The following is a 57,671-nucleotide window of genomic DNA, read 5'->3' on the forward strand; positions in this document are numbered from 1 at the left end:
TGACGACGAGGCGGCCGCTCAAGTCGAGCGAGGCCAGCCGCCCACCGTCGGGCGACAGCGCCGGGAACACCCGTCCGCCGCGGGCGAGCACGGTCTCGACGCCGGTCCGCAGGTCGTGGCGGCGGACGGCGTACAGCCCGTCGCGGTCGTCGGCGTACACCAGTGACGCGCCGTCGGGGGCCCAGGAGGGGCCGAGCAGGAACCGGGCCGGGTCGGCGCGGACGAGCCTGCGCGGCGGGCGTCCCCCGGACGTGGCGCCGACCCAGAGGGAGTTGAGGGCGGCGAAGGCGACACGGCGGCCGTCCGGCGACAGCGCGGGCAGATGGATGCCGCGCACCGGACGGGCGCGGTGCCCGCCGAGGTCGTACCGCTTGACGCGGTAGCGGGGGCGGGTGACGGGCATCGTGGCGGCGAAGGGAATCTCCCGGCCGGGCCCGGGGGCACCCGGCCGCACCAGCCGGAAGCGGCCGCCGACCGTCAGCAGCAGTTCCTCCGGCCCGGTCCAGCGCGGCGGCACCGGGGCCACATCGCCGTCGAGAGGCACCTCCGAGCCGTCCACGACCAGCGTGCAGGAGGCGCCGGGGTGCGGCGTGGTCCGCAGATACGCCAGCCGGCCCGAGGACGACACGGCCGGGGTCATCAGCTGGGCGGAGGTGATGTCGGTGTGCTCGGCGGTCACCGGGCCACGGCCGTCGGCGGGGACGGAGACGATCGTGCGGGCGTCGAGGGCGCTCCCGTCGAGGCGCGCCCGGACGAACAGGACACGGCGGCCGTCCGGCGACCAGACCGGGTCGAAGTCCTCCCAGGCCCCCTCCTGGCCGGGGCCCTCCTGCCCGTCCAGCCCGGTGAGCCGGGTCAGGCGGCCGTCGGCCACGCGGACGGTCCAGATCCGGTACGGGCTGCCGGCCACCGGATCGCCGCCGCGCTCGGAGGCGAAGGCGATCCGGGTGCCGTCCGGCGACCAGGCGGGGCCGCGGTCGTCCCACGGGCCCTCGGTGAGTTGCCGTAACCCGGAACCGTCCGGCCGCAGCAGCCACAGATGAAAGCCACCGCCCCGGTACGCGCACACGGCGAGCGACTCGCCGTCCGGCGAGAACACGGGACGGGTGGGCTCCAGGTCCGGCGGCGTGAGGGCGGTGGCGGAGCCGGCGCCGTCACCGGCAGGGCCGCGCCCGTCCCCGTCGCCGTCCCCGTCGCCGTCCTCCGCCTCCCCGCCCTTGCCGACGGGCACGGACCACAGGACGTTCTGCACCTCGGCGACCAGCCGCCCGCCGCCGGGGGAGAGAGTCGCGGTCCCGTTGGTGGCGGCGGTGAGGGACAGCAGCACACGCCGGGCGGGAGAGGACGCCGGCGGGGGTGCCGCGACGGCCGCAGCGGCGGCCGGAACGGGGGCAACCGCGGGGAGAGCCGCGCCCGCCGCGGCGGTACCGGCGGCGGCGCGGAGGAACCCCCGGCGGGAGAACGGTGAGCGCTCGTCGCCGGCCGCGGGAGGCGGACCAGCGGGAACGCCGGAGGCACCGGAAACAGCGGGCGCAGAGGCACCGGCTCCGGCGCTTCCGGCGCTTCCGGCGCTTCCGGCACCTCCGGCACCTCCGGCACCTCCGGTAGCGGTACCGCTGCCGCTGCCGGAGCCGGAGCCGGTGCGGGCGCCGGAGCCGGTGCGGGCGCCGGAGCCGGTGCGGGCGCCGGTGCTGTCGACATGGGTGGTGGATGCGGTGGTGTCCAACGGGCCTCCCGTGTAAGGGCCGGACGGGGTCCGGGCGGAGGAGCGGCGGAGCGGGGCCGGTGACGGCTGCGGCACCTCCGTACCCCGCGGATGAGGGACGAGCGCCTCACCACTCTTCCCCGGCCCGGGGAAGCCGACGCGCACCGCGCGTGCCGCAAGCCACAGCAGGACGGGCCGGCCTCCGGGCGGGACCGGGACCGCTCCGCTCCGAACGCGCACCGCCGCCCCGCAACCCACCCCGTCCCACGGCCCGGCGGCGGAGACCGGATCGCATCGCCTCCCGTCCCGAGCCGTGGTGGGAAGAACCCCGGCGACCGCCGGCCGGCGGCCTGAACGCGTGAAGCCCTCGCCGGTGCGCACGCCGAGGACCGGGCGACGACACTCCGAACCGGCCGCGCAGGCCGATGTCAGTGGCCCCGAATACGGTCGGTGACGCCCGGAGCACAGCACTACCGCCAGGCCCGAACGAACCGATGGGAGCGCCGTCATGACCACCACAGCCGAGGATGTCCGCCGTATCGCCCTCTCCCTGCCGGAGACGGAGGAGAAGCTGGCGTGGGGCATGCCCACGTTCCGGGTGCGCAGCAAGATCTTCGCGTCCCTCGCGGACGACGACGCCTCGGTGGGCGTGAAGTGCCCGGTCGAGGAGCGCGCGGAGCTCATCGCCTCGGAACCGGAGAAGTTCTTCATCCGGGAGGGGCACGATGAGCACTATGCCTGGCTGCGCGTCCGTCTCACCGCACTGGACGACGAGGAGGAACTGCGCGCGATCCTGCTGGACTCCTGGCGCCAGGCCGCCCCGCGCGCCCTCACCGAAGCCCACCCGGACCTCCGGGGCACGACCGCGGGCTGACCACCTCACCACCCCGGGCACCGACGGTACCGATGGCGCATGCCGCGACGCGTCCGCGCAGGGTCGCGGCACCACCGCCCCGGCTGGGCGGGGCCCCTCACCCGGCCCCGCGCAGCTCGACAACGAAAGGGGGAGGGGCATGCACCGGGGGCGCCGCAGACCGGACCGGACGGCCGGGGGCGCTCTGAACCACTCAGCGGGCCGCCCGGCAGCGCATCACGGAAAGTGACGACGGCCACGGCCACGGCCGATCCGATCCGATCCGATCCGATCCGATCCGGTCCGGTCCGGTCCGGTGCGGTGCGGTGCGGTGACGGAAGGTGCTCGCCCGCCGGTGCCGACCCGGCCCTCACGCCACCAGCAGAGATTCTTCACCACGAAGGGGGCTGCTCGGCGAGCAGCTTGTCCGGGTGCGTCTTGTCGACGTGGCCGGAGACGTCTGTGCTCCTGCGGGTCCCGTACACACTTGGCACGGGAGTGGGGCTGCACGTCACCACGAAGACGAGCCCGAGGGGGCGAGAAGACCCCGTTCCCGGGGCCCGAGCGGCGGTTCGGCGATGCCGAAGGGCATCGCCGCCAGCGAGAGCACGCACAAGATCACGGACGAGAGCGCGGCGGGCACGAAGAACGCCGTGGTCGTGGGCGGCTCGATGGGGGCGCTCACGCCGGCAGAGTCGCCGCTCCGCCACCCCGGCACATGAGTAGCCGTACTCATCCCCCTCTCTCCCTTTCGGGCCGTTCTCCCGGCAGCTACTCACCGCCACCGGAACGGGGTGGGCAAGCACCCCGCGGGGTGCGGTATTGTTGCTCCTGCGCGGTCGGCGAGGGGGAAACCCCAGGCCGCACGGGCATCGGGACGTGGCGCAGCTTGGTAGCGCACTTGACTGGGGGTCAAGGGGTCGCAGGTTCAAATCCTGTCGTCCCGACCAGCGTTTTCGCAGGTCGTAGGCCGTTTCCGCGGGTAGCGGGAACGGCCTTTGCCGTTCCCGGGGTGGGAGCAAGGGGGAGCCCTCTGGGAGCCCTCGCGCTCCCACCCCGCAGACGTGTCAACCACGCCCGTTTCGTCCATCACCCGATCCGGTAGACGTAGCCGTCCGTACCGCGCCACTGCACGCCACCGTCAACCCCTCACCCCCGAGGCCACCCACCCGTGCCGGACCGATCCGGCCGGCGACCGGCCAAAGAACCCCTTGTCCGTTCACCGCCCTCTTCCCGACTGGGAGCACCGGAGCCGCTCCCCATACGACAGGGATCACCGTGCTCCCCGCCGACACTCCGTCTGCGGGATCTGCGCAGGCCAGGCAGGGGCCATGGTGCCGGGCTGGCGACGACATCCCGGGTCGGGACGGCCAATGCCCCTTGGCGTTTGGCCGCAGACGGGGCACTCCCACAAGGGCCGCGCCGTACAGGGCCGTTCAGCGCTGCCAAGCTCTCACCGTTCGGCCTACCAGAGGCGGTTCGGGCGCGCAGCGCGGTGAACCGCCTGGCGCCGTGAGTCTGCGGCCGCTGATGGTGACGGTGGCATGCGGCCGTGCCCGCCTTTCCAGTACTTGAAGCGGCGCCCCTTCGTTCGACGAGCCACTGCGCCGTGAGCTGATGGCCCGGCTGAACGGCATCAAGGGCATGGATCTGGCCGAAGGCCAAACTGAGTCTGTGTTCGCCCTTCTCTCTGAAGGTCTTCTCCGGGCACGGTGAGGAGATCTACGCGCTGCTGGAGTGGTCCGCGCACACTGCTGCTCCCGCCGAGGTCTGCCGTATGGTGGACGGGGACCCGGCCTGACGTGGTCATCACGGGCGTGGGCCGTGGTCGTCAGCCCCACGCCGTCGAAGACCAGACGCTATGGATGCGGGCCGCTGATGGCAGGTGCCAGGAATGGGCTCGGCGTCCCGTGCCAGGACACACGCAGTGCCTCACGCGCCCGCGTGCAGGCCACGAACAGCACGCTCAGTTCGCTGTTCACGTCTTCCTGGTGCTGTTGGGCGTCGATGTCCACCGGAGTCACGGCGGACTTCATCGGGACCGTGCCGTCCATCACCCCGGCCACGGCGACGCAGCGGAACTCCAGCCCTTTCATCCGGTGCATGGTCCCTATCCGCACCCCCGCACCACTGCGCCCCGTCCCCAGCAAGAAAGTGGAGATGCCGGCGTGCTCCAGGGTCTGGGCGATGTCCCGTCCGAACTGGATGAACCGCACCGCGATGCCGATATGTTCCGCCTCCACGCCCGAGGCGGCCCACTTCTCCACCTGGGCCACCAGCGCCGCCATCTCCTCGGTCTTCGTGGCGTGTCCCGCGGTCTCGGGTCGTTCGCCGTGCATTGTGGAGCGATAGCCGGCCAGGGTCTCCTTCCCCTCGTCCATGTCGTCGGGCTTCTCTCCGGTCAGCAACGCGGTGGACCAGGCGAGGATCTCCTGTGTGGTGCGGTAGTTGACCCGAAGCCGAAACGAGCGTCCGACGACCTCGACGCCGAGCGAGCGAAGCGAGACCCGATTGCCATAGATGCGCTGGTGGGTGTCCCCGGCGACGAACAGGTCGTCGGCGCTGGGGCCGACGAGGGCGCGCAGGAACCGCCACTGGGCGGGGTGCAGGTCTTGCGCCTCGTCGACAACGATGTGTCGGAAGGGCCGTTCGTCGCGGCCGTCCAGGACACGTGCGGCTTCGGCGCACACCTGCAGGAAGGTCCACTGCCCGGCCTGACTCAGCTGCTCCTCGAAAGCGGTGACCGCACGCCACACCTGAAGGCGCTTCAGCGGCCCGAGCCCGCTGCCGCGGCCCGTCCGCGCCACTTTCAGGTACTCCTCGGGAGTGGCGACGGCGTGCGCGAGGATGACGTGCCGCCACTCCTGGTCGAGGAAGACGTCCGTGAAGTCGAGGTCCAACCGCCGCGCGATCCGCGCCCACCGGGCGGTGATCTCCTTCTGGTCGAAGACCAGCTTCAGCGGTGCGCCACCGCGGTCCGCCCGCACGATCTCGTTGGCCAGGGCATCGACGTTCACCACCCGGATCTTCGCGCGGACGGCGTCCTCCGTGATCAGCAGCTCCATGCAGCGCTGCAGTTCGGCGGCCAGGTCCTTGGTATAGGTCGTCAGCAGTACACAGCCGTCGGGCGCGTCGGCGGGCAGGCGCCGCGCAAGGTGGTAAGCGCGGTGCAGCGCGACGACGGTCTTGCCGGTGCCGGGCCCGCCGGTGACCCGCGCCGATCCGGCGTAGCTCTCCTGGTAGGCCACCCGGTACTGGCTCGGGTGCAGGAAGACCCGCCAGGCGTCGAAGGGGCGCTGAAGGATGTCCAGCAACTCATCGGCTCCGGAGACGAGGGCGATACGGCCCCGAGAGCGGGCCATGGCGGTGCCCAGTTCGTCGCCCTCGGAGGCGCGGGCGCTCTGCACGGCGGCGGTCCGTGCGTACGCCTGCACGAGCTCGCGGTCGATCTCCTCGGGCTTCATGCCGGTAGCGAGCCCGAGCAGCACGTCGTACTGCTGCTCGGGAAGCACCTTGTGCAGGGCCTCCAGGTGGGCCTCGTCGGGGACCAGCCGGATGATCGGCAGGATCTCCTCGTCGACGCCGAGGCTGCGCAGCACCTTGTCCGGATACTCGGAGGCGGGGAACAGACGGGACGGCTCGTCGGCGGCCAGTGCCCGCAGCCCGGCCGTGGCCCGCTCCAGGGCCACGTCGTTGCGTATCTCGATGCCCTGGGTGGCCTCGTTCACCGACGCCCGGTGCTTGGCGGCCCAGTCGTTGGCCTTGTCGTGCGGGAGCACCTTCAGCAGCAGGTAGCTGTCGCCGGACTCCGCCTTGAGGACGACGCCTCGCCAGAAGTCGGTGATCCGGATGGTCCGCAGCCGCGGATCCTTCTGATGCGTGAGCTTCTCCAGGTGCAGTCCCGCGTGCGTGGCCGCCGCGAACTTCTCGAACACCTCGAAGACACGTTTCTGGACGGGTTTCTCCAGCGCGGCGAACTCCATCAGGAAGTCCCGGTGCATGCCCAGCGTCGCCATCCGTGCCCCCTCCAGAAGACTACGATCACTTTACTGACCAGCTCCGATTCGCGAGGCCGGTCCGTACGTCCCAGGGGCAGGATGAGGTCCTGCGGCGCGGGTCAGTTGACTCGGCGGTTGCCGGGCGGAACCTCACTCCGGTGCATCCCTACGACCACGGAGCCCGGCCCCCCGGCGGACAGGCTCTCGCGTATCAGGTGGATGACGTAGTCCCAGGCGGTGCCGCGCGTGCCGATCCACCCGTCCCTGAGCAGCGTGGTGAAGGTGGTGTTGTTCAGGTACCGGGGGACCGACTCCTCGATGATGCGTGTCCCACCGGACGGCCCGTCGGCCTCGGGGCGTTGCAGCAGTTCCCAGAAGTGCTCCCGCGTCAGGTACATGCCCGGGATGAGGGCAGCGGAGTTCATCATGAAGGGAGTGGTCCGGCACAGCTTGACCATGCTGGGCGTCGGGACCAGTCGCGGGTCTCCCAGAGTGGTTGAGCCCTTCTGGCTGGCCCGGGCCCACTCCTCCTCGGCCTCGCACTCGGCGTCAACGGCTTCCATCCGCTTCAGTTCCCGCTCACCGGTGGCGTCGTGCCAGTACACCCAGCCGGGCCCGCTCTGCCGCATGCGCTTGTACTGGACCATGGCCACGCTGCGTGCGTGCTCGTTCACGTAGATCATGTCGACGCCCATGACGGTCTCGGCGTTCGTGCGGTTGGCGTTGTACACGAACAGCCGATGAGGGGACTCGGAGTTGCGGCGGTAAATCCGCCAACCGACCTGCACGGCATCCTCGCCCTCCATGCCGGGGAAGCGCATGTAGTCATGGACGATCTGCTGATCCTCGATCTGACGGAGAGCAGGCAGCCCTTCGATGAAGGGGACGGACCGGGAGCGCGGATCATCACTGCTGAGCGGTTGCTGCCATGCTTCGAGCGGATCGCGCTCCGCGCCGAACGTCTCAAGTAGGGTGCCAAACGCGTCCTTCTCCAGGCTCCGCTGCTCTCCTTCCTGACCTGTCGGAGGATTGGCCCCCAGGCTGTTCTCCAGGTCGTCCAGTGTCTCGTTCAGTTCAGGTCGCATATGCCGGACAGCGGCGAGCAGTTTGTCGCCGGCGGCAGGAGACATGCGGCCGTCGTCGCCGAGGAACCGGCGGCTGGCCCCCATGGCGTCAGCAAGGTCGACGAGCGGCAGCGGAATCTGGAGTGCGGTGAAGTCACGGGTGAGCAGGGCGCGTTCGTAGGTACCCGACCGTCTGCCCGGGAAGACGCTGCCCACTCCGATGATCCTGCGCTGGTCGTCGTGGGCGTGACGGTCGGTGAAGAACGCGAGACACCACACACGCGGCTTTCTCCAGTCCTTGTGCGGGTACGCGAAGGTGCGCTCACCGCGGGTCAGCCATGCCGGAGGTTTCTCGGGGAGCCGCTCCATCATCAGCGCGGTGCTGTGCACCAGAGCGACGGCGACCATCAGCGACCTCCAAGATCTTGTGAAACCGGAGGCTCAATTCTTGGCCAGGTTCCGGCTGTCAGGGCTCAGTGGCTGTCAATCGGTCATGTGAATGGCGATGATTCGACGGTGATGGGAGCTCATGAAGCGCCCAGCCATCGCGCGAGAACCCCCCTGCGCTGCAACTCCCTTATGTGGTCTGCCATCCGGCCCGGCATGGGGCCACCGTTCAGCAGTACACCCGCTTCGATGTTGCGCTCGGCGCCCGCCGCCGTGAGGTTGGCGCTGGTGAGGAACAGGATCCGGTCGTCCGCCACCGCCAGTTTCGCGTGCAACCGGCTGCGAGGAGTGGTGCGTTGGGCTGTCGGCCAGTGCCAGAGCCGCAGGCCTGGTATGCGGGAGAAGGCGTCAGCCGGCTCTCTTCCGGAGAGCAGTCCGCCCGCGCCTTCCAGTGTCTCCACGACGATGTCCACCGTGACCCCTCGGGCCACGGCGTTGGACAGTGCCGCGGTCAGCGGAGCGTACGAGCGGGCCGAGTAGGTCATGGCAACGAGTCGGTGCTCTGCGGCCCGGACCACCTCCGTCAGCACCTGGGCAGTGGAGCGGCCAGGTGTCCCCGGTGTGGAGGGACCGCTCCACACGGCGCGGGTCTCGGTCCCCTCGCGCTGGCGGACCCAGGCCGCCACATAGCCGCGCAGGTACGCTGCCGCCTCCGCCGAGGGCACGCTGTCCTCCGTGATCGAGACCAGCAACGACGAGACGGCCTCCAACGCGGCCGGTGTCTGGAGCCTGCCGAGGATGTATGCGGGGGAGCGGCCCTGGACCAGCAGTGTGGCCAGGGCCTTCGTCCGCGTGGGCCCGAGCGAGGCGGCGGTCGTCGCGACCGCCGCCTCGAAACGCCTGCGGCTCACCCGGTCAATCCATTCACTTGAAGTCCGGGATGAGCGCCAGCGGTTCGGTGTCGCCCGCCAGTGGGGTGATGAACCGCCGGTCCAGGAACCGGTTGCCTCGCTCGCACGTGGTCTCGGACACGAACAGGCAGGAGTGGCAGGCCGCACCGTGCAGAAAGTCCTCCGGCGCCTGAGGAAGGCGCTCGCCGCACAGCGGGTCCGAGGAGCACCGCCCCGCCTTGTGCAGCGCCATCCGCACGATCCTGGCCAGCCGGTTCTCCCCGGTGCTGGGGTCCTGGTCGGCGAGGGATACCAGCCCGCCGAGGGTGCCCTCGGAGTCCGGGACGGCCGTGTAGATGAGGATGCCGGTCCGCCGCTCCTCGGCGTCACCGCTGTAGATCCGCTCGGCCAGACTCGCCGAGTTGTAGCCGCACTCCATCGCGATGGTGCGGATGAGTAGATGGGAAAGCGTGTGCAGGGCGATGTAGCGGCTGCCCGGCCAGCCCTGCATCGGGTCGGAGTTGTCCTGGATCCGGTCCGACTTACGGTGCTCTCGGAACCGGCCGAAGGCCGCGGCGTGCGCGGCGAGGGCTGCGCTGGACGCGACCCGCTTCTCCCACTGTTCGATCAGGTGATCGTCAACCCGCAGGAACAGCCCCTCGCCGCGCACCTCGCTGGCCGGAATCCAGCCGCGTTCGCGCCGCCCGAGCTCGACACGGGTGACCAGGCCCGGGTCCTCCGGGTCGGGAGCATCGAGCCGGGTGAAGCCGATCAGGGCCCGCACCTCGCGCAGTCGCTCAACCTGCCGCACCTGGGAGAAGACAGTGGACAGCGGCCCGCTGAGCGAGGCGTCCACCAGCGCGAAGTCCTCCGTCGGGTCGGCGGTCTTGGCCGCGGACAGCACCTGCCACTCGGGGGTCAGCAGGTCCGGGGGGCCCGGCGGCTGCTCGGCCTCGCCTTCCTCGCCCGACAGGGCAGCGCGATAGGCGGACATGGCTTGCCAGACCTGCCCGGGCTCGTAGTCGCGCAAGTAGCGGTGGTGCTTCGACTTCTTGGCGAACATGGCGATCTCCGTCTCGTCCTCGAAGTCCTCCAAATCCGGCCAGCGTTCCTCAACGAGCTTGCGCAGTGTGTCGGTCCCGGTGTCGGGCAGTGCCAGCGCGCTGAGCGTCACGGGGAACCACTGGTTGGAAGCGCCCACGACCAGCAGATAGGGCTGTGCGTCGCAGTTCTCGTAGACACCGTCGAACTGGGGGTGCCGACCGCGGCAGCGGGGCAGGTTCTCCCGGCCTTTGTCGCCCATCGCGTCCCGGATGTTGCGCTTGGCCTTCTTGCACACCAGGCATTCCAGGGAGACGTTGGCCGCGAGGTTGCCGCCGTTGTCGCGCATCCGCAGCGTCGGGTACGTCGTGTCGGGGCAGACGCGGCCCTCGTGCACGAACTCCGTGTACGGGAACTCGTCGAGGTGCCCTTTGGTGCAGGCGAGCGCGAAGCGGGCGGCCACGGCGAGGGGCTTGCGGCCCTTCTTCTTCCGGTAACAGTTCTCGTGGTAGAAGCGCGCCTCGTCGGGACGGCGGGGGTTTTGGTTCTCGAACCCCCACTTGCCGGAGCCGAGGGAGGCCAGCTCGTTGCACGCTGTGCAACGCAGCCACTGCGGGAAGGGGGTCACGGGCACCCCGATTCGCGCCGCGTACCCCTTCGGGTCGGTGTCGGTGCCGGGGATCCACGGCGCGGCGCGCAGCTCACCCACCTGGTTCGGGCCGTAGCGCCGCAGCGCCCGGTTGACGGCCCTGCGGAGCCGGGGCTCCTCGATCACCGGGTCCGGTACGCCGGCGTAGCTCCAGTGGTCGATGCCCTTGACCATGACGGAGAAGTTGGGCAGGTCCACGAGGGCGCCGACGCCGCCGGTGAACATGAGGTGGCTCGGTCGTACCGCACCCACCCGCCTGAAGTATCCGCCGCCGCTCATGACCGCCGCCCCCTGGCCGTGCCGTTGCCGTTCCCGTCCGAGTCCGGCACCTCGCCGAACTCGTCGCCGCCCGCCGTATCCGCGCCGTCACCGCCATCGGCGGGCGGTCCGAACTCCCAAGCCTTTCCGGCCGGGGCCGACAGCACCGTGTCAGCGGGCAGCAGCATGTTGATCTCGTTCTCCGTCTCGCGCATCGACTGCGGGACGGTGAGCACGTCCCATCCGCTGCCGTCCGCGTTGCGCAGCAGCCCCAGCACCGTCTGCTTCTGCTTGGTCTGGCCCCGGTAGCCGAGCTTTCCCTGCTCGCCCTTCTTGGCCGACCAGGCGTCGCGCAGCGCGTCGATGCGCTCGGCGAGGTATCCGCGGGCCCGGTCCCCGTCCACCGCTTCCGCACGCGCCAGCAGCCGCCGCTCGACGTCCTGCACGCGCGGATCGTCGAGGTCCACCCCCTCGGCGTCCACGTTGTCGGAGAAGTCGTCGCAGGCCTGCCTGACGGCGGAGACGTACGTGGCGGTGGTGCCCCGGTCAAGCGCCCGCCGCGTGAACGGGGTCACCGAAAGCGCCTCGACCTGCCGGTAGAACGTCGCGTGGTAGTGCTCGAAGTCCTCGAAATGAGCGAGATCCCGAGGCCGTGCCCAGTTGTAGAGCGTGACCACGATTCCAGGCCGCTTGGCCTGTCGTCCGACGCGGGAGGACGCCTGGATGTACTCGGCGGTGTTCTTCGGCTGCCCGGTGACGACCATCAGGCCGAAGCGGGAGACATCCACGCCGACCTGGAGCATCGACGTGGCCAGTACGTAGTCGACCGGCTTGCGGTGCGGCAGGGCAGGCAGGACCCGCGGCTGGCGCGCCTTGCCAGCGTCCCGGAACTCGTCGATGATCGCCTGCTTTCGCACCGACGTGTCGTGCTCCGGGTTGAACCCGATCTCCAGCCGCTTGAGGGTGGCGCTGATGTCCGCCGACGAGATACGGGAGGTCAGTTCCTGGAGGTTGAGCATGTCGGTGTCGCGCAGCAGTCGGTTGGCGATGCCCCTGCGGCGTCCGTTGGCCCGCAGCCGGCTGGGCACGTCGTCGTCGAGGACCCGCCGCATACCGGCGAGCTCCTTGGTTGCGTTGAAGTACCCGACCACCGTCATGTACGGATCGGCGGGAGCGCCGTAGAGGTCGAACATGTGCTGCCCGGCGAGCAGCAGGATCTCCGCAACACGGATCTCGGCAGCCTTCATGCGCACCCCGTGCGCGCACACCCCGTAGTAGCGCCGCCCCGGGTTGTCGCGGCTCACAACTACCTGCTGGGAGAAGAAGGTGTCACCGACATCAACCACCTGTGGCGGGAAGATCGCCAGGTCCCGGGCGAACACCCCCAGCACCTGGGCGCGGGCGTTGCGGGTGGTGGCCGTCGATGCGACGATCTTCGGCCCGGTCTCCCGGAGTTGGCCGTGGGCGTCCTTCACTCGCCAGGTGCACAGCTGGTCCACGGCCGACTCGAACAGCCCCACCGTGGTACCCAGCGCCCCGGAGATCAGGTGCAGCTCGTCCTGGATGATGAGATCCGGCGGCCGCAGCCGTCGCGGCATCGGCCGGCTGGTCACGGCCTTGTGCTTGTCCTTGGCGTTGTGCCGGGACCCGCAGCCGGTCTCCTCGTCGAGGTCGTTGTGGCGGTAGCCGTGCCGCTCGCAGTACTCGGTCACGCGCCCGAACAGCATCCCGGCATAGCCGCGCCACGGCAGCTGGGCGAGCTTGTCCACGGTCGCGATCAGCATGCTCGGCACCAGCCGGTAGATCTCCTCGTCGACCGTAAGGATCGGCAACCCCTCACCCTGTGCCTTCATCCGCGAGAACGGGCACGGCTTCTCATCCTCCCCACGCGGGCAGTACACGATGATGCGACGCCGCACGTCGTCCGGTGACACGTCCCGCCAGGCGCGCAGCTCCTCTCCGCACCACGGGCAGGACAGCACCTGCAGGACGTTCGCATGCCGACCTGAGGCGGACTCGGTGGCCTCGGCGATCTGCTGCGTCGCGTCCCCGTACCAGTTCGGCGAGACGCCGGCACCGACCCACAGCCCGATACGGAAGGGTCGGCTGCCCCAGACCTTCTCGTCCTCCCTGCGCAGCACCTCCGTTGCGCACACGAGGGCGGAGGCCCGCTGGAACTGCTGGGCCGTCAGCAGTCGCAGGGTGTAGCGCATCAGCACGGCGACGCCGTCCCGACCCTCGCGGGCGTCCTCGCCCTCCCCGACGATTTTCTGCAGCCGCCGGATGGCGAAGGTGTAGGCCGTGAGGCCCAGGTAGGCCTCCGTCTTGCCGCCGCCGGTCGGGAAGAACAGCAGGTCGACCGTGGCGGTGCTGTCCGCCCGGCGTTCCTTGTGCGCCGGATCGGTGAGCGAGCACAGGTTGAGCAGCACGAACGCCAGCTGGAAGGGATACCAGCTCGCGGCTGCGGGGCCGCGGCCATCCACCTCGGCGTAGGCCGCCGCGTACGTAGGCGGCTTCTCGCCGCCCTCGGCCCGCAGTGCGGCCGTCGCCGTGGCGCGCCGCTGCATGGCCATCGCCCGGTTGGCGAAACGGAATGCCTGCAGTGCGTCCTTGTCGGCGTGCAGCAGGTCGATGCCGAGCGCGATCCTTGCGCACGCGTCGCGGGCCTCGTCGACCGCACGCAGCGCCGCGGTCCGCAGCTCGCCCGACAGGGACTGCGCCTTGGCGGACTGCTGTTCCAGCCACCCGTCGTATCCGTCGGCCAGTGGCTGCAGGGCCTTCAGCAGCTCGTCGCGCCGCTCCCACACGGCCAGGTCGGCGAGCTTGTCCATGCTCACTTCGAGACCGGCGAGCAGCGGCTGCTGCGCCGCACTGGGTGCGACCGTGGCCGGTACGTCCTTCACCGGCAGCCATGTCGTCTCCAGCTTGACCGCGCGGCGCCCCTTCGGCAGAACCCTCGCGTGCACGGCGACGTTCCGCCCGTGCGCATGCTTCAGCTCCTGCCGGTACAGCAGTCGCAGATGTTGCTCTTCGGGACTCTCCTGGATCCGACCGTGCTCGTCGGACAGCGGGTCATCGATCGGCAGGAAGACGCTGGACTGCCCGTCGAAGGAGGTGACCTCCAGCTTCGTCTGGAACAGCCATTGCCCGTCCCGCAGTTCACGGGACTCCTCCAGCGCGTTGATCAGCGACACGTCGACGAAGCGCAGGTTGTCCGCACCGTCAACCGTGCCGGGACGCTCCCGCACATGCACATCGAGCCGGATGCAGGGACGGTTCGGGTCGTTCTCGTCATCGCCCTCCAGGACGGTCCGGAAGGTGCCCCGGGCGTCGACGGGGACGTCCACCTCGTGGCGCACCGGCTCCCGCGACCACGTGCGCACCGTCCGGCCGTCCTCGGTCTTGCTGTCGTTCTGCCGGTACCGACCCCAGCAGGCGACGACACTGAGCATGCCCACATCGGCCGGCACCAGAAAACTCAGGCCCATCGACGACGCCCACAGCCGCCCGGCCGCCTGCGGCGTGAGCCGGTTCCCGAGCTCCGCGTCCTGCCCGTCACCCTCTCCGCTGACCTCGGTTTCCGCTTGGCCCGCGGCGACATTCACGGGCGCGTCGGTCGGCGCGGGGCGGGGCCCGAGAAGTCCGACGAGGTAGCGGTCGCGGGGCCCCGCGCTGTTCGGCGGCAGCACTTCAGTCTCGTTGTCCGCCCACGGCCCCAGCAGATCCCATGAGATCAGGTCGCCGAGCTCCTCCCGGACGTCGTACGACGACCCGGAACGGAAGGTCTGCGGGACCTCGTCGACGGGGTGGGGAACGCCGGGCTCCGGAGCAGGGGCGTTCTGTGGTGACGGCATGCGCGTTTCCCTCCCTGGGTGCTGACCGGCACCCGACGAACAACGATAGGGCGGCCCACCGACATAGTGGCGCCGCGACGAACTGCGTAGCCCAAGCGTTGCATTAGTGTACTCAGTTCACGAATTGCTTCTTCTGTCGAGCGGCGTACAGTGATACCCGTCCGGCAGCAGCTGACACATCCTCAACAAGATTGTCAGCAAACGCAGTCAGAGGGGCGGGAAGTGGACAGCGGCAGGGAATTCTCCGACGCCAGAGCCGAGTGGTGGGAGGGCATCATCCAGGAATTGGCGACCGAACTGGACTTCGCCTGCCCGGGGACGGATCGATTCCTCCCCCGGGATCTGGGAGACCTCACCCTCGTACAGGCCATGCTCATGGCCCGCACCGCACTGCGCGAACAGCGGGTGGCCGCCGCCACCGACATCGCCAACGAGCTCTACTCACTCTGGCCGGACCGGGAACCACCCCTGGAGGACTGCGCGGACCTGGTCGCCCGTCTCCTGCGCCACCTGCACGAGCACTCCCTACCGCTGCTGCGCCCCTGGCGGAGCTTCGACCTGTGGAGCGGGCTTCTCCAGCTGTACACCGCACGCCGCGCCGCCGCCGTCGGGGCGCTGCGTACGGCACGCGAACTTGACGAACGCTGGGCGCTCGACCCGAGGGCAATGAGCGACGGCTCCCTGGACAGGCCCCTCGACCCGGGAGCCCGATGGCAGTCGTTCGCCGCGTATCTGCGTGCCACCCAGCGGGACAACGTCACGGGATCCGCCCTCGGGCTGGTGGAGCGGACGCCCGTTGCTGAGCAACTGAGCAGGTCGGCCGAGTGGCTCGGGGAGTACCTCAGAGAGGCGCGGCACCTCGTCGCGCTCGGCAGCGGGAACGAGATCGCGGAGTACGTACGCCTACGAGCTGACGAGCTGAGCGCCGGCACGGGCAGCGGCCTCTGGGCGGATGTGTCGGCCGCGGCGGCAGACTACGGCAGAGTCTGTCGGCGCGTAAGCGGCGGCCTCACGACGTACGAGCAGGAGCTGTTCCAGGCGGCGCACGGTTTCCGGCAACGCGACTGGGAACTGATGTTGGAGGCCGACCTCGTGCGCGACGCGGGCGCCGGCCCCCACCCGAGGCCGCTCCTGTCTGACCCGCAGGCACCGGCACCGGGCTGGATGACGACCATGGTCGAGCTGGGTGTCAAGTCCAACTGGGGCGCGACACCGAATACCTTCACCTGGCACTCCCTGCCCGGCCACACCCCTTGGTGGTTCTGCGCCGTGCGCCCCGGACCCGAGGAACACATGGCGGCCAAGCTCGGCCACGACGGCCGGATTCAGTTCGAGGTCAGCAAGGACCGGCCGGGAGACCTGCTCATCGGCCTGCCCGACGACGAGCCCGAGAGCCTCCTCCACCACCTGCGCTTCCGGTACGACGAGGACGACCTCGACGACTTGTCCCGACTGCTGCTGCTCGCCACAACCGGATTCGCCCGTCTCGACATCCTCGCCGCACGGCAGGCGGGCGGGCTCCGGGTGCTGCGCACGATCAGGGTGGATGTACCCGGGGAGGTTCGGGACTTGTGCGGGGCGTACGCGTACGGCAGGCTGAGGACGCTGAGTGGCGAGGCCGGCGAGCCCGGGGCAGATGAGCTGACGCGGTGGAGTTCCAGGCGCGGCGGCGCAGGGCCGAAGGAAGACGGGGCCGAGAGGGGCGGCCTGGCGGTGAGCGAGGACCTGCCGCGCGAAGAGGAGTCGGCTCCCGTCTTCGACGGAGGGCTCTTCCAGCGCGACGACATGCTGTTCTGACCGCGGGGGCGTCCCTGATGGTCAGTCCCCGGACAAGGTCCGCTCTCTGGGTGTCGGACAAGAGCTGGCGTCCAGCTCGCACCAGACCGTTTTGGCAGAGGGTGGATCCGGGTCGACACCCCAGCGAGTGGCCAGGCTCTGGACGAGCAGCAGCCTGTGCCCGCCTTCGCGGCGGGTGGTGGCGGCGTTGGCGCACGGATCGGCGTCGGGCCCCACGTGCTTAGGCGGCTGCGGCAGACGTTCCCCACGCGGATCGGTCACCTCGATCCGGAGATCGGTCGGGCGCGCAGTGAGCAGTTCGTGCGGCTGGATCGGGGTGTCGTCCACGGAGAGGCGCAGTCGGAAGTCCCGGCCGGACACCTGGCCGTGCAGGATGGCGTTCGACGCCAGCTCGGCGACGAGGAGCGCGGCGGTCTCTGTGAGGTCTCCGACCAGTGCGGTCAGCCCCAGGCATCGAACTGGTTCACCGCGAGAAGACGGGCCAGCCGCGCCCTTCGCCGGGTGGAGCTGAACTGCTGGGCGAAGGTGCGGGCGGGGCTGGGGTGCGCGCGTGCGCAGGGGAGTGGCTCGAAGGGGAATTCAAACGGTAACCGTCTCGCCGCGCGTCGAGTCTGAACAGGACACCTTGGAGTACGCCCTGCCGGTGTACGATCCGGGTCCGACTTTATATGGGTGGCCCAGAGTGTGACGGGTGATTGACGTGGCGATAATGCCCGCAAGAGTTCACGCGCGAGACTCGAAAGACGCTCAAGGCATGTCGCCTGCCTTCGAGTCCAGCATCTGGGCTCACTTTCTCCTCTTCGCAGCCGAGCGAGAGTGCACGGTCGCCTGGCGCCTCACCGGGGCCGCCATAGCGTACGTAGACGTGCAACACGTCCACGGTCCACTCGCTCCGGAGAGCCGCCCTTGGGTATTGAACCAGGCAGTCAGGTCCCTCTTGATGAAGAGATGGTCGGCGCTATCGGCGCCGTTTGCGACACGATGACACGCGGTGGTCGTCCCCGGCCGATCAGGGAAGTGCGCGAAGTGGCAGACCTTGGTCTCGTGCCGCTCGGTCACCAGCTTCTTCGCCATAACTGCCGAGTGGTGTGCCGCACCAGAACCGCTTGCCCTGGAAGTGCGGCGGAACTGGCCAAGGTTGTAAAGGCTCTTCGGGGATGATGACTGCCTGGTCGGATGTCTTGGTGCTGGTTACGGTGGTTTGGAGGAGCCGGATGTCGAAGAATCACATGAGCGCGCTCCACTGGGCGGGAGTGAAGGGGCTCGGGCGTTGCGAATGAGGAAAGGGAGGGCCGCCGCCAGTGCTGCTCTGGGGGTTTGGCGGGGCCCGCGTGCGTTCAAATTAGAAGAGGGCATTTTGGGGCGGGAAGAGCCCGTCCTCCCTGAAGCCCTGTTCTGGGTCACCTTCCTTGGTGCCGGGATTCTCCCCCCGTTGAGCCCTCTTGGTCGAGCCTTTCGTCCGCTTTCCCTTGTGTAGCCCAGCAGCGATCTCGGCGGCATATCGCTCGTGGTTCAACTCGCGGAGGCGGTCGATGATCTCGGTGCGAACTACGGGACCGATGGTATAACGAATTCCCTGATCGGTATTGTGGAACCCGTGGTCTAGCGCGCCTGGGGCTGCTAGGAGGTCGTCCCAACCGTAGGCTTGCGTGGCGGCCTTGTCGATAGCGCGGTGGATGGCCCGAAGTTCGATGATGTCGTCATCGTGGCACTCGGAGTTGTGAATGAGGTTGTAGGTATCAGTAAGACCAATATGTCGACTCGACATAACGTTGTGGCGGGCCCTATCCAACTGAATTCCGAGATCGTGTAGATCGCTCGTTAGGTCAGGTCGCACTAGAGTCTCAAATACATCAGTCGGTGTGTAGTTGGTGCGTGTCTCGAGCGTTGAAGAGTACGTAATTGCCCACCAGTAATGATGGCCGCTGCTCAATAGTGCCAGCAGTCCGTATTCCTGAGAGGCGAAAATTGCCAATCGGTGGGAAAAGACCTGTCCTGTGGGTACCATCATGGGCATTACGACCTTGCTGACAAGCGTGATCGCAATGACTCTTTCGAGAGGTTCGATAGCTGCTTCAAGTCCGGAGCGGTAGTCGGCATACCGCCACCATCGACGTGCGTGGGCAGAACGATTCCGCTGCTCTCTTTCTGGCTTTACGTGGCGCTCCAGAATTTTCAGGCAGTCCTCATATGCCTGACACTCTTCAAGCGGCCAGTCGCGGAAATTGATGATCCATCGACTGGCCTCTGTGGTTGGATTTTGGTTAAGGTCTTGTCCTACAAGGTAGGGCTCCAATACTTTGGCGTTTCGTTTGTCCTTCCTTATCAAGGATGCCGCCTCTTCGATTGTCAGCAAGAAGCCCATGCCGTTTACGTGGTGTCCGATGAAGGCCAGTTTGCGATTCTCGACGAGTGGCATCACTGAAGGGTCAACCCGTGACGTAACTGTCAGGGAGGATGTGATGCCCAAGACGAGCTCGTCGTCGAGTTGGCGAGGAGTTTTTACTGCTTCGCCTGAGAGCCAAACAGCGCAGTATTCAAGTGATGCGCTCTTGGATGGCCAGGGCTTGCTTCGCGTGGCTCGGTAAATTTCTCTGGATGCTCCGGCTACCTGGTCTAGGGAAACTGCTCGAGTGTCTCCCTGGGCAAGGCTATTGGTTGCGACTAGCCCTAGGGTTCCTGCGGCCTTTGTGACTTGATGGCATCGCATGAAGAAAAACGCGATCAAGTCTGTATTGGTCTTGCTGATTCCGTTGGATACGTGTGCAACTAGGGTCTTGCGAAAAGAGGAGCCGAGGGAAGGGGAGATCTTGGGTCCGCCCAAGAAAGGTGGATTCCCAATCACCGCATCAAACCCACCCCCTTCAAACACCTCCGGAAAAACCAACGGCCAGTGCACCGGCTCCCGTTCGAACCCCCCCTCCGGCAGATTGGTAGCCAGCCACTCCCCCGCCAGCGCCCGAGCCTCCTCCGTAGCTCCCTCAAGCCCCTTGGCCACGGCGAACCCCATGCCCGCCGCGGCCATCGGAGCCTCGGACCTCTTCAGAGACCACCCATGCCGGGCCATCTCCTTCTTCAGCGACTCCCGTGCCGGCAGCGGACCGCTCCCGTACGAGGCCAGAGCAGCCCCTGCCGTCAGGTCGGCGAGCAGGCTGACCCGGGCCGCCCGCTCCTGGACGTCCGCGAGTATGGCCCGCTTCTCCGCGATGTCCTTCAGCGTCTCGCCCGGCATGTCACCGATCTGCTTGCGGTCCTCGGCGAGTTCGTGGACCAGCTCCCGTACACCCGCCGTGAAGTCGATGACGCCCCGCTTGTGCCGCTCGCGGCCCCGTCGTGCGTCGAGGTCCATGACCTCCAGTTGCTCCACAGACGTGATGCCCAGCAGAGAGTCCCCCGCCACCAACCGGTCGTCCAGGAAGGTGAACGGCCGCTCCGGGTCCATGGAGATCAGCCACAGCGACAGCTTGGCCATCTCCACCGCCATGGGGTTAATGTCCACCCCGTAGAGGCAGTGTTCGATGATCAGGCGCCGGGCGCGGATCATCACCGGGTCGCTCTCCGCGTCCGCCGCCGTGACCGCGCCCGCCTGGTCGCGGTGGCTGCCGCGGAACGCCAAGGCCTCCTCGTCCTCCTCCTCGACCCAGGCGTCGACGAGCCGGTCCGCGAGGTAGCGGCAGGCGGCGACCAGGAAGGCGGCTGAACCCATCGCGATGTCAGCGACCTTGAGCTTCAGGATCTCGTCCGGCTTGATGAGCTTCCACTGCTTGTCGTCCGCCGTCTGGAGCGGGCCCGGCCGGTAGACCAGCGGTTCCAGTGCTCCCTCGGCGACCTGCTGGGCCAGGGCGCGCGGTGTGTAGTGGGTGCCGGTGTTCTTGCGGAGGCGGGACTCCGTGACGTACAGGCCGTCCTCCGGGATCACCACCGGCAGGCTACGCAGATCGTCGCGGAGCAGCCCGTGGAAGGGGAGGATGCGCTCGGCCAGTTCGCGGTCGTTCTCGGTGACCGCGAGAAGGCGGTGAAGGGCCTTGCCCCGCGCCTGCTCGTCGCCGTGGGCGAGCAGCTTCTCCATCTTCGACGCCGTGGCCGGCGGCTTGGGGTCCTTGAAGCGCTCGTACAGCTTCTTCGCGAAGCCCGGCAGGTTCGGCTTCTGGCCGGGGACAGCGCGTGCGCCCACGCCGAACGGGGCGGCCAGCTCCTCCAGTTCGGTCAGGCTCACCTCGTGTTTCAGGCCGGGCTTGCCGACGAGCCCGAGCACGGTGTCCTGAGCGCGCTTGCCGTCGTACGAGAGCAGGCCCTCGTACACGTAGCCGATCTGCTCCACGTCCAGGGCGCGGAAGGTCAGCCGGCGCCGCTCCTTGTTGACGACGACGAATTGCACCGAGTCGAGGACGTGCAGGACGGTGCGGTCGTCGATCGGGAGGAGGGAGGTGTGGCCGTCGGCAGCTCGCGTGGCGTCGCCGTCCGTGCCGTCCGCGCCCTCCGGGACGGCCTCCAGCCAGGGGAAGGGCTTCGGGTCGAAGATGGAGCCGTCGTACGCGGGCAGCGTGAGCAGCGGGTGGTCCACTCCGCCATGCACGGCGTGGAAGAGAGCGATCAGTCGGTGCCAGGCGGCCGTCGTGTGCTCCAGGGAGTCCTCGCCGTCCGCGCGGCGGCGCTTGTCCAGCGTCTCGTAGAGCCGCCCGGCCGAGTACGCCTCCGCGTACAGCTCGTTGTCCGCGGGCAGCAGGCCGCGTTCCTCGGCGAAGAGTAGGAAGACGACGCGCATCATGACCGCGACGGCGCCACGGTAGACCTCGCTCGCAGGCACGCCCGACAGGCCCTTGCCGCCGCGCTTGACCATCCGGGCCTCGGCACGGCCGATGGAGTCCACCAGGAGTTCGACCGCCTGGCGGACCTGGATGCCGAGGGCCTCGGTGACGTCTTCCTGGCCTTCCAGGCTCTCGCGGAGCAGCGCCGGGAGAAGCTCGTCCTCCGGCCGTCCGAAGAAACGGCCGCGCCGAAGGAGGGAGACCCAGGCGCGGACCGCCACTAGGTCGGCCCGTTCGTTCCAGGCGATTGTGTCGAAGGTAGCGCTCGTTGTGACTCCGCCGGGCGGTGCCCAGACCAGGGACCACCAGCGGCCGTCGGTGACCAGACCCAGCTCGATGCCGTGGTGGCGCAGGACGTGGGCGAGCCGATCAACTCCGCTCGCCGACCAGGAGTCGCCCCTGATACGGCGGGTCGGTGCGGTGTCGGGTGGCAGGACCAGGCCGAGGATCGGTACCTGCTTGGCGGCGGTAGCGGTGTCCGGTTCGGCGGCGGGGTCGGTGCCGGGGTGGATGAGGGCGAAGTCGGGACGGATGGTGGTGTCGGCCCCGGGCGGGCTGACGGCGAACCGGTCCAGCAGCGCGTCGTCCTCGGCCAGGCTCTCACCGCTATCGCCGAACTGCCCGGCGCCCTCCCGTAGATGCAGGGCGTCGTCCCACTCCAGCAGGGTGCGCAGCAAGAAGTTGATCCACTCGAGGCGGCCGGCGCCCTTGCGGTCGTCCTGCCAGATGCCGTGGTGGAGGCGAATGTCGGCGCGGCGCTCGCTGGGGACGCCCTCCAACTGCTGCCAGGTGCGCAGCAGGACCGGCAGTGTGAGGAACGGGCCGGACACCTCGACGAGGTTCAGCCAGTCCAGGTGCTGCTGCTTGCCGTCGGACGCCTTCGCGGCACGGATCGCGGCGGCGGAGGGGCGGCGGCCTCCAGAGCGGGGCGCGGGGCTCATCAGTAGGCCTCCTTGGCGGGGATGACGAAGACGATGGCGACCGGGAAGAGGTGGTCCTGCGGGTCACGGTAGCGGGCGGCGATCGCGGCGAGTTCGCGTCGGCGCTCGTCCTCAAGGCCGTCGAGCCGGGCCCTCCAGCGCTTGCGGTCCTCGGTGAGCTGGCGGCGCTCGTCGGGGTCCTTCAGTTCCTCCAGGCCGAAGAGCGTGTCCATCCCGCCAGCAGGGGAGGCCGCTGTGCCGGAGGAGGTCTCGCCGAGCCGGGCGCGCAGGGTGCGCTGGAGGCGGTCGAGGGTGCCGTTGATGCGCTGTTCCTCGTCGGCCTGGCGCTCGGCCAGCCGATCCATCAGGGACGCCTTGCGCTCCTTGCCGCGCGCCTCGACGGACTGGGTGAGGCCCTCGTACGTCTTCGGCCAGCTCTGCTGCAGCCGGTGGAGCAGACGTTCCTTGGCAGGGCGGCCCTCGGTGAGCGCGCGGTCCAAGATCGAGGCGACCGCCTCCACACCGCGCAGCCGCCGCTGCCAGCCGTTGTCGCCCAGCCAGCCGCCCGCGTGCAGGATCTCCTCGTGGAGGCGCTGCCCGTCCGTGCCGACCAGCACGAACCGGGCAAACGCGCCGACGAAAGTGGTCTCCAGGGCGGGGTCGTCGCTGACGACGGCCGTGATCCGGCGCAGGTCGACGTTGTTTGCGTTCCACACGGCCGCGCGCAGCAGCCGCGTCGACATGGCAACCAGCGGATGGTTCAGATGGGCCAGCACAATGTCGGGACGCCCTGAGGCCGCCGTCGCGTCGAATGTCACCGGGCGCAGGACGTCGGGGCGGAGCTTGTCGGGCAGGCCGCGGGTGGCGCGCTCCCAGGAGCCGGTCAGCGGCGGCACGGTGAACAGTCCCTGCCGGAAGTCGTCCTCGGACGGCGCGTTCTCGTCGAGGCACGGTACGAGCGGCTGCTGCCGCGCCAGGTTCAGCGCCGTGTTCACGACGCGGGCGACCCGATCGGGGGTGATGCCGAGTTCTTCGGTGGTCTGCTTCAGCTGGGCGCTGAGCCGCCGCACCTGCTCGGTGACGTTCTGCTCGGCGTTCACCTTGCCGCCGGTGGGACGGCCCTTGATCTTCCTGGCGCGGGCGTTCTCGATGTCGAAGTCGCTGAGCTGCCCCGTCATCCGGAGCTGAACCTTCTCGGCGAGCACGGCGTTGACCTCGCCGAGGTCCTCCTCCATCCGCGCGACCTTTTTCGCGATACGGGCGAGGAACTCCAAGTCGGCCTCGTACACATCGGTCCTGGCCTTGTCCCAGGCGGCACCCACGAAGTGCATGATCTGCGGGTTGTGACGCTGGCCGTAGCGGTCGATACGGCCGATGCGCTGTTCCAGCTTGTTGGGGTTGAACGGGATATCGTAGTTGATCAGGTGCCGGCAGTGGTCCTGGAGGTCGATGCCCTCACTGGCGGCGTCAGTGGCGAGGAGGATGCGGACCTTGCCCTCGGGGGTGTGGGGCGGTTCCTGGAAGGCGAGCCGGATCTGCTCGCGCTCGTCGGCGTTCTTCCCGCCGTGGAGGGTGAGGACGCGACCCTCCTGGGCGAGCCCCTCCTGCTGGAGCAGGTTCAGCAGCCAGTCCTGGGTGTCGCGGTACTCGGTGAAGACGACGACCCGCTCGTTCCCCCACGTCCCGCCGGTGAGGCAGATGACCCTGAGGGTCTTGATGAGCTCCTTGGCCTTGACATCCGGGGACGCCTGGTGGGCCTGGCCCCAGTGGGCCATCCGCTCCAGCAGCTCGGCCTCTTCCTCGGACGTTCCCGGGGTGACGGTGGCGGCGCGAGTGATCGCGTCGTGCTCGGCCTCGGAGAGTTCCTCGTCGTCGAGGTCGGCGGCGTAGTCCTCGTACTGGGTGATCCACAGTGGAGTTTCCACCGGGGCCTGAACGTCCTTGTTCCTGCCGGACTTCGCCTTGGCGCGCACCGATTCGAGGTGGACGTTGACCGTGTGCGCGAAGGCGGCGGGGGAGGAGAACAGCCGTTTCTTCAGCAGCAGGGTGACCAGGTCGACGGCTTTCCGGCCGCCGCGCCGGTCGGGAGCGACGCGCTTCGTGCGCAGTTCGGCATAGCGGGTGAGGAGGGCGTGGATCTCGCGTTCGGTGTCCGGGTACTCGACGGGCAGCGCCTTGGACTCACGGGGGTGGAAGCGCGGGCTGCCGTCCTCGTTGGTCACGGTGCTCTTCAGACGTCGTACGACGGTGTCGTCGAGGGCGGCCTTGTCCGGCTCGACGCTGCGGAAGAAGCGCTGGTTGTCGATGAGCTCCAGCAGCGCCGTGTAGGAGTCCTGGTAACCGTTGTGCGGGGTGGCGGAGAGGAAGAGCCGATGCTCGAAGTGAGGGGCGAGGCGCCTGATCAGCTTGGTCTGCTGGGAGTCGACAGCGTAGATCTGCTTGGGCGCGCTGGGGGCGACGTGGTGCGCCTCGTCCAGGATCAGCAGGTCGAAGGTACGGCGTCCGGGGCGGCCCGGCAGCTCCGTGGACCCGCCGGGCGGCAGAACCTCGTCGATGAGCCTCTGCGCCTTGGGCGTACGCAGCCAGGGAAGGCTCACGATGGTCATCGGGAACACCCGGAACGGGTTGGCGGCGCTGCTGTGCGTGCGGCGCAGCTCGGCGCAGCAGGCCGAGTCGACCACGGTGAAGTCGAGGCCGAACTTGTCCGCCATCTCGTCGCGCCACTTGAGGGTGAGTCCCGCCGGGCAGACGACCATGATGCGGTGGGCCCGGCCGCGCAGCCGCAGCTCCTCGGCGACCAGTCCGGCCTCGACGGTCTTGCCGAGGCCGACGTCGTCGGCGAGCAGCAGGTTGACGCGGGGGGCTCCGACGGCGCGTGCGACCGGCTCCAGCTGGTACGGCTCGATGGCCACCCCGGAGCGGAAGGGTGCCTGGAGCGTCTTGACGTCGGCGGAGGCGACGGCGGACCAGCGGACTGCGTCGAGGAAGGCCGCGAGCTGCTCCGGAGGGTCGAACGCCCCCGCGGAGGCGTCGGGAAGGGAGCCGGCGGGCAGCACGCGACGTCCCGGCTCAACCTCCCATATGACGGACAGGGTGTCGCCGTAGCGGCCTTCGGCGACGGACTGCAGGTGCACCACCGTGACATCGCCCGTCGGGGCGGCTTCGACGCCGGACACCACCCAGTTCTGGCCACGCACTTGGACGAGAGCGTTCTCCTTGGGCGGCGCGACGATTGTGGAGGCTTCGGAAGTACGGGTGGTACCGGGCATGCGGACATCCTCCACTATCGGCGAGACGCGGTGCCTACCGGAGCTCTCATACTAGCGAGCGATTCGTTCGTTGGCTTAGTTCACGCAGATGCTTTTCGGCTGCGATGGACCTCGGCCGGGCTTACTGCGGGAGATGGAGAGTGCGGGTCAGTCTGCCCAACCGGCCGACCAGGCGCTCCACCTCGGCATGCGCGGGATGGTCCGCAGGCAGCGCGGTCCGCTGATCGTCGGCGAGTGAGCGCAGGGCCTCCAGGGCTTTGCCGGCCGAGCCCGAGCCCGCGAGGAGCGTGGCGATCTCCCGACGGGTCTCCAATACCTCCGGATGCAGTGGGGAAAGCACCTCCTTCTGGAGATCGAGCGCCTGACGAAGCTCCCGGAGAGCGGCGGAGTTGTGTCCGAGACGGCCGAGGCAGCGGGCGGCCATCACCCGGCACGCCGCGAGGTCGGCGTCCGGCGCGGAACGGGCCGACGCGAGGGTCTCCGTGAGCTCCAGACAACCGTCGCGCACCGCTTGCAGCTCCTGAGCCTCGAACTGCAACCGCAGGATGGCCAGCCTGCGGGAGACGACCTCCGGATGGGATAAGCCGAAGCGAGGCAGCGCCGCGTCGAGATCCTTGCCCAGCAGCTCCAGGGCCTGGGACAGCCGCCCCTCGGCTGCAAGGCGTTGCGCGCGCTCGCGCAGGTCCTCCGGGTCCGAGGGCACGGGTGACCCGGCTCCCGAGGGGGTCCGTGGCTGCGGCGTCCGGGCGGGAGGCTGTGCGGCGAGGGGCGGGGCCGGGGCGTGCTCCTCGTCCGGAGGAGGGTGACCCGGAAGGTCGGAGTCGCCACGCGGCGGGCGTGCGGTGGGCGTGCCGGGCCCGGGAGCATCTGCGCGGGCAGCCTTCGGCACCGCCTGTTCTGCCCAGGGCGCGAGGACCTCCCGGACTTCGCCCGCGTCCGCGGGGCGATTTTCGGGACTCTTCGCAAGCAGGCGGGAGATCAGCTCGCACAGTTCCGCCGGTGCGTCGTCGCGCAGCCGGTCCAGCGGGACCGGGGCATCGGCGATGTGCTGGACCACCAGGGCCAGCGGCTCGTCGGCGGTGAACGGCGGTCGGCCGCCCAGGATCTCGTAAAGCACGCAGCCCAGCGCGTACAGATCACTGAGGGGGGTCGCCGCCTGCCCCTTGCCCTGCTCGGGCGAGATGAAGCCCGGAGTCCCGGCCACCATGCCGGCGCCCGTCAACCGTGGCCCGTCCGGCGGCTGCAGCGCGGTGGCGATACCGAAGTCGAGGACGCGTACCGTGCCGTCCGCCGTGAGCATGACGTTCCGGGGCGTCAGATCCCGGTGGACGAAACCGCGTCCATGGGCCTGTACCAGTACGGAGCACACCTGGGCGCCCACCGCAGCAGCCCACTCGACGGGGAAGGGCCCGCGCTGGGCCACCAGCCGGTCCAGCGTGTGCCCGTACACGCGCTGCATCACCAGATAGAGCCGACTTGCCCGATGGGTGCCCGCATCATGGATGACCGGTACGTAGGGATGCTCCAATTTGGCCATCAGCCGGGCTTCCCGGGTGAAGCGGATGACGGCGGGGTCCTGCGGATCGAGATGACGCGGGATCCCGGAGACAGTCGTCTGCGGAGTCAGCAGCTTCACCGCCACGGACCGGTCCAGCCGCTGATCGTACGCCGCCCACACTTCGCCCATGCCGCCTCTGCCGAGCAGCTCCGCCAGCTCGTAGCGGCCGTCGATCAGCTCGCCTGTCGACATGTGCTGGTCTCTCATCGCCTCTCCCGCACTCCGTCGTCGACCCGGGTTGCCAGCCGTCGCGGAGAGGACGGGAACCGGAACGGCCGCGTGACGTCCATACCCTCCTCCACAACCGAATCCGACGATGCGTCAGATGCGGACGAAGGGGCATGGCGGGCCAGGAGGGAGTACACCGAGGCGTCGGCGGGCCGCTCGTCGAGATGCTTCGCAAGGAGCCGGACGACCAGATCTTCGAGCTCTGGTGGGATATCGGGGTGGAGTGACGTGAAGGTAGGGGGCGCACTGTTGCAGTGCGCCAGCACGAGGAACGCTGGCGTCGGGGCGGTGAACGGAAGCTTCTCGCTCAGCATGAAGTGCAGTACGCAGCCCGGTGAGTAGAGATCGGCCCGGTGGCCGACGTGGGAATAGGGGCCGCCTTGCTTGGCGCCCTGTAGTCCGGTGCGCCGATGTCCTCTCGCGGCGGGCAACTGTGTGGGCGGAGCGCCGGGCGCGGCCACCAAGCCGAAGTCGGTGATCTTCAAGATGCCGTCGGGTGCAACCATGATGTTCTGCGGCTTGAGATCCCCGCTTACGAGACCTGTCGCGTGCATGGCGGACAGTCCGGCGGTGATCTGCGCGCCCGCAGCGGCGGTCGCCGTCACACTGAGCGGAACATGCTCCGCCACAGTCGCCATGCCCGGCGCGAGTTGCATGACGAGATACTGCATTGCCTTCCACTCACCGGCGTCGTGCACGGTCGCTACCTGGGGATGGTAGACCCGGGCGGGAGCGGCGGCCTCACGCCGGAAGCGCTGGATGACGCGCTGCCGTTCGTCGTCGGCGCCGAGGATCTCCGTGCGTATGAACTTGAGGGCGACCTGCCGTTTCAGGCGCAGGTCGGTGCTGTCCCAGCCTTCGCCCATCGCTCCGTGGCCGATCGGAGTGCACAACTCGTAGCGATCGGCGATGCGCTCTCCGTGAGACATTCCGGGCCTCCCCAAGCTCGTACGCCTCATGACATGACAGCGCGTAAGCGATTGCTGACGATCCTAGGGCAGTTGAACGAGCTGTCTGTCGCGACCAAGAGGGCTCTGTGGTCAGGGCACGGTGGTGGGCCGCGTATTGCATGGTCGGAGAAGGCACTTCAAGCAGTGAGGGCTGACGCTCCAGCGTCCGGACAAGCGGGCTGTCGAGCAGGACGGGAAGCGCCCGCGTCCGGCGCGGAGGAAACCTGGCTGGCGATCCGAGCCCGGGCGAAGGCGGAGAACGGGGAGGTCCTCTTCCGCTACCAGGGTGGGGTCCGCTTGGAACAGGTCACCGGCCGCACTTCATGGTCTTACCGAGTCGTTCGACGCGAAGGTCATGTGCCGCTGCCTGGACCGGCTCGTCGGTCACTTCGACCGCAAGCTCCGCCTGACCATCGACCGGCACTCGGCCCACTGCTCGGAGACCTTCCGGACCTGGCTCGCCAGCCACAAGGATCGGATCGAGCTGAACTTTCCGCCCTCGTACCCATCCGAGCTGAATCCCGAGGAGCTGGTCAACGCCGATCTCAAGCACAGCTTGCCCAGGCACACGATCAGGCCGGACCTGCCGCCGAGATCCGCCGCTTCTTCCGCTGACGCCAGCCACACGTCTTCCGTGGGTACTTCGGTGGTCCGCACGTCCGCTACGTCCTGGATGGGAGCCCTTACGAGTTTCTGATCAATAGTGAGCGTGGGTTGAAAAAAGCGGTGGTCGTGCTTTTTGGTGAGCGTGCCCGCAGGGGAAGCGGTGATGCGCTCGAAGTATCTGCAGGAGTGGTGTTCCGCTCTGAGGATATCCACGGTGTGGTGGTCGCGTTGTAGCCGCGATCAACGGAGGTTTGCCGTGGCGAATAGCGTTTTTGCCGCCTCATTCCTGCTGCTTCTCTTTGGGGTGGCTGGTCCGTTTGTGTTCCTTGGCGTGCGCGCATTGATGGAACCGGGAGTCGGACGTCATCGTGCAGCCAGGCGCCATAGTCCAATGTGGGGAGGGTGGCGATGACACGGAGCCGTGTTGTGCTTCCGCTTCCGTTTGTGGTGTGGCGCTGGACGGACCAGACGCACAATGTTGCAGTTCAGGCCCGTACTGCTCTGGGGTGCGCGCTCGATCGGCTTGGCTGCGTTGGCGAAGCAGCGAGTGATGTCGTGTGGGCTGTATCCGAACTGGTCGCCAATGCGGTCGAGCACGCTGTCGGGCCGTACGAGATGCGTCTTCGCCCTTGCGAGGAGCGGGGAATCGTCTGCGAAGTGGAGGATGGGGATCCGTGTATTCCTCCACTGCCGAAATTCTCGAAAGAAAGCCCCCTTTCGCCTTTGGAGGAGGACCGTGGTGGTGGTTCGGATTCCTTGTGGGCGGTACTGGCCGAACGCGGGCGAGGGCTGCACATCGTGCATTACCTCACCAATGGTCACTGGGGGTTCCAGGGATGGGAAAGCGGGAAGGTTGCCTGGGTGAGACTCCCAGATCCCGATCGGCGCTGACCGCGGACTGGGGGAGGCCTTGTCCTCTCCCGGGTCGCGGATCCGCTTGACCATCGCTGAGACGTTCATGCAGCAGAGGGCTCTTCGGTCAAATGATGGAAGAGCCCTTTGTGTGCGGGTGATCCCTACGCAGTGCATCTGATATTCATGCAAGTAAGCGACCCTGAGATTACCCCTCTTGCGGGTGATTGACCGGCGTACTGCGCGAATATTCGTGACCTTCTCCCCTATCTTGGGGCAGCGCCTGTGCTGCACTGGTGATGGGAGACGGGGATGCGGATGGCACGCCATCGGACCGGAGCGATCCTGGCGTTGACGAGTGTGGCGTTCTCCGGAGCGCTGCTGGCAGGTTGCTCGAAGGCCTCATCGGATGCGGAGCCGCAGTCAGAAAGGGCCGGCGAGACGCCGGACGCCCACGATGCGCGCGCTGTCGAGCGCCGGGAAGCCCTTGCGGCCTACCGGGCGATGTGGGATGACGCCGTCGCCGCTGCAGCTACGTCCGACGCAAAGCATCCGAGGCTGCACGCCCACGCCTCCGCCGGGGCGTTGGAGCTGCTCCGCTACATGATGAGAGAGAACCGCAAGAAGGGGCTCGTTGCGAAAGGGCGGCTTCATCTCGACCCCGAGGTGGAGAAGAGCCAGCCGACGAAGGTGTTGATTCGGGACTGTGCTGATGCCACCGGCTGGCTGCGGTATGCCGAGGATGGAGAGCTGGAGAACGATGTGCCCGGCGGGCATCACCGCGTCGATGCGACCGTGCGGCAGCGAAGTGGGATGTGGCGAGTGGAGGATCTGTACCTCCACAAGGCGGGGACATGCTGAGGTCTCGTCCCGTCCTCCCGGTGGCGGCAGCGGCGGTCTGCGGTGCGGCACTGCTTGTTCCCAACGACGCGGTGGCCGATGACGGGCTCAGTACAGGGGCCGGCGTGAGGTGTGTCCCCGGGGCATGCACCGCGGAAGCGAGGAGTACGCGGAGGAAGCCCGCCGCTGCGGTGGGGAAGAGCGGCACGGTGCCTCACCGGAAGGCGGCGAAGACCGGTGGTGGCAGAGTGCCGAAGGGACCGCCGGAGATCGTCGCGAATGGCTGGGAGTTCGATCTGGGCGGCGGCATGGGGATCATGCCTCGCTTTGACGGTGCGGAGCGGAAGAAACCGGCGCGGGGCGCAAAGCGACAGGTGCCGGTGGACGTAGTCGTCCAGCGTGCGGTGGAGCGGCTGGAGTTGCCGCGGCCGGTGATCCGTGCGAGTCCGGATGAGGACTTGGTGCAGGTGGTCCACGTGCCGACGTGGATGTGGGTGGACCGCTCCGCCTGGGAACCGGTGTCGGTGTCGGCCGCGGTGGACGGCGTCGAGGTGACGGCCACAGCCAAGCCGCGGAAGAGCGTGTGGTCGATGGGGGATGGCCGGACGGTGATCTGTCAGGGGCCGGGGACGCCCTACTCGGCGGCACACAGTCCCAGGGAGTCTTCGCCTGACTGTGGTCATACCTATCGGCGAGCTTCGTTGTCCGCCCCGGGTGGGGCGTACACCGTCTCCGTACAGGTGACCTGGGATGTCGAGTGGCATGGGGTTGGGCAGTCCGGGGTTGTGCCCGGGCTTGTGATAGCCGCCGAACGTCCGCTGGTGGTGGACGAGGTGCAGGCCGTCGTTACGGGCTGACGGCCTCCCGCACCAGCCTGGCCCCGGAACGGCGGGCCGGCTCGGTCGATGTCGGAATTCTTTCTGTCAGCGAGGTGAGTGGTGGGTACCCCCATGTCTTCTTCGACCCTGAAGGGCGGCGGGTTCAGGGTGCCGGGGACGCGCGAGCCCGGCCCGGAGCAGCAGCCAACCGTGACCGGCAGCCGGCGCCGCAAACTCGGCTGGGTGTGGGCCGGGCTGGGAGCGGTAGTTGTCTCGGCGGTCGGATTCGCGCTGGCCGCGCAGGCGGTGGGGGAGCGGGACCAGGTTCTGGTGCTGGCCCGGGACGTGCCGGTCGGCCACGTGCTGAAGCCGGGTGACGTGCGTGCGGTGCAGGTGGCGGCGGACGCGGGAGTGGTACCGGCCGCGGAGCGGGGGGCGGTGCTGGGGCGGCGGGCACGGGTACCGCTCGTAGCCGGCTCGCTGTTGGCCCCCGCGCAGCTGGGGCCGAAGGCCGCCTTTCCGCCGAAGGGCTTCTCGCAAGTGGCGCTCGCCGTGGAGCCGGGAGGCGCACCGCCGAGTCTGGCTGCCGGGGAACGTGTCGCGGTCCTCCCCGGACCGGACGGCACTGGCGCCCTGCCGGAGAACGAGGAGAAGAAGGCCGCTGCGGTGGCGGGGACGGTGACCGGTGTGCGGCAGGCCGAGTCGGCGGGCGGGCCGCGGGTGGTGACGGTACTCGTCGAGACCGCGGCCGCACGGCGGGCGGCACAACTGGAGCATCCCCGCGTCGTGGTGCTGCCTGCCCAGGGGCGGGAGGCCCCGTGAGGCGGCTGGTCGTGCTCGGCTCCGTTTCCGGTGCGCCAGGAGTGACAACCACCGCTCTGGCACTGACCGCCGTATGGCCGGTCGAAGCGGACGGCGGGGTGCGGCCGGTCATGGTGGAGGCGGACGGCTCCGGCGGTGACCTGATGATCCGCTTCGGCCTCCCGACGGCACCTTCGCTGCTGGACGTGGCGGCCACGGCCGGGCAGCCGTATCCGGGCTCCTTGCTGGGAGCGGCGAGCGAGTTGCCCTGCGGCGTGCGGACGGTGGTCGCGGTTCCCGGCCGCGGTCCGTGCAGCCAGGCGGTACGGCTGCTGGCCGGCGAGGCCGGGCTGCGGGTGCTGCGCGGCGAGAGCGATGAACGCGGCACGGTGCTGCTCGACCTGGGGCGCCTCGGCGAGGACGTCCAGCCGCTCATGGCCGCAGCGGACCAGGTGGTCCTGGTGACCCGGGGCGGGGCGGAACCCCTGACCCATGTGTCCGCCTACGGGCTGGACGCCGACCGCTATGCCGGGCGGCTGATGCTGGCCGTGGTCGGGCCGAGCCCTTACCCAGCGGAGGAAATCGCCGCTTCCCTCTGCATCCGGCAGGTGACCTTCCTGCCCTGGGATGCCAGGAGCGTGGCGGCCCTGAACAGCCTGAAGCCGGGCGCGCTGCGCGCCACCGGGTTCCGCAGACCACCGCTGATCGCTGCCGCGCGAGCGCTGGCCTGCCGGCTGGCGGAACCGCCAGGCACCGGCACCCAAGCGGGAGTCGTCGAGGCGGAGAACCTGGCCGGACGCCCCGGAGCCCAGTTGACTGGGCAGCGCCACAGCGGGCTGGCCCAGGCCCCCGGATAAGGAGGAAGCGGATCGTGAGCGAGCAACTCATGGCTCCTGGAGCGGCACCTGCGGGCGGTGAGCGGGAGCTGGCCGGACTGGTGCGGCAAAGAGTGGCCGCCCGGCTGGCCGCGTACGCCGGTGAGCGCGAGCTCGCCGGGCTACCTGCGGAGGATGAGGCGGCCCGGCGGACCACCGTGGGGCGGCTGCTGGCCGAGGAACTGGGAGCGCAGCGGCGGCTGTTCCTGGCCCAGGGCGGACAGATCCTCGACCCGGCGGTCGAGCAGCGGATCGCCCAGGCCGTTCAGGACGCTTTCTTCGGCACCGGAAGCCTGGAGCGGCTGCTGGCCGACAGCTCGATCGAGAACATCTGCGTCAACGGCTGCGACGTGGTGTGGGTCAAGGACGCGCAGGGCGCCTGGCGCCGCGAGAGTCCGGTGGCCGGCTCGGACGCGGAACTGGTGGAGACGATCCGCGGCTTGGCGGCGCAGGCGGAGGGGGAGGAGCGGCGCTTCGACCGGGCGGTGCCCCGTCTGAATCTGCAGCTTCCGGACGGCTCACGGCTGTTCGCTGTCATGGCGGTGACCGGCCGGGTCTCGCTGACGATCCGCCGGCACCGCTTCCCGGCGGCCTCCATGGCCGAGCTGGTGCGGCTGGGCGTGTGCGATGAGCAGCTCGCGATGTTCCTCAGGGCGCTGGTGCGGGCGCGCAAGAACGTCGTCATCGGCGGGGGCACCAACGTCGGCAAGACCACCGTGCTGCGCGCCTTCGCCCACGAGATCCCACCGCACGAGCGGCTCGTCACCATCGAGGACACCTTCGAACTCGGACTGGACGCCGATCCCGTGGCCCATCCGAACGTGGTGGCCATGCAGGCCCGCGAGCCGAACATCGAGGGGGAGGGCGGCATCGACCAGGCCGAACTGGTGCGCTGGGGACTGCGCATGTCCCCGGACCGGGTCATCGTCGGCGAGATCCGCGGGTCCGAGGTCATCCCCATGTGCAACGCCATGAGCCAGGGCAACGACGGCTCGCTGTCCACAATCCACGCCTCCACCTCACGCGGGGTCTTCACCAAGCTCGCCTCCTACGCCGCGCAGTCTCCGGAACGGCTCTCGCTGGAGGCGACGAACCTGATGGTGGCCTCCGCCGTCCACTTCGTCGTCCACCTGGGCTGGGACGCCGCGGGCCGCAGGGTCATCGACTCGGTGCGCGAAGTCGTCGACGCGGACGGGACCCAGATCGTCTCCAACGAGGTCTACCGGCCCGGCGCGGACGGGAGGGCCGTACCCGCAACCCCCGTACGCGCGGAGACTCTCAACGACCTGGTCGCAGCGGGGCTGGATGTCCGGGCCACGGTCCACCAGGGCTGGGGGCAGCCGTGACGAGTACCGCGTTCGGACCCGGAAGTCTGACCGGAGCCGCAGTGGTGTGCGGGGCGGCGTTCGGCCTCGGGCTGGTGGCCATCGGCTACGGCGCCGTACGACGCGAGAGGCGGGAGAGCCGCACCGCCCTGTGGCCCGTGGTGGTGGCGCGACTGCCAGGGGAGTGGACCACGCGCCGCGTGCTCATCGCGGTCGTGGTCGGGGTGGTCGTCGGGGCGCTGACGGCGTGGCCGGTGGCGGCGGTGCTGACCACGGTCGCCGTACTCACCCTCCCCGGACTGCTCGGCCCGGACCGGGCCGCCGCCCGGCGCACGGAGCGGATGGAAGCACTGGCCACTTGGACGGAGATGCTGCGCGACACCCTGTCCGCGGCCGCCGGCCTGGAACAGGCGGTGCTGGCGACCGCCGACATCGCCCCCGCCGCGCTGCAGCCCGAGATGCGGAAGCTGACGGCCGCCATTCGCTCCGGCCGGCCGCTGCCCGTCGCTCTGGAAGCCTTCGCCGAGGACGCGGACGATCCCCTGGCCGATCTCGTCGTCGCCGCCCTGACGACGGCGGCCCGTCAGCAGGCCGGCCAACTCGGACCTCTGCTGGGGGAACTCGCGGAATCGGTACGCGAGCAAGTGGCCATGCGGCAGCGCATCGACGCCGGCCGCGCGACCGTGCGCACCGGGGTGCGCGTCACCGTGATCACCACCCTCGGCATGGCGACCGGCCTGGTGATCTTCAACCGCCCCTACCTCGACCCCTTCAACTCACTGACCGGACAGGTGGTCCTCGCGGCCGTGGGAGCTCTGTTCGCCGCGAGCTTCGCCTACCTGACCGCGGCCGGACGGATCGAGGAACCCGCCCGGCTCATCGGCCCTGCGGGCCCAAAGGCGGCGGGCATTGAAGCGGGAGGTGCCCGGTGATCGTCATGCTGCTGGGTGCCCTCTTCGGAGCCGGAGCGACGGCTCTCGTCTACGGGCTGCGTCCTGCCCGTCCTGCTCTGGCCGATGTCCTCACCGCCCTCAACGCACCCGTACCGGCGACTGCTGCACCACAGGAGGCAGAGGAGCCGGAATGGGCCACGCGGCTGGGCCGGCGCGCCGTTCCGCTGGTGCGCGCTCTCGGCTTTCCCACCCCCTCCCTCCGCGCGGACCTGGCCGTCTGCGAACGAGACGAGGAGCAGCACCTGGCGGGCAAAGCGGTCTGCGCCGCAGCCGGGCTGCTGGCCCCCTGGGCCACCGCGTTGCTGCTGCGCCTGGGAGCGGGCGTGGCCCCGGGATGGTGGATGCCGCTGGCCGGTTCACTCGCCCTGGCCGCGGTGCTGTTCTTCGCTCCGGACCTCAACGTCCGTCACGAGGCCACGCGACGGCGGAGGGAAATGCGCCACACCCTCAGCCTCGTCCTGGACCTGGCCGTGATCGCGCTCGCGGGCGGCGCCGGGGTCCAGCAGGCTCTTGCCCAAGCCGTCGCCGCACCTCAGGGGTGGGCTGCCGCACGCCTGCGGCACGCCCTGCACGTTGCGCAGGTCACCCGTAGCAGTCCTTGGCCCCACCTGGGCGATCTCGGGCGCCGGCTGGACGTTCCCGAACTCACCGAACTCGCCTCCACCCTGACCCTGGCCGGAAGCGAAGGCGCCAAGATCCGCAGCTCACTCGCCGCCAAGGCACGGGCGATGCGACGGCGCAGGATCTCCGAAGCCGACGGCGCCGCCCAAGCGGCGACCGAGCGGATGTCGCTGCCCGTGGTGGGACTGTTCGCCGCCTTCCTGCTGCTCATCGGCTATCCGGCCCTCGGCCACGTCATGTCCGTGAGCTGACACCTACCGCACCACACCAGACCAAGGAAAGAGCATTCGCCATGTTCCCACTGGACACGCTGACCCTCCGGGCGCGCGCACACCTCGCGGAGCTCCGCCGGCACCTCCGCGAAGACGACGGCTACACCACCGAGACCGTCGTGGTCACCGCCCTGCTGGCGATCCTGGCCCTGACCGTGGTGGGCATCATCATCGCCAAGGTCACCGCCAAGGCCAACGGCATCGACCTGGGATAGACCGTGACCGCTCTCCGGCCCAGCCCCGGCGGAGACCGCGGAGCGGCGAGCACGCAGCTGGTGCTCGTCGTCCCGGCGCTGCTGCTGCTCGCCCTGCTGGCGGTGCAGTTCGCCCTGGCCTGGCACGCGCGGCACATCGCCCAGTACGCGGCCCAACGAGCCCTGGCCGCCGCCCGCGTCGAGGACGGCAGCGCGGCGGACGGCCGGACGCAGGCGCGGCGCAGCCTGACCGCACTGGGCAGCCGCGTGCTGACCGCTCCGTCCGTGACCGTCGACCGCACGACCGCCCGCACCACCGTACGGGTGGACGGGGCGGTCCTGGCCGTGGTCCCCGGCCTGGACCTGCGGGCATCCGGCACAGCCTCCGGACCCACCGAGAGAATCACCACCCCGACCGGAGACCGATCGTGACCCGGCAAGCCCTCAAACAGCGCTGGAACGGCGAGCAGGGCTCGGCGGCGGTGGAACTGGTCCTCGTCACACCCCTGTTGGTGCTGCTCCTGCTCGTCGTGGTCGGGCTGGGACGGCTCACCGACGCCCGCCTGATCGTGGCGGACGCCGCCCACCAAGCCGCCCGTGCTGCCTCACTGGCCCGCACCGAGGACGACGCCCGCGCCCAGGCCCAGCAGGCGGCGAGCGCGGAACTGCGCGAGGCGGGAGCCTCCTGCACCCGTCCCAGCGTTCGCCTCACCACCGGCGGACTCGCCCCGGGCGCCACCGTGATGGCGACCGTTTCCTGCACGGCCGACCTCAGCGATCTCACCGGATCACGGATGCCCGGCCACGTCTCCCTGACCGGTACCGCCTCCTCCGTCGTCGACTCCTTCCGGAGCGCGTCATGAAGAAGCGCCGCATCCCCGCGCGTCCGCCGCACACCTGGAGCCGGTTGCCGGCCGGCGAGGACCGGGGGCAGGTGGCGGTCTTCGTCGTCGGGGTGTTCGCCATGCTGTGGCTGTTCGCCGGAATCGTCGTCGACGGCGGGCTGGCCCTGGCCGGCAAGGCCCGCGCCCTGGACGTGGCCCAGGAGGCCGCCCGCACCGGCGCTCAGCAACTCGACCTCGGCCACCTACGGCGCGCCGGAGACATCCGCCTCGTCCGCGACCGCGCCGCCGCGGCAGCCCGCACCCACGTCGCCGCCACCGGAGACAGCGGGCGGGCACAGGTGAAAGGCAACACCGTCACGGTGCACGTCAGCCACCGCCAGCCCACCCAGATCCTGCAGCTCATCGGTGTGCCCACCCTGACGGTGACCGCGACCGGCACCGCGCACGCCCAACGCACCACCCCGTGACGGGCCGCCCCGCCCACCACATCCCGGCCGAGAAAGCGAAGGCAGCGATGAACCACCCAATTGCGCTGCGCCAGCGCCTCAGTGCAGCCGCCACGGCAGGCGGCACCCTGGCCATCACGCTCGCCCTGCTGGTCGGCATGCCCTGCGTGCTGTGGCGGGCCACCGGCATCCCGCGGCCCGAGCGGGTCTACACCTGGCAGGAGTTCATGGACCGGCTGGCGCAGCCGGTCAGTGACCCCTTGGCAGTCGACTTGCTCGCGATGGTGGGCTGGATCTGCTGGGCCGTCTTCGCCTGGACAGCGCTCCGCGAGATCTGCTGGTACGCCGCCCACCTGCCGCAGCTGCTCCGGGACCACCGGGTGCACGACGAGCACATCGCCGAGCTCTCCTTCAGAAGCTCACTGGCCGCCCTGTGCATCGGCACGCTGATCGTCGCCCTGCTCAGCCTGTGGCGTCCGCCGTCGGCTGGAGCACAACAGCCCATCTCCGCTGGAGAAGCACGAGCGCAGTTCACCGCGACGGCCCCCTTCATCCCGGCCCTCGACCAGCAGACTGCCTCTCCACGCTCCACGCCCGGCGCTGCCAGCGCGCGGACGACCACAAGCGATCCGGGAAAGGGGCGCACCGGACCCAAGGCAGAGACGGGCGCCGTGCGGCACATCGAGTACACGGTGGCCGAAGGCGACACCTTGTGGGACATCGCGCACGCGCACTTGGGAGACGCCTGCAAATGGCCCCGGATCTACGCCCTGAACAAGGACCGGCTCCAAAGTGACGGAGCCCGGCTCAGCGATCCCGACCGCATCCTGCCCGGCTGGCGGCTGACCATCCCCGTCCCCCAGACCGCCACCCCACAGCCAGCGTCGCCCCACAGCCCTGATGCCAAAGCAGGCGCTCCTGCGGCACCACAAGCAGAAGAGCCGCTGAACGACACGGCTCCGGGCGGGGATACAGAGCCTGGCCACCAGAGGCGGGAACCGAGTATGTCGGCGAGCCCTGCCCAGCAAGGCGACGCCGAAGCGCGGGAAGCGGACACCCAACAGGGGCCCGCGGCCATCAGCCTCGGCGAGGCGAGCCTGCTCGGTATCACCGCGGCGGCCGGCCTCCTTGCTGCTCGGCGCTACTGGTACTGGCACCGAAGCCGCCTCCGTAAGCCCAGCACGGAGTCGGAGCCGCAACCGGAGACGCCCACCCTCAGCCCGCTGGTGGAGAAGGCAGCTCAAGCGGCACATGCCGCCACGCTGCACCGCCAACCCCAGGACCCCGACGCCTTGATCGCCCGTCGGACCCCACCGCAGGAACCTCGTGACACCGGCACCGTCACCATCGGCGTCCAGGACAACACCGAGGTGACCCTCGACGAACTGGCCCGCCCCGGAGGATGCACCTGGTCCGGGCCCGGCGCCGAGAACGCCGCCCGAGCCCTGCTCATCGGCATCCTCACCGCCGCGGAGCGCCGCCGTCCCCAGCCTCCGCAGGTGCAAGCCGTCGTCCCCGAGGACGTGGCCGAGCAACTGCTCCCCGGACTACCACCGCAGTTCACCGCTCTCACCCAGACCACCGACACCGCACAGGCCATCCAGGCCGCCGAACGGCACCTGATCACCCACGCCCGCGCACAGGACGAACGCGAAGCCTCCGCCGACGCCACCGGGGCGACCGCCACCGACCCCGCACCCGCTCAGGAGACCGGGCCAGGCACTCTTGTCCTGCTCACCGCGCCCGACGCGGCCCACCTCGGCGAACTGCAGACGCTGGCCGCCCGCAGCAATCCCGACACCCTGGTCGTCCTCACCCTCGCCACCGCACTGCCCGGCGCCGAGACCTGGCACATCACCGACGACGGAATCACCAACCGCCCCGGTACGGAGCAGGGACGGGAGCCTGCAGAACACCTGCGGCTGTACCACCTCACTCCCGAAGCCGGGCGGGACGTCACCGAAGTCCTCCTCACCGCCCACGGCGAACGCCCCCGCCTCCGAGTCCTCCCCGCCCCGAGCACACGCCCCCGCGAGAAACACTCAGAAGCCACGACCGACCTTGCACCGGAGGACGCCCCGGCCACCCCACCCCCGCCCGCCGTGCCACAGCCGGCCCAGGCCAAGCCGGTCAGCCTCCAGGTCCTCGGGCCGATCACCCTCTACGCCCGCGGCCATCGCGACCCCATCGGCACCAACCTCCGGCCCGAGGTCCACGAATTCCTGGCCCTGCTCGCCGCCCACCCCGCCGGCCTCCTCGCCACCGACATCGCCGACAAACTCCAACTCGAACCGGACAGCATTCAGAACGCACTGAAGAATCTGCGCCGCGCGGTCCGCCGTGCACTGCGCGCCGCGACGGATGTCACCGGCCAGGAATTCGTCCTGCTGCAGGGAGAACTTCACAAACTGCACCCGGAACTCGTAGAAACGGATATCGCACAGTTCAGCAGAAAGATGAAGCATGCTTTGTCAGTGCAGGTGAAGGACGCGGAAAGCGAAGCTGTTTCGGCTGTCGGCGAGGCCCTGGCTCATTACCGTGGACCGTTCGCCCAGGGAGGCGACTACCTCTGGGCCGACGCGATCCGTGAGTACTTCGCCACTCAGGCCACCGATGCCGTTCTCCGCCTGGCCCGCAAAGCCGAACAGCCCGGCACCGCCCCCGGCGTCCAGGAGTCGGTCCTGGCCATGCTGGAGCAGTTGAGCACCATCCACCCGGACCACGAGCGGCTTGCCCAGCACGCCATCCGCCTCTACCAGGCCGCTGGGCGACACGACGCAGCCCGGCACACCTACACCCGTCTCAAGCGGCACCTCGACGACCTCGGAGTCGAGCCAGAGCCGGCGACCCGGGCCCTCATCGCGCCCAGGAGTCACGCCCGCCAGACCCGGTAGCCGCACACGTCCGAGACCCTGCGCGCCATGCCGGTCTGAGGTGAGGGACGCAGTGGCATTCCACCCGTCGTATCAGGCGTCGTATCCGGCGTCGCTTGCGTGTACGCGCTTGGACACGACACCCCGTCCGCGGGCGTAAGCACAGGTCGGAGCCCCTGCGAGCCATCGGCTGGCGAGGCCGACTGTATATCGGTGCAGCAACGCATCCCGATCTACGGATGGTCCGGCCGGCACCGCGACCTCCAACCCGGACCTGCCTGCCCTCGAACACCGGCCCGCGTCCGCGCCCCCGCTTCCCCGGCTCACACTTCCTTCCTCTGGCAAACCCTCATACCCACCCACGCTGGCGCGGCACGACCCCATGCATCCGAGGTGCGGCTGCGCCGGGGACCGCGCCGGGGACCGCGCCGGGGACCGCGCCACACCGGGCACGCGCGGCGCGCGACACGGCGTCGGCGTGCACCGGTGACCTGGACATCGGTCGTGCACGCCGCCGACCACGACACAAGACGTCGTGTGACCGCGAATTCCCCTGAATTCCCGTCGTGAATTCGCGAGAATTCCAGCATTTCCGAGCCGGAATCCGACTTCAAGAGGGGTGCGGGGCGAGCTATATTTCAATTGTTCCCGGAAGGGCCGGGAACGAGAAATCCCGCTAAAGGTGTCCGGTCCTAAACGGATAACGGGTGGAGTGCGCCCAAAGAATGGGGATGCGCTTTCAGTCCGCATCGCGGATTCCTTTGGCGGCCGGAGAAAAGGAAACGCTCGATGACCGGTGCCGCCGCCCCCTCCTCCGCACCCACCCCGACCACCGTGCCGACGCCGACGCCCATGCCGACTCCGGCCACCCCGGTCCCCGGGACCGCCGCCCCGACCTCACCGCCGAGCCCCGGAGGAAAGGCGCGCCCGGGCGAACTGCGCGCGAGGATCGCGCAGGTTCTGGTGGCGAACACGACCGCACAGTTCACCGTGACCGCGCTGGCCCGGATGCTGGGGCATTCCGGCGGGGCCGTCGGCAACGCCTGCGAAACCCTGGTGAACCGGGGCGAGGCGGAACGGGTCGGCTCACAGCCGCGCATGTACCGGGCGACCTCGGCCACGGCCGCCGCCGCGCGCCGCGCGACACGGACGGCACCCAACTCCCACGGCGCGCCAACACCCAACGCACAGGCAGCCCCACCGGCACCCGTCACCCCGCCACCGGGCGGGCGGCCCGAACCCGTCATCCGCCCGAACGGGCAGCCCTACCACCCCCGCGCGCTGGCGGAACTGCCGGACGTAGAGGCCCTGCGCAAGCTACGGGCCGGGCAGGTGCCCGTGTTGCTGTACGGGCCGCCGGGCACGGGCAAGACCTCCCTGATCGAGGCCGCCTTCCCCGACCTGATCACGGTCGCAGGCGACGGCGACACCACGGTCGGCGACCTGATCGGCGAATACACCCAAACGGCGAGCGGCGGTTACGAGTTCATCTACGGACCGCTGGTGACCGCCATGCAGGAAGGCCGGGCCCTCCTCCTGGACGACGCCACCCTGATCTCCCCGAAGGTGCTGGCGGCCCTGTACCCGGCCATGGACGGACGCAGGCAGATCCAGGTCAAGGCCCACAAAGGCGAGACGATCACCGCCGCCGACGGGTTCTACGTGATCGCCGGTCACAACCCGGGCGTCCACGGCGCGGTCCTCACCGAGGCCCTGGCCAGCCGGTTCTCGGTGCAGATCCAGGTGGGCTCCGACTACGACCTGGCCGCCTCCTTGAAGATCAACCGGACAGCGGTGCGCATCGCCCGGCACCTCGCCGCCAGCCAGCAGGCAGGCGAGACCGGCTGGGCACCGCAACTACGCGAACTGATCGCCTTCCAGAAGATCGCCGACGTCCTGGGCACCGAGGCAGCCTTCGCCAACCTGGTCGGCATCGCCCCCCTGGAAGACCGCGACACGGTCGCCGAGGTCGTCACCAAGGCCACCGGCCGCCCCATCACCGCCCTGGCCCTGGGCCGCCAGCTCTGACAACGGCCCCGCCCCCTCACCCCACCCACCGCCTTCCAGGAAGGACCGCCCCGCCATGCCCGCCCACACCCAGGCCCACATCCAGACCGCCCCACCCGCCATGACCGAGGCCGAACTCGACCTGGCCCGCTGGGAGGACGACGGAGGCCCCGCCTTCGAACCGCCCTGCCACCCGCACGCGGGGGAGTGGCTGCGCATCGCCGCCGCCCTGAGCGAGCGCCTGCCGGAGCTCGCCGGACGCGAGGACGTCCTCGTCACCTGCGAGATCGGCACCCGCTCCGGCGCCCCGGCCGCCTTCTACCCCACCGCAGCCCAACTGGAGATCGACGCCGCCCTCTTCGCCCCGCTGAGCCCGCCCACCATCGACCCCCTGCGCCCCGGGGACGAGGACCGCTACCCGGCCGCCTGGGGCGCCTTCACCCACGAGGCCGCGCACGCCGCGCACAGCCGGTGGAACACCCCGCCCGCGCTGCGCGGCACGGCCCTGGACGCGGCCGGGGCCGTACTGGAGGAATCCCGCGCCGAACGCGCCCACCTCGGCCGCCGCCCCGGCGACCGCCGCTACCTGCGAGCCGCCGTCACCACCCTGGTCCTGAAGGACTTCACCAGCCAGCCCCTCGCCGACCGGTGGCAGGCCGCCATGGCGGCCGGACTCCTCCTCGCCCGACGGGACGCCGGAATCCTCGACCCGGACGAGACCGCAACCCTGGAGAACACGGTCACCGGCATCCTCGGCGCCGACCTGGTGGAAACCCTCGCAGCGATCTGGACCGCCTCCCACACCACCGGGGACGAGGACGGGCAGACGATGCTGGAGCACGCCCGAGCCTGGTGCCAGGCACTCGGCACCGACCCGGCAGGACCGGAACCAGCCCCCGACCCCAACGGCGAAGCATCCACGGAACTGGCCGAGGCGATCGGCAAGACCGTCTCCACGGTGGCCGCGAACGAGGCTATGCAGGCCGCAGCCCAGGCACGTATCGACGCGGCCCGCGCCGCCCGGAAGCAGGCGAAGGCCGCCCAGGCCGCCCAAGCGCGGCAGGCGGCACAGACAGCCGAGAAGGTCTTCGGCTCCGGCGGACGCCCCCACACCCCCGGCAAACCCGGCCGAGGCCAGCGCGGCCGCTCCCCGGTGATCGACACCCGCCCGCCCACCGGCGCCGAGAAGGCCGCCGCCGGACAACTGGCCAGAGCCCTGCGGGCCGCCGCCTACCGGGAACGCACCACCACCCACACCGCCTCGGCGGTCCCGCCCGGACGCCTCAACATGCGCCAAGCCCTCGCCCGGGACGCGCAACGGGCCGCAGGAGCCGTCCCCACCGCGACCCCGTGGACGCGCACCGTCCACCGGTCCGGCCCCACCCCGCCGCTACGGGTGGGCATCGCGGTGGACGTCTCCGGATCCATGGACATCGCCGCAGCACCGATCGCCTCGGCCGCCTGGATCGTCGCCAAGGCCGTCTCCCTCACCGACCCCGACTCGCGCAGCGCTACCGTCGCCTACGACCGGTCGGTCACCGCGATCACCGCACCGGGCCGCACACCCCGAGCCGTCACCCGGTTCGCAGCCGAGGGAATGGGCCACAGCCTCGCCGAAGCCACCGACGCCCTGACAGCCGGAGTCGACCTCACCCAGCCCGGCGCGGGCCGCCTCCTCGTCATCGCCTCGGACGGCTACTACACCCCCGGCGAAGCCGCCCGAGCCGCCGAACGCCTCACGGCCCTCCGCGCAGCCGGATGCGCCGTCCTCTGGCTGGCCTTCGACCCCGACCCCCGCCCGCTGCCCGGCGCCACCGTGCTCGAACTCACCCACCCCGCCCAGGCAGCCACCGCGATCGGCAAGGCCGCCACCGCCGCCCTCGCCGCCGCCCAGCCCTGATGACCCGTGCCGCCCCGGGGCCAGCCCGGGGCGGCACCCACCCCGCAACAACCCACCCCCACCGAAGGGAGCCCACATGACCTCGATCGCCGAACGCGCGCACGCCGCAGCCGTGTTCCTCCGCTACTCCACCGAACTCAGCCTCTACGGCCGCCACCGGGGCGAGCAGTACGCCCGGATCACCGTACGGCTGGCCGCCGCCCTCGCACTCCACCCCGACCAGATCACCGTCACCCCGGACTGGCTCCGCCGCCGCACCACCCCCGGCGAGCCCGTCCTGGCAACCGCCACCTGCCCCGACACCGGCGAGCAGTACGTCTTCCTCGCCCGCTCCCCGCTCTACAACGACGAAGCCTTCGAACTCCTCGGCCCCTGCCCCGAATGCTCCGCCCCCGTACCGGTCGCCGAAATCCGGCACCTGGCCGACCTCGGCACCCACCTGGCCCGCCCGCCGCTCCCACGCGGAGACGCCCTGTGCCTGGCCACGCTGCCGGACACCTTCCCGCGCGACGAAGGCCACGCCACCGCCTGCCCCTACGGCGAAACCTCCTGACCCCTCACACCCCACACCTCCTGAAAGGAAACCCACAGCCATGACCGACCCCATCCGCATCCCCCGCCCGGCCACCCCGGCCGACGACAAGGTCGACGCCCACACGGGAATCCCAGCCGTCCCGCCCCACCCGGGCCCGGCCGACCGCCCCGCACCGGGCACCTACGCCCTGCGCGTAGCCCTCGGCGAACACGGCTACCAAGCCCTGAGCCGCCACCGCCAGGCCTACGGCACCGCGCTGGGCGAACTGGCCGACCTGCTCTGGCGCACCGCCCGCGAAGCCGACCGCCTCCACCGCAAACTGCTCCGCCACGCCGCCCACGTGCGCGACCGCCTCGACCACGCCCTCGCCCCCAGCCAGGAGCCGCTCTTCGCACCGGCCACCGGCCTGCTCCAGAACGCGGGCCACACCACCGACCTGCACGCCGCCCGCCTCGCCCAACAGGTGCGCCAGGTCATCGTGGTCCTGGAGAGCTACCAGGCAGTCGTCCGGCGCACCAAGCCCTGACCACGCGCAGCTGACCCAGCGGGGGCCCGGCCACCCGGGCCCCCGGCCCCTTCGAACAGGAGCCACACCCATGCCTGGCACCAACTCCCCGCAGCAACGCGCCGAGCACCAGACCCACACCACCGCCCGCGCCGTCCTCGACCCGGGCCGCACCGAGGGCTTCCCCCGCCCTGCCGAACTGCTGGCCCACGCAGCGGACCAAGTCCGGTCCTCCGACCACACCCCCCAGCAACCGCCGGACCTCACCCGAGCCAGGGCGCAGGCCGCCGGCCACCGGGCAGCCTCCGCACACACCCCGCACATCCCGGGTGACCCGCACCCGGAGCACCAGCAGCACACACCGGACCGGCTGCCCCACACTGCCCGCACCGCACTGCTCACGGCAGCCGCCCGACGCGCAGCCCCGGCTCCCAACGACACACCGGCTCCCACCGGTCATGCCGCGGAAAAGCGCAGAAGGCCACCCGCACGCCGAGGCAGTACGACGGCGACGGGGCTCTGCCCGTGCGAGTGCAACAGCGGAGACTGCTGCGGCGGCTGCAGCCACGCAGGCTGCGGGGGACGCCGATGATCCCGAACCTCCAGCCTCACCAAGGCGGTACCCCGGAACCCGACCTGACGGAAGACGGTGTCGAACCAGAGAGGGAAGGGCTGAACGCCGACGTGGCCGACCCGGCCACCGGCGCCGTCCGCCTGTGCGCCCGGATGTGCACCACCTGCATCTTCCGCCCCGGCAACCCGATGCATCTCGAACCGGGCCGGGTCACCCGCATGGTCACCGAAGCCCGAGCCCGCGAGGGACACATCCCTTGCCACGCCACCCTCGGAACAACCGAGCCCGCGATCTGCCGCGGCTACGCCGACGGCCCCGACCAGGGCCGCAGCCTCGCCCTCCGCCTGGCCCGGACCTTGGGCAGACTGGAAGAGATCAATCCCCCCTGACTACGTCGAAGCGGTGAAAGGGACCTGTCATGAGGCAACCGCCGGCCGCACCCCACGGTCCTCCTCGTTGCACCCCGCGGCTTTGGCAGGGGGATGTGGTATCTGGCTCCGAGGCGTTCAGGAGGGCAGGGCCGTGTTGAGGTAGTCCTGCACCGGTTCGAAGAGCCCGTACGGCACGTACTGCGGGATTTCGCCATGGGCGACCCAGGAAAGTTCGGCGAGTTCCTCGGTGTCCGCGACGTGAGCGGTACCGTCCACCACCTCGCAAGCGGTGTACGACATCAGCCGTCCCGTCTTCGGGTGGATGCGCTCGCCGAGCAGCTGCACAGCCGCCACGGTCAGCCCTGTCTCCTCCTGGGTCTCCCGCACGGCGGCGTCCTCCCGGGCCTCGCCGGGCTCGATCTCCCCGGCCGGGAACTGCCAGGAGAGTTGCCCCTCGCTGACCCGGCGGCGCACCATCAGCACACGTCCCTCGTTTACGACGATCGCAGCCGCGATGCCCGGCCGTTCGTCCGTGTTCTCTTGCGTCACGTCTGCTCCTCCAGGACGGATGGGACGACTGGCTCTGTACACGAGAACGGGCTCTGGTCCACTTCCTGTGGTCGTGTACGCAAGGTGACTTTCGACCTCCGCGTGATGCCGGTTGAGTTCGCCGAAAGTCGCCCGACTGGCCGGTGGTGTGGGCGACAGTCCTTCGCTGTGAGGCAAGTCCCGCCGCAACTGGATGATCTGCTGTTCTCCTCGGTCAAGGGCGTGTTGGTGGAGTCGGTCGAAGTGGCCGACGCCGTGGCCCGGGTCGAGGTTCGGGCCACCGCAGCGCGCGCGGTCTGCCTGGGGTGCGAATGCTGGTCAGGTTGATTACATCGGCTCCTACCTGCGGTTCCAGGCCACCACCTGCCGGCATGGATCGAAGCGGCGACCACCGCCGGCCTGCCCAGCCTCCAGCGATTCGCCAGGCACCTTGAACGCGACCTTGACGCCGTCACCGCTGGACTCTCACAGCCCTGGAACTCCGGAGTCGTCGAAGGTCATGTCAACCGCATCAAGATGCTGAAACGCCAGATGTTCGGCCGCGCCGGCTTCGAACTCTTGCGCAAGCCTCTTCTCCTGAAAGTGCTCAGGACACATCGTCGATCAACCCGAAGCCTTCCGGGAACTCTTCCAGGAACTCGCGACGAGCCGGGTCGGTCTCGGCGGCTGCCATCTCCCCGACCAGCTCGATCAGTTCTTGTCGCTGATCACCAGGCAGTGTGCTGACCACGTGGGCGACGCCTTCCAGCACCTTGACCGCGTCGTCGGGATCCATCTGCTCGTCTTCGCTACCGTCGATGAACCACAGGACATTGACCAAAGCCTCGGCCAAGGCACGAGTCAGGGATGGGAACAAAGACGTCACGACGGCCTCCCAGCGGATCAACGGCGGAGTCCGGCCATCTCACCACACGCCACATACTCACTTTCCGTGACCTCCCCCTTAGAAGGGGACCAGAGCCCGTTCTCGTGGACAAAGCCAGGACGGTCGTAGCGACGGCGATGAAGCGGGTCTCCGCGTTTCTGGGAGTCCACATGACGTCTATGTTCTCGGCTGCGTCGCTGTTCTTGGCCTCGGCGAGGTATTCGCACAGGAAGTACTCGCACAACACGTCTTCGTCCTCCGGAACCAGGACAACGACCTCATGTGCATCCGGCACTGGTGGGCGTGTGACCACGAGAAGCTTGCTCTCTTCACCAAGGCCAGCGCCACCACCGTTGCACTCGGAGTTCGAACTGGCCACGGCCACCCCGAAGCGCTGCTGGCTGGGGCAACCTCTGCGTCATGGCAAGGAATAGTGGGTGTGAATATGGCCGAAACCGATCGAAACCGCCACCTCCTTCGGAGCGTTGACACGTGCGGCAGGGAGAATTCCGGCCACGCGTCATCACGGAGAGTGTTCAGCGGGTGGAGGAAGTGACGGGTAGTGGAGAAGCCGGGCATGGAACGAAGGTTCCTTCTGACCCAGGCGGCGGCCAGTGTGGCCGTCGCCGGACTCGTTCTCGGCGGTTGCTCTGGACAGGGAAAGGAGCAGGAGGCCAAGCCGCTACCGGTGACGGCGAAAGGTCCCGAGTCCTCTCCGTCCGACCCGAAGCACGAGCCAGCTCTGGTTGCCTACCGCGCCATGTGGCGCGACCTGGCTATCGCGTCGGAAACCTCTGATGCCTACTCGCCGCTGCTTGACGATCACGCAACGGGCGATGCTCTGGCCCTGATGGAGCACGGCTTGCGGAAGGCCAAGGAGGAGCAGGTCATCAGTAAGGGGAAGCCCCGGGTGGACCCCAGCGTCGTCTCTTCATCGAGCCGGGAGGTCACCGTCCAAGACTGTGTGGACGGGACCGGCTGGCTGCAGTACAAGCCCGATGGCAAGCTGAAGAACGACGTACCTGGTAGCCATAGCCGGGCTGACGCCACCGTGCGCCTTGACGGCGGTTCCTGGAAGGTCTCCAAGCTTTACTTCCACGAGGCCGGGTCATGCTGACGGCAGCTTCGGATGCACCGCGCAGAGCCGTGGCGGTGATCGTTCTCATGTGCAGCTGGGCCGGAGTCCTGCAGGCCCCCGTGGCACGGGCGGATGAGACGATCCAGCACTTTGCTGGCGTTACTTGCGCAGCTGGCCGATGTGACGCGGAGGCGAAACGTGTTCGGCGCCCTGAAGCCGACAGGGTGAAGGGTGGGACAGACCAGGGTCGAGGAGCGCCGAAAGCGGGAGTGGCAGGGGCGGCTGGAAAGCGTGCTCCCAGCCCGCTCCCCACCTTGGTATCCACGGGATGGGAAGCCGACCTCGGTGGAGGGTTCGGGATTCTGCCCCGGTTCGACGGGGTGAAGCAGACTGCGAAGCCAAAGTCCGGCGGAGGTCCACAGGTCCCGCTGGAGACGGTGGTACAGCGGGCGGTGCAGCGTCTGACGTTGCCGGACCCTGTGATCCGTACGAGTCCGGATGCGGAGTCCGTGCAGGTAGTGCATGTACCCACGTGGATGTGGGTGGAGCGTTCGACATGGGGTCCGGTCTCCGTGACGGCTGCCGTGGAGGGCGTATCGGTGACCGCGACGGCGCGGCCGCGCAGGGCTGTGTGGTCAATGGGGGAGGGCGGCCGGGTTGTGTGCCGAGGGCCGGGGACGCCGTACTTGTCGGCGCACGACCCCGGGGCGTCGTCGCCAGACTGCGGATACACCTATCGGCGAGCGTCGGTGGGGCGGCCCGGCGGAGCCTTCACCGTATCCGTTGAGGTGTTCTGGGATGTTGAGTGGCAAGGGGGTGGCCAGGCCGGTGTGGTACCTGGCCAGGTCACGAGGGCGCAGCGCCAGTTGGTCGTCGACGAGGTGCAGGCCGTGGCCGTTCGCTGATGTCCGGCCGAGTGCTTTAACCAAGTCGCCACCGAGCGGGTCGAGACCCCCAAAGCGCCCTGATCCCAGCCAGCATCTGCCGATTCGGCGCCGGGCTGGCGGCGGCGCCGCGGCGTTCGGTGGTCTTCTCGCCTCCTCCGGATCAAGCAAAATCCAATATCAGTGTGTCCACCACTCAGGGGAGGACTCCGTCGTGGTTCCTGTTGCGGGCGCCGGCCCGGTAAGGAGGGTGCGGAGGGCTGCCGCGTCGGTGCGGAGTGCCGCCCCCTGGCCGTGGGCGGGCACGACCCAGGTGGGTGGGCGTTGGTGGGGTCCGCAGTCGGTGGTGTTCTCCGTGATGGCCACAACAGTGGGCAGATCGCCCAAGGCATCCGCTGTCGCGCTGGGGGCGAGGAGGATCTGTACGAGGTCGTGGTCGTGGCAGATCAGCACCGGGCCGATGTGATGGTTGCGGTCCCGCACGGCGTTGACCGTTGTTGCTCCTTCCCGCAGGCGCAGGTGGAGAGAGATGTAGGGACCGGTCGGAGTGAACTCGTGCTGGCCGAGCAGGATGACCTCTGCCGGCCGTAGAAGGCCGTCGATCATTGTGCAATCCGCAGCCCGGAGCGCGTCGGTCAGTCCTTCGTGGACGGGGATGATCTTGGTGAGATTGGTGATGCGCAGGAGTTTGCTGACGCGGCAGCTCGGCACGATGCGCAGCGTCCGGCCCGGCTGTGGTCGCAGCTTCTTCACCGCGCTGACGAGCGCTCCGAGGCAGGTGGAGTCGAGGAAGTCGACGTCCCGCATGTCCAGGACCAGGTCTCCAGTCGTCTCCTCGGCCAGAGCACACAGCGTCGTGCGCAAGGCCGGGGCCGCATAGACGTCCAGGGAGCCGTCGACGGTCACGGCGGTGTGCGGGCCGTCGGGGCGCCAGGTCATCTCGGCGTGGTCGCCGAGCTCAGCGCGGTTGGCGGTGTCGGTGGGCGCGGCGGGCTCAGGAATGGGCATCGAGATTCCTTCTGTCACTACAGCGGTCGGAGGTGAGGTCAGCGGTATGCGGTGTAACCGCGGGGCGGCCAGGCCGCATCACGTCACCGGGAGGGTGAGGTGGACGGGGAGTGTGGACAGGCCGTGGGCGATGAACGAGGGCAAGGGAGTGAGTTCTGCGCGGGGGACCGCGAGCTGCGCGGTGGGGAACCGGTCGAACAGGGCCGGCAAGGCGACGGCGGCTTCCATGCGGCCGAGGGCTGCGCCGAGGCAGTAGTGGGGGCCGTGGCCGAAGGCCATGTGCGCTTTGGTGGTGCGGGTGATGTCGAAGGTGTCCGGGTTGTGGTGGAGGTCGGGGTCGCGGCCGACCGCGCCGAATCCGGGCAGGATCGGCTCGCCCGCGCGGATCACCACGTCCGGCTCGCCGTCCTTCTGGCCTGGCAGGTGGATGTCGGTGGTGGCGAACCGCAGGGGCATATGCGTGATCGGTGGGTGGAGCCGGAGGACCTCCTCCACCACCGCGTCCCCAGGGCACTTCACCGGAGGCGGCCAGGTGGAGCTGGTCGGGGTGGGTCAGGAGTTCGGCGATGCCGTAGGCGATGAGGTTGACGGCGGTCTCGGCTCCGGCGCCGATCATCAGGGCGAGGGTGTCGAGCATCTCCCGTCGGGTCAGTGGTCGGCCGTCGTTGTCGCGGGCGGTGAGGAGGTCGGTGGCCATGTCGTCGCCTGGTTCGGCTTCCTTCTCCTGCAGTAGGGCCTCCATCACCGCGTCCAGGTTCTGGATGGTGTCGGCGGCTTGCTGCGGGGTGGCGGCGGTGGCCAGCACGCCGTCCACGGCCCGGAGGGCGTCCGGACGTAACCTGTCCGGCACGCCGAACAGATCGCAGATCAGCCTGGTGGGCAGGGGGTGGGCGAGGCGCTCGTACAGATCGGTGGGCTGGTCCGGCCGTGCATCGGCGGCGGCCTCTAGGGCGTCCAGGAGGTTGGTGGTGATGGCTGTGACCCGGGCACGGAGGGCCTCGATGCGGCGGGGAGCGAACGCCGGGGCGCTGATGGCGCGCAGGCGGCGGTGGTTCTCGCCGTCCTGAGTGAGCATGCTGGTGACCCGGACGAGGGCGGCCAGCGGCCACCCCTCGGGTACCTGTCCGTCGCGCCAGGCGGGCCAGTGCCGGGGGTTCTTCGATACGCGGGTGTCGTCGGTCAGCAGGGCCCGTATGACTTCGGGGCGGGTGATGGACCAGGCCGGGAAGCCGCCGGGGAGCACGATGCGGGCGGCCGGGCCCCGGTCGCGCAGGAGGCGGGCTTCGGCGTGCGGGTCGGCCCCGGTGGGGTCCAGGACGATGGGCTCGGTCCGGGCCTGGGTCATCGGTGATCTCCAAACCGTGCGGAGGGCTGGACGGGATCGAACTTCACCGGCAGCGAGGCGGGGGTGCGGTGGAACGGGCCGGGCCGGTAGGGGACGTCCTCGTCGCGCACGGTCAGCCGCATCCCCGGCACGCGGTCCAAGACGGTTTCGATCGCGGTCTTGGCGATGGCCGTGGCCGGGTCCTGCGCGGGGCAGGCGTGCGGGCCCGCGGACCAGGCGAGGTGGGCCCGGTTGTGCGCGATGGCGCCACCGTGCAGGTGGTGGGTCTGGAGGTTCGCGGAGGCGTGGCTGATCACCAGCGGCACACCGGCCAGGACCGGGGTTCCGGCGACGGTGGTGGGTTCGACGGCGTAGTGGATGGAGAAGTTCGCCATCGGGGCGTTGCGCCACAGCACCTCGTCCAGTGCCACCTGTACGGGAACGGTGCCGTGCTTGAGGCTGCCGGCGAACCGGGGGTCGCCGAGCAGCAGCTTCAGCCCGGAGGCGATCCAGCTGGCCGTCGGCACGGTCCCGGCGCCGACGAGAAGGACGAGCTGGTCGACCATCTCCTGATCGCTCAAACCGGCGGGGTGCTGGAGCATCCAGGAGGTCAGGTCGTCACCGGGCCGGTGGTGTTTGAGGGCCACCAGCTCCGACAGGCAGGCCGACAAGTCCTGGGAGGCGGCCTGGGCTTCGACGCCGGTGGCGTCGATCAACCCGCCGACGCCGCGCACCATGCGGGCGCCGACGTCCTCGGGGCAGCCGAACAGACGGGCCAGGACCCGGCCGGGCACCTGGAGAGCGAAGTCGGTGACGAGGTCCGCACGGCCGCGGGGTCCGAACTCCTCGACCGGGGGTTCGCAGCAGGCGATGACGGTGTCGTGCAGCTCGTGGGGGTCGAGCTGGCTAAGGCTGTCGGTGATGGCGATGTAGAGCCGGGCGTGCTCGGGACCGTCCGTGAACAGGGCGCTGGGCCGCCACGCCATCAGTGCCAGGGCCGGGCTGTCGTGGGGCACGTGGCCCTGGTTCAGCGCTTGCCAGCGGCGGGAGTCCTTGGAGAACCGGCCGGTGTCGCGCAGGACTTCCAGACAGGCGGAGTAGTCGACCACCAGCAGGGCCGGCGTGGCGGGGGCCAGCTCCACCCACGCGACGGGGCCGAGGGCCCGCAGGGCCTGATAGGTGGCCTCCGGACGGGCGGCGAAGTCGGGCCCGTACAGCCGCGCGGCCACGGACTGGCCGGTCCGGGGCGGCGGCGGGGTGTGGGCGGGGCATCCGGATGGTGGCGGGGAGATCACGCGGGCTCCAGAGACAGCAGGTACTCGGTGAGGGTGATGAGGGCCCGGGTGGACGAGGCGCGGTCGCGGGCGTCGCACAACGTCAACGGGGTTCGCTCGTCCAGGTCCATGGCGGCGCGCAGCGCGTCCGCCTCGTGGCGGGGAGCGTGGTCGAACTCGTTGACGGCGACGGCGTAGGGGATGCCGTACCGCTCCAGCAGGTCCATGAAGGAGTAGGACTCCTCCAGGCGCCGGGTGTCGGCCAGGACGAGGGCGCCGAGTGCGCCGGTCAGCAGGTCTTTCCACACCTGTTCGAAGCGTCCCTGTCCGGGGGCGCCGAACAGGTACAGCACGGTCTGCTCGTCCAGGGTCAGCCGGCCGAAGTCCAGCGCGACGGTGGTGGTGGTCTTCCCCGGGGCGGCAGCCAGGTCGTCGACGCCGACACTGGCGCGGGTCATGACTTCCTCGGTGCGCAGCGGGGGTATCTCCGACAGGGTGCCGACGAAGGTGGTCTTGCCGACCGCGAACGGACCCAGGACCGCGATCTTCAACGCCGTGAACACCCCGCGGGCCAGGTGCGTGCCGGGGTTTCTAAAGCGAGTTGTGGAGTCCACGCAGGAGCCTCTCCAGCAGTGCCCGGTCGGTGTGGGCGGCTTTCGGGATCGGGGCACGGGCGGTGACGTGCCCGCTGTCGGTCAGATCGGCGACGATCACCTTGACCAGGGCTGTCGCCAGGCCCAGGTGAGCGGCGACCTCGGCCAGGGCCAGCGCGCCGGGTCGGCACAGCTCCACCACCCGCTGCTCCTCGGGGGTGAGGCTGGTGGTGTCCCGGTCGCCGGGGCTGGGCAGGACCAGCGTCACCAGGTCGAGCGTGTTGCGCGAAGGCTTGGTCCGGCCTCCGGTGAGGACGTAGCCGCGCACCAGCCCCGGCGGCTGGTCGGGTCCGGTCACGGCCGCCGACCGGCGTCCGGGCGCCGGTCGCTGGACATCGCCGTGCCGAGCTGGCCGGCGGTGTGGTGCATGCGTGCGGTGACCACGTGCATTTCCACGCTCTTGCTGGTGGCCACGGCGAGGAAGCCGTTGGTGCCGGCGGCGATCAGGAAGACGAAGCCGCCGTCGAACTCGGTGACGCCCTGCTGCCAGGAGCCCTGGGGCTCGTCGCAGAACTCGGCCATGGTGCGGGCGGCGGCCTGGTAGCTGGAGATGGCCGCGGCCATCCGGTCGGCCGTATCGCGGTGCAGGCTGTCGGAGTGGGTGCGGACCAGGCCGTCGGAGGTGAGCACCAGGGCGTGGCGGACGCCGGGCAGCTTCAGCAGATCGTCCAGGGTCCAGCGGATGTCCTCGGCGGCGTGGTCAGACGGCGGGTTCACGGGTGGTGTCCTTCCTCGGGGGTGGGCGTGCGGCCTTCGCTGGTGCCGCTCCACCACTGGGCGATTCGGCTCGCGGCGGTCTGCGGGTCCAGCGGGGTCGAGGCGATGTGGGGGAGCTCGTTCAAGCTGGTGATCTGCCGGAGCCGGCGCCGCTGCGGCAGGCCGCCTGCGTCTGCCGCGCCCGGCGGCGGAGCGGCCTCCGGGAGGTGGGCGGAGGGGGTCGCCGGTGCGGGAGCCTCCCGGCTGGGCGACAGCGGGGCGGGCTCCGGGCCGGGCCGGCCGGGCTGTGGGGGAGGCGCCAGGTGGTTGGTCGGGATGCCGAGGACCGCGCGGACGCCTTGGTAGGGGCTGCGGTCCAGGGTGGCCTGGAAGCCGTAGCGGGCGCAGATCACGCCGACGATGGGGAGACCGAAGCGGGGAGGGTTGCCCATGGTGGACAGGTCCACCGGTGTCCGGCCGGAGAGGATCGCGTTGTACTCCCCGCGCAGGTGCGGGTTGAGGCCGATCCCCGCGTCGTCGATCGTGATGACGATGCCGTTGTGAACGTTCTCGAAGTTCACCCGCACCTGCGTGCCCGGGTGGGACAGAGCCACGGCGTTGGCCAGGAGCTCGGCCAGCGCGGCCACGAGCGGTTCGACGTACTGGCCTCGCAGCACTCGCCGGCCCTGGTCGAACTGGACCTGGACGCGCTCGTGGCCCTCGATCCGCGACATCGCACCGCGCACGACGTCGTAGAGCGGGGTGTCCTCGTTGAGCTGACCGGGCCAGGTGCCGCCGAGCATGGCCAGGCTCTGACAGCGGCGCAGCAGCTGGGCGTTGGCGTGCTGCAGCCGCAGGACCTGCTCCAGGACGTCGGTGTCGTCACCGAAGCGCTGGGCGAGTGCGTGGGTCTGCTCGTACTGCTGGTTGGCCAGACCCTGCATCAGGCTCGCGGCGGCACTCACGGTGGCCTTGGCCGAGGCGGACACCCGGGCGTGGGTGAGACGGACGGCCTCTGCGAGCAGTCCCACGACCGCCTCGTGGTGGGCGGCGACCCCGCTTCCTTCCAACTCAGAGTGGAGAAGGTCGTGCTGGTGGCTCATCGTCCGGCTCCGGGCCAGAAGGTCCACCGCCGCCGGCAGCCTGACCTCGGCCAGATGCCGGGTCTCCTCCTCCAGCCGGCGAGCGTGAGCCGCTGCGTTCTCCGCCCACCGGGTGGCTCGTACGGCATCCCGCCGGGCTGTGGCCAGGCCGCGGCGCGCAGCCTGCCGGGAGCGGTACAGGAAGAGCATCACGCCGAGCAACAGCAGGAGGCTGGCACCCAGGATGAGGGCGGCTAAGGACTGCCGTACGTCGAGCATCGGACCTCGTAACAAAGGAACGGTCAGAGGAAGGGGGGAAGGAGGCCGCCGGGCCGGTGCACCGCTACCGCAGCCCACGGGGGAAGGCATACGGGCCCCTTGTGGCACGCCCGACCCGGCGGCCGGTCTGGTGTCGCCCCGGGTGCGATTGGTGTTCTCCGCAGTCAGAGGCCGACCGTCTTCGGGAGGAGGCAGGAGTCAGGGCTTGACCGCGATGCCGGACCAGGCGGCGGACACCTCCGGCGGATGAGCGAAGGCGAGGGCGCCGCGGAGCTGTTCGCTGATCGCGGTGACGCCGGGATCCAGCACTTCCAGCCCGTTGAAGAAGCCGATGACCTCCTGCCGGGACCGCGGCCGCAGCGACAGACCGGCCTCCGCACACAACGCCGCGACGTGGCAGACATCCTCGGGACGGAAGTCGCCAGTGAGGTGGGAGATCGACAAGCAGCTGCCCGCAGGCAGCCAGGCGACCAACGCGTCGAGCATGGCGCGCACCGCGCCGTCGTCGGGGCACAGGTCCAGCACGCCGTGCAGACTCACCGCCACCGGCCGGCCGAGGTCGAACACCTTGGCAGCACACGAGAGAACGCGGTCAATGTCCAGTACATCGGCCGGGAGGTGCGCGGCCACCACCGGATCGCCCGGGTTCATCAACGCCCTGGCATGCGCGATCACGTGCAGGTCGTGATCGACGTACAGAACACGCACCCTGTCCCGGTAGGTCAGGGCCACCTCGTGCAGATCCAGGCCGAAGGGCCGGGGCAGACCGCACCCCAGGTCGAGGAACTGGCCCACGCCCCGGTCAGCGGCGACGGCCGTCGCGTAGCCGGCGAACCGGCAGTTGAGATCCTCGGCCCGCTCCAGCCACGGCGCGACCTGCAACAGCCTGGCGGCGAGTTGCCGGTCGCTTTCGTAGTGGTCCTTCCCGCCCAGGAGGTAGTTGGACAGGCGGGCGGAGCTGGCCCGGCAGGACGGCTGCACCAGCCTGTACGCGCGGGCAACGGTGGAGGGGGATACGGATGTGCTCATGCCGTTTTCCGGCCGGGGATCTCGGAGACCACGTGGCCGGCGTGCTGGGGCCGGTGCGGGTGGATGACCTGACCGCTGGCGAGCAGGAGGCCGGTGTCCTCGAACAACACGGCGCCGTCGCTTCGCAGCGCCCAGCCCTGTTCGGGGTGGTGCACCACAAGGCGGGCGTTCTCCTGGCTGGTGTCCTCAGGCGGGCAGGGAGGCTGGTGCTGACACACGGAACTGACCTTTCGGAAACTGCACGGGAAGGCCTACAGGTGGGTAGGGAAGGGGCGCCGTCGCCGGACGGCGGGATCAGAAGGAGAGGAGCAGCCGCACCGGGCGGGCCTGCCAGGTGATCTCGGCTCCGTCCCGGTAGACCGTCAGCGAGCAGGGGCGTTGCCGGCACAGGCGGGCGAAGTCCTCCAGGGAGCCACGGCCGTGCACCCAGCGGTCGAACACATGTCGCCTCTGGAGTCGGCCGAGGGTCGGCGTCACCGTTTGCACCGACCTCCTCATCCACTGGATT

46 protein-coding genes, 1 tRNA gene and 3 pseudogenes (1 of these 50 cut by a window edge) are annotated in these 57,671 nt (G+C 69.7%); 24 read left to right on the top strand and 26 right to left on the bottom strand.

All coding sequences use genetic code 11. The features are described 5' to 3' along the window. On the bottom strand, positions 1 to 1,327 hold the start of the coding sequence (locus KBZ10_RS15290) for an amidohydrolase family protein (protein ID WP_307847449.1). Its footprint begins 1,826 nt before the window's first position; the window shows 1,327 of its 3,153 coding nt (coding positions 1-1,327); its start codon is at positions 1,325 to 1,327; the stop codon falls past the left edge of the window. 886 nt (positions 1,328 to 2,213) lie between these two features. On the opposite strand from KBZ10_RS15290, the gene KBZ10_RS15295 reads away from it, so the two are divergent. Beyond that, positions 2,214 to 2,579, top strand: coding sequence for an MmcQ/YjbR family DNA-binding protein (locus KBZ10_RS15295; RefSeq protein WP_210988177.1), 366 nt, complete (start codon positions 2,214 to 2,216; stop codon positions 2,577 to 2,579). Between the two features lie 490 nt (positions 2,580 to 3,069). Here the strand turns inward: KBZ10_RS15295 and KBZ10_RS15300 are convergent, their stop codons facing one another. Then, positions 3,070 to 3,243 (bottom strand): hypothetical protein, encoded by a 174-nt coding sequence (locus tag KBZ10_RS15300; RefSeq protein ID WP_210988178.1) that lies wholly within the window; start codon positions 3,241 to 3,243, stop codon positions 3,070 to 3,072. 188 nt (positions 3,244 to 3,431) lie between these two features. On the opposite strand from KBZ10_RS15300, the gene KBZ10_RS15305 reads away from it, so the two are divergent. After that, positions 3,432 to 3,508: transfer RNA gene (locus KBZ10_RS15305), tRNA-Pro, on the top strand. Between the two features lie 909 nt (positions 3,509 to 4,417). On the opposite strand, the gene KBZ10_RS15310 is transcribed toward KBZ10_RS15305, so the two are convergent. The 5 genes from KBZ10_RS15310 to drmA form a co-directional block, all read right to left on the bottom strand. Then, positions 4,418 to 6,574: a UvrD-helicase domain-containing protein gene (locus KBZ10_RS15310; RefSeq protein WP_210988179.1), complete on the bottom strand. Its 2,157-nt coding sequence runs from the start codon at positions 6,572 to 6,574 to the stop codon at positions 4,418 to 4,420. A gap of 101 nt (positions 6,575 to 6,675) precedes the next feature. Further along, positions 6,676 to 8,028 carry a hypothetical protein gene (locus KBZ10_RS15315; RefSeq protein WP_210988180.1) on the bottom strand — a complete coding sequence of 451 codons (1,353 nt, stop codon included), beginning with the start codon at positions 8,026 to 8,028 and terminating at the stop codon, positions 6,676 to 6,678. Between the two features lie 119 nt (positions 8,029 to 8,147). Beyond that, entirely contained in the window at positions 8,148 to 8,918 is a 771-nt protein-coding gene (gene drmC / locus KBZ10_RS15320) for a DISARM system phospholipase D-like protein DrmC (RefSeq protein ID WP_210988181.1), read from the bottom strand. Between the two features lie 13 nt (positions 8,919 to 8,931). Next, positions 8,932 to 10,839, bottom strand: a complete 1,908-nt coding sequence (locus KBZ10_RS15325) for a DUF1998 domain-containing protein (RefSeq protein WP_307847451.1) — start codon at positions 10,837 to 10,839, stop codon at positions 8,932 to 8,934. A gap of 23 nt (positions 10,840 to 10,862) precedes the next feature. Beyond that, positions 10,863 to 14,699 carry a DISARM system helicase DrmA gene (gene drmA / locus KBZ10_RS15330; RefSeq protein WP_210988183.1) on the bottom strand — a complete coding sequence of 1,279 codons (3,837 nt, stop codon included), beginning with the start codon at positions 14,697 to 14,699 and terminating at the stop codon, positions 10,863 to 10,865. Between the two features lie 222 nt (positions 14,700 to 14,921). Here drmA and KBZ10_RS15335 point away from each other — a divergent pair, with 222 nt between their 5' ends. Beyond that, the gene (locus KBZ10_RS15335; RefSeq protein ID WP_210988184.1) at positions 14,922 to 16,496 is read left to right on the top strand and encodes a hypothetical protein; all 1,575 of its coding nucleotides are present in this window, start codon (positions 14,922 to 14,924) and stop codon (positions 16,494 to 16,496) included. A 21-nt stretch (positions 16,497 to 16,517) separates the two neighbouring features. On the opposite strand, the gene KBZ10_RS15340 is transcribed toward KBZ10_RS15335, so the two are convergent. From KBZ10_RS15340 to KBZ10_RS15360, 5 genes are all read right to left on the bottom strand, one after another. Continuing rightward, positions 16,518 to 16,823, bottom strand: coding sequence for an ATP-binding protein (locus KBZ10_RS15340; RefSeq protein WP_374223359.1), 306 nt, complete (start codon positions 16,821 to 16,823; stop codon positions 16,518 to 16,520). Positions 16,824 to 17,838: 1,015 nt separating this feature from the next. Beyond that, a complete protein-coding gene (locus tag KBZ10_RS15345) occupies positions 17,839 to 22,245 on the bottom strand; it encodes an Eco57I restriction-modification methylase domain-containing protein (protein ID WP_210988185.1) in 4,407 nt (1,468 codons plus the stop codon). Further along, positions 22,245 to 25,493: a DISARM system SNF2-like helicase DrmD gene (drmD, locus tag KBZ10_RS15350; RefSeq protein ID WP_210988186.1), complete on the bottom strand. Its 3,249-nt coding sequence runs from the start codon at positions 25,491 to 25,493 to the stop codon at positions 22,245 to 22,247. The genes KBZ10_RS15345 and drmD overlap by 1 nt, the downstream gene beginning before the upstream one ends. Before the next feature lie 121 nt (positions 25,494 to 25,614). Continuing rightward, complete coding sequence (locus KBZ10_RS15355; RefSeq protein WP_210988187.1) at positions 25,615 to 27,258, bottom strand: serine/threonine-protein kinase; 1,644 nt, start codon at positions 27,256 to 27,258, stop codon at positions 25,615 to 25,617. Then, on the bottom strand, positions 27,255 to 28,208 hold the full coding sequence (locus KBZ10_RS15360; protein ID WP_210988188.1) for a serine/threonine-protein kinase: 954 nt from the start codon (positions 28,206 to 28,208) through the stop codon (positions 27,255 to 27,257). Before KBZ10_RS15360 ends, KBZ10_RS15355 begins: the two co-directional genes overlap by 4 nt. Before the next feature lie 172 nt (positions 28,209 to 28,380). Between KBZ10_RS15360 and KBZ10_RS30580 the strand changes: the two genes are divergently transcribed. The 19 genes from KBZ10_RS30580 to KBZ10_RS15455 all read left to right on the top strand — a co-directional run bounded on the left by KBZ10_RS30580 (position 28,381) and on the right by KBZ10_RS15455 (position 46,460). Then, positions 28,381 to 28,926, top strand: coding sequence for a transposase (locus KBZ10_RS30580; RefSeq protein ID WP_210988226.1), 546 nt, complete (start codon positions 28,381 to 28,383; stop codon positions 28,924 to 28,926). A 317-nt stretch (positions 28,927 to 29,243) separates the two neighbouring features. Further along, positions 29,244 to 29,726, top strand: coding sequence for an ATP-binding protein (locus tag KBZ10_RS15370; protein WP_210988189.1), 483 nt, complete (start codon positions 29,244 to 29,246; stop codon positions 29,724 to 29,726). Positions 29,727 to 30,005: 279 nt separating this feature from the next. Beyond that, on the top strand, positions 30,006 to 30,548 hold the full coding sequence (locus KBZ10_RS15375) for a hypothetical protein (RefSeq protein ID WP_247702410.1): 543 nt from the start codon (positions 30,006 to 30,008) through the stop codon (positions 30,546 to 30,548). Between the two features lie 227 nt (positions 30,549 to 30,775). Further along, positions 30,776 to 31,384 carry a hypothetical protein gene (locus KBZ10_RS15380; protein WP_307847452.1) on the top strand — a complete coding sequence of 203 codons (609 nt, stop codon included), beginning with the start codon at positions 30,776 to 30,778 and terminating at the stop codon, positions 31,382 to 31,384. A gap of 93 nt (positions 31,385 to 31,477) precedes the next feature. Continuing rightward, positions 31,478 to 32,167, top strand: a complete 690-nt coding sequence (locus tag KBZ10_RS15385) for an SAF domain-containing protein (RefSeq protein WP_210988190.1) — start codon at positions 31,478 to 31,480, stop codon at positions 32,165 to 32,167. Between the two features lie 41 nt (positions 32,168 to 32,208). Continuing rightward, a complete protein-coding gene (locus tag KBZ10_RS15390; protein WP_307847454.1) occupies positions 32,209 to 33,003 on the top strand; it encodes a hypothetical protein in 795 nt (264 codons plus the stop codon). Between the two features lie 14 nt (positions 33,004 to 33,017). Next, positions 33,018 to 34,367, top strand: a complete 1,350-nt coding sequence (locus KBZ10_RS15395; RefSeq protein ID WP_210988191.1) for a CpaF family protein — start codon at positions 33,018 to 33,020, stop codon at positions 34,365 to 34,367. After that, on the top strand, positions 34,364 to 35,278 hold the full coding sequence (locus KBZ10_RS15400; RefSeq protein WP_307847455.1) for a type II secretion system F family protein: 915 nt from the start codon (positions 34,364 to 34,366) through the stop codon (positions 35,276 to 35,278). The genes KBZ10_RS15395 and KBZ10_RS15400 overlap by 4 nt, the downstream gene beginning before the upstream one ends. Further along, on the top strand, positions 35,275 to 36,171 hold the full coding sequence (locus KBZ10_RS15405) for a type II secretion system F family protein (protein WP_210988192.1): 897 nt from the start codon (positions 35,275 to 35,277) through the stop codon (positions 36,169 to 36,171). The genes KBZ10_RS15400 and KBZ10_RS15405 overlap by 4 nt, the downstream gene beginning before the upstream one ends. Positions 36,172 to 36,212: 41 nt before the next feature. Beyond that, the gene (locus tag KBZ10_RS15410; RefSeq protein ID WP_210988193.1) at positions 36,213 to 36,407 is read left to right on the top strand and encodes a hypothetical protein; all 195 of its coding nucleotides are present in this window, start codon (positions 36,213 to 36,215) and stop codon (positions 36,405 to 36,407) included. Between the two features lie 3 nt (positions 36,408 to 36,410). After that, on the top strand, positions 36,411 to 36,818 hold the full coding sequence (locus tag KBZ10_RS15415; RefSeq protein ID WP_210988194.1) for a TadE/TadG family type IV pilus assembly protein: 408 nt from the start codon (positions 36,411 to 36,413) through the stop codon (positions 36,816 to 36,818). 50 nt (positions 36,819 to 36,868) lie between these two features. Continuing rightward, the gene (locus KBZ10_RS15420) at positions 36,869 to 37,249 is read left to right on the top strand and encodes a TadE/TadG family type IV pilus assembly protein (protein ID WP_210988230.1); all 381 of its coding nucleotides are present in this window, start codon (positions 36,869 to 36,871) and stop codon (positions 37,247 to 37,249) included. Then, on the top strand, positions 37,246 to 37,698 hold the full coding sequence (locus tag KBZ10_RS15425) for a pilus assembly protein TadG-related protein (RefSeq protein ID WP_210988195.1): 453 nt from the start codon (positions 37,246 to 37,248) through the stop codon (positions 37,696 to 37,698). The genes KBZ10_RS15420 and KBZ10_RS15425 overlap by 4 nt, the downstream gene beginning before the upstream one ends. A gap of 47 nt (positions 37,699 to 37,745) precedes the next feature. Continuing rightward, the gene (locus tag KBZ10_RS15430; protein ID WP_210988196.1) at positions 37,746 to 40,571 is read left to right on the top strand and encodes a BTAD domain-containing putative transcriptional regulator; all 2,826 of its coding nucleotides are present in this window, start codon (positions 37,746 to 37,748) and stop codon (positions 40,569 to 40,571) included. Between the two features lie 987 nt (positions 40,572 to 41,558). Next, complete coding sequence (locus tag KBZ10_RS15435; RefSeq protein WP_247702439.1) at positions 41,559 to 42,578, top strand: AAA family ATPase; 1,020 nt, start codon at positions 41,559 to 41,561, stop codon at positions 42,576 to 42,578. Positions 42,579 to 42,633: 55 nt separating this feature from the next. Continuing rightward, positions 42,634 to 44,457, top strand: a complete 1,824-nt coding sequence (locus KBZ10_RS15440) for a vWA domain-containing protein (RefSeq protein ID WP_210988197.1) — start codon at positions 42,634 to 42,636, stop codon at positions 44,455 to 44,457. Between the two features lie 76 nt (positions 44,458 to 44,533). Beyond that, complete coding sequence (locus KBZ10_RS15445; protein ID WP_210988198.1) at positions 44,534 to 45,010, top strand: hypothetical protein; 477 nt, start codon at positions 44,534 to 44,536, stop codon at positions 45,008 to 45,010. A gap of 40 nt (positions 45,011 to 45,050) precedes the next feature. Next, the gene (locus tag KBZ10_RS15450; protein WP_210988199.1) at positions 45,051 to 45,518 is read left to right on the top strand and encodes a hypothetical protein; all 468 of its coding nucleotides are present in this window, start codon (positions 45,051 to 45,053) and stop codon (positions 45,516 to 45,518) included. 567 nt (positions 45,519 to 46,085) lie between these two features. Continuing rightward, complete coding sequence (locus tag KBZ10_RS15455) at positions 46,086 to 46,460, top strand: hypothetical protein (protein ID WP_210988200.1); 375 nt, start codon at positions 46,086 to 46,088, stop codon at positions 46,458 to 46,460. A 117-nt stretch (positions 46,461 to 46,577) separates the two neighbouring features. Here the strand turns inward: KBZ10_RS15455 and KBZ10_RS15460 are convergent, their stop codons facing one another. Beyond that, on the bottom strand, positions 46,578 to 46,991 hold the full coding sequence (locus KBZ10_RS15460; protein ID WP_210988201.1) for an NUDIX hydrolase: 414 nt from the start codon (positions 46,989 to 46,991) through the stop codon (positions 46,578 to 46,580). 354 nt (positions 46,992 to 47,345) lie between these two features. On the opposite strand from KBZ10_RS15460, the pseudogene KBZ10_RS30055 reads away from it, so the two are divergent. Continuing rightward, positions 47,346 to 47,567 (top strand): annotated as a pseudogene (locus KBZ10_RS30055) (transposase); the annotation flags it as partial. A 10-nt stretch (positions 47,568 to 47,577) separates the two neighbouring features. Here the strand turns inward: KBZ10_RS30055 and KBZ10_RS15470 are convergent. Then, positions 47,578 to 47,856: a hypothetical protein gene (locus KBZ10_RS15470; protein ID WP_210988202.1), complete on the bottom strand. Its 279-nt coding sequence runs from the start codon at positions 47,854 to 47,856 to the stop codon at positions 47,578 to 47,580. Between the two features lie 124 nt (positions 47,857 to 47,980). After that, positions 47,981 to 48,103: pseudogene (locus KBZ10_RS29475) on the bottom strand (NUDIX hydrolase); the annotation flags it as partial. A gap of 330 nt (positions 48,104 to 48,433) precedes the next feature. Between KBZ10_RS29475 and KBZ10_RS15475 the strand changes: the two are divergent. After that, entirely contained in the window at positions 48,434 to 48,973 is a 540-nt protein-coding gene (locus KBZ10_RS15475; protein ID WP_247702411.1) for a hypothetical protein, read from the top strand. A gap of 1,025 nt (positions 48,974 to 49,998) precedes the next feature. Here KBZ10_RS15475 and KBZ10_RS15480 read toward each other — a convergent pair. The 11 genes and pseudogenes from KBZ10_RS15480 to KBZ10_RS15525 all read right to left on the bottom strand — a co-directional run bounded on the left by KBZ10_RS15480 (position 49,999) and on the right by KBZ10_RS15525 (position 57,640). Continuing rightward, complete coding sequence (locus tag KBZ10_RS15480) at positions 49,999 to 50,826, bottom strand: STAS domain-containing protein (RefSeq protein ID WP_210988203.1); 828 nt, start codon at positions 50,824 to 50,826, stop codon at positions 49,999 to 50,001. Between the two features lie 78 nt (positions 50,827 to 50,904). Then, a complete protein-coding gene (locus KBZ10_RS30315; protein ID WP_307847456.1) occupies positions 50,905 to 51,282 on the bottom strand; it encodes a cytochrome P450 in 378 nt (125 codons plus the stop codon). A 145-nt stretch (positions 51,283 to 51,427) separates the two neighbouring features. Further along, a pseudogene (locus KBZ10_RS30320) lies at positions 51,428 to 52,171 on the bottom strand (cytochrome P450); the annotation flags it as partial. Next, complete coding sequence (locus KBZ10_RS15490) at positions 52,168 to 53,379, bottom strand: cytochrome P450 (RefSeq protein WP_210988204.1); 1,212 nt, start codon at positions 53,377 to 53,379, stop codon at positions 52,168 to 52,170. The pseudogene KBZ10_RS30320 and the gene KBZ10_RS15490, both read right to left, overlap by 4 nt. Positions 53,380 to 53,441: 62 nt before the next feature. Next, complete coding sequence (locus KBZ10_RS15495; RefSeq protein ID WP_227959988.1) at positions 53,442 to 54,038, bottom strand: ATP/GTP-binding protein; 597 nt, start codon at positions 54,036 to 54,038, stop codon at positions 53,442 to 53,444. Next, positions 54,016 to 54,375: a DUF742 domain-containing protein gene (locus KBZ10_RS15500; RefSeq protein ID WP_307847458.1), complete on the bottom strand. Its 360-nt coding sequence runs from the start codon at positions 54,373 to 54,375 to the stop codon at positions 54,016 to 54,018. Before KBZ10_RS15500 ends, KBZ10_RS15495 begins: the two co-directional genes overlap by 23 nt. Further along, positions 54,372 to 54,794, bottom strand: a complete 423-nt coding sequence (locus tag KBZ10_RS15505; RefSeq protein ID WP_210988205.1) for a roadblock/LC7 domain-containing protein — start codon at positions 54,792 to 54,794, stop codon at positions 54,372 to 54,374. Before KBZ10_RS15505 ends, KBZ10_RS15500 begins: the two co-directional genes overlap by 4 nt. Beyond that, entirely contained in the window at positions 54,791 to 56,134 is a 1,344-nt protein-coding gene (locus tag KBZ10_RS15510) for an ATP-binding protein (RefSeq protein ID WP_210988206.1), read from the bottom strand. The genes KBZ10_RS15505 and KBZ10_RS15510 overlap by 4 nt, the downstream gene beginning before the upstream one ends. A gap of 198 nt (positions 56,135 to 56,332) precedes the next feature. Continuing rightward, complete coding sequence (locus KBZ10_RS15515) at positions 56,333 to 57,163, bottom strand: SAM-dependent methyltransferase (RefSeq protein WP_210988207.1); 831 nt, start codon at positions 57,161 to 57,163, stop codon at positions 56,333 to 56,335. Then, the gene (locus KBZ10_RS15520) at positions 57,160 to 57,381 is read right to left on the bottom strand and encodes a DUF5999 family protein (RefSeq protein WP_210988208.1); all 222 of its coding nucleotides are present in this window, start codon (positions 57,379 to 57,381) and stop codon (positions 57,160 to 57,162) included. The genes KBZ10_RS15515 and KBZ10_RS15520 overlap by 4 nt, the downstream gene beginning before the upstream one ends. 76 nt (positions 57,382 to 57,457) lie before the next feature. Then, a complete protein-coding gene (locus tag KBZ10_RS15525) occupies positions 57,458 to 57,640 on the bottom strand; it encodes a hypothetical protein (RefSeq protein WP_210988209.1) in 183 nt (60 codons plus the stop codon). Between the last annotated feature and the right edge of the window lie 31 nt (positions 57,641 to 57,671).

Origin of the sequence: Streptomyces sp. F63, assembly GCF_018070345.1 — a bacterium.
Taxonomy (GTDB): domain Bacteria; phylum Actinomycetota; class Actinomycetes; order Streptomycetales; family Streptomycetaceae; genus Streptomyces.

What these genes read in the sequence shown, in the direction of transcription:
- KBZ10_RS15295 (WP_210988177.1), top strand. Translation starts at nt 2,214, where the DNA reads ATGACCACCACAGCCGAGGATGTCCGCCGTATCGCCCTCTCCCTGCCG.
- KBZ10_RS15310 (WP_210988179.1), bottom strand. Translation starts at nt 6,574, where the DNA reads ATGGCGACGCTGGGCATGCACCGGGACTTCCTGATGGAGTTCGCCGCG.
- KBZ10_RS15315 (WP_210988180.1), bottom strand. Translation starts at nt 8,028, where the DNA reads ATGGTCGCCGTCGCTCTGGTGCACAGCACCGCGCTGATGATGGAGCGG.
- drmA (WP_210988183.1), bottom strand. Translation starts at nt 14,699, where the DNA reads ATGCCGTCACCACAGAACGCCCCTGCTCCGGAGCCCGGCGTTCCCCAC.
- KBZ10_RS15345 (WP_210988185.1), bottom strand. Translation starts at nt 22,245, where the DNA reads ATGAGCCCCGCGCCCCGCTCTGGAGGCCGCCGCCCCTCCGCCGCCGCG.
- drmD (WP_210988186.1), bottom strand. Translation starts at nt 25,493, where the DNA reads ATGCCCGGTACCACCCGTACTTCCGAAGCCTCCACAATCGTCGCGCCG.
- KBZ10_RS15355 (WP_210988187.1), bottom strand. Translation starts at nt 27,258, where the DNA reads ATGAGAGACCAGCACATGTCGACAGGCGAGCTGATCGACGGCCGCTAC.
- KBZ10_RS15360 (WP_210988188.1), bottom strand. Translation starts at nt 28,208, where the DNA reads ATGTCTCACGGAGAGCGCATCGCCGATCGCTACGAGTTGTGCACTCCG.
- KBZ10_RS15370 (WP_210988189.1), top strand. Translation starts at nt 29,244, where the DNA reads ATGACACGGAGCCGTGTTGTGCTTCCGCTTCCGTTTGTGGTGTGGCGC.
- KBZ10_RS15375 (WP_247702410.1), top strand. Translation starts at nt 30,006, where the DNA reads ATGGCACGCCATCGGACCGGAGCGATCCTGGCGTTGACGAGTGTGGCG.
- KBZ10_RS15385 (WP_210988190.1), top strand. Translation starts at nt 31,478, where the DNA reads ATGTCTTCTTCGACCCTGAAGGGCGGCGGGTTCAGGGTGCCGGGGACG.
- KBZ10_RS15410 (WP_210988193.1), top strand. Translation starts at nt 36,213, where the DNA reads ATGTTCCCACTGGACACGCTGACCCTCCGGGCGCGCGCACACCTCGCG.
- KBZ10_RS15425 (WP_210988195.1), top strand. Translation starts at nt 37,246, where the DNA reads ATGAAGAAGCGCCGCATCCCCGCGCGTCCGCCGCACACCTGGAGCCGG.
- KBZ10_RS15430 (WP_210988196.1), top strand. Translation starts at nt 37,746, where the DNA reads ATGAACCACCCAATTGCGCTGCGCCAGCGCCTCAGTGCAGCCGCCACG.
- KBZ10_RS15435 (WP_247702439.1), top strand. Translation starts at nt 41,559, where the DNA reads ATGCTGGGGCATTCCGGCGGGGCCGTCGGCAACGCCTGCGAAACCCTG.
- KBZ10_RS15440 (WP_210988197.1), top strand. Translation starts at nt 42,634, where the DNA reads ATGCCCGCCCACACCCAGGCCCACATCCAGACCGCCCCACCCGCCATG.
- KBZ10_RS15445 (WP_210988198.1), top strand. Translation starts at nt 44,534, where the DNA reads ATGACCTCGATCGCCGAACGCGCGCACGCCGCAGCCGTGTTCCTCCGC.
- KBZ10_RS15450 (WP_210988199.1), top strand. Translation starts at nt 45,051, where the DNA reads ATGACCGACCCCATCCGCATCCCCCGCCCGGCCACCCCGGCCGACGAC.
- KBZ10_RS15455 (WP_210988200.1), top strand. Translation starts at nt 46,086, where the DNA reads ATGATCCCGAACCTCCAGCCTCACCAAGGCGGTACCCCGGAACCCGAC.
- KBZ10_RS15475 (WP_247702411.1), top strand. Translation starts at nt 48,434, where the DNA reads ATGGAACGAAGGTTCCTTCTGACCCAGGCGGCGGCCAGTGTGGCCGTC.
- KBZ10_RS15480 (WP_210988203.1), bottom strand. Translation starts at nt 50,826, where the DNA reads ATGCCCATTCCTGAGCCCGCCGCGCCCACCGACACCGCCAACCGCGCT.
- KBZ10_RS30315 (WP_307847456.1), bottom strand. Translation starts at nt 51,282, where the DNA reads ATGCCCCTGCGGTTCGCCACCACCGACATCCACCTGCCAGGCCAGAAG.
- KBZ10_RS15510 (WP_210988206.1), bottom strand. Translation starts at nt 56,134, where the DNA reads ATGCTCGACGTACGGCAGTCCTTAGCCGCCCTCATCCTGGGTGCCAGC.
- KBZ10_RS15515 (WP_210988207.1), bottom strand. Translation starts at nt 57,163, where the DNA reads ATGAGCACATCCGTATCCCCCTCCACCGTTGCCCGCGCGTACAGGCTG.